Source organism: Croceitalea marina (assembly GCF_042684265.1).
Lineage (GTDB): Bacteria > Bacteroidota > Bacteroidia > Flavobacteriales > Flavobacteriaceae > Croceitalea > Croceitalea marina.
The window spans coordinates 230,687-288,357 of sequence record NZ_JBHULB010000016.1 but is presented as its reverse complement, the minus strand read 5'-3'; the positions used below and the strand labels follow the sequence as shown (position 1 = coordinate 288,357).

The 57,671-nt window shown below is 37.4% G+C and carries 49 protein-coding genes and 1 pseudogene (1 of these 50 cut by a window edge); 25 read left to right on the top strand and 25 right to left on the bottom strand.

Features of this window, described 5'->3' with window-relative positions:
- From porG to murI, 6 genes are all read left to right on the top strand, one after another.
- Positions 1-9: the end of a type IX secretion system protein PorG gene (gene porG / locus ACFSQJ_RS12925; protein ID WP_377767360.1), read on the top strand. Its footprint begins 675 nt before the window's first position; the window shows 9 of its 684 coding nt (coding positions 676-684); its start codon lies off the left edge, out of view; it ends in the stop codon at positions 7-9.
- Entirely contained in the window at positions 2-754 is a 753-nt protein-coding gene (locus tag ACFSQJ_RS12920; protein ID WP_377767359.1) for an isoprenyl transferase, read from the top strand. Before porG ends, ACFSQJ_RS12920 begins: the two co-directional genes overlap by 8 nt.
- Positions 726-3,371: an outer membrane protein assembly factor BamA gene (gene bamA, locus ACFSQJ_RS12915; protein WP_377767358.1), complete on the top strand. Its 2,646-nt coding sequence runs from the start codon at positions 726-728 to the stop codon at positions 3,369-3,371. Before ACFSQJ_RS12920 ends, bamA begins: the two co-directional genes overlap by 29 nt.
- Before the next feature lie 100 nt (positions 3,372-3,471).
- Positions 3,472-4,305 carry an OmpH family outer membrane protein gene (locus ACFSQJ_RS12910; protein WP_377767357.1) on the top strand — a complete coding sequence of 278 codons (834 nt, stop codon included), beginning with the start codon at positions 3,472-3,474 and terminating at the stop codon, positions 4,303-4,305.
- A gap of 46 nt (positions 4,306-4,351) precedes the next feature.
- On the top strand, positions 4,352-4,861 hold the full coding sequence (locus ACFSQJ_RS12905) for an OmpH family outer membrane protein (RefSeq protein ID WP_377767356.1): 510 nt from the start codon (positions 4,352-4,354) through the stop codon (positions 4,859-4,861).
- Between the two features lie 70 nt (positions 4,862-4,931).
- Positions 4,932-5,714, top strand: coding sequence for a glutamate racemase (gene murI / locus ACFSQJ_RS12900; RefSeq protein WP_377767355.1), 783 nt, complete (start codon positions 4,932-4,934; stop codon positions 5,712-5,714).
- On the opposite strand, the gene ACFSQJ_RS12895 is transcribed toward murI, so the two are convergent.
- Both ACFSQJ_RS12895 and ACFSQJ_RS12890 read right to left on the bottom strand, forming a co-directional pair.
- On the bottom strand, positions 5,711-6,205 hold the full coding sequence (locus ACFSQJ_RS12895; protein ID WP_377767354.1) for a dihydrofolate reductase: 495 nt from the start codon (positions 6,203-6,205) through the stop codon (positions 5,711-5,713). The genes murI and ACFSQJ_RS12895 overlap by 4 nt on opposite strands.
- A complete protein-coding gene (locus tag ACFSQJ_RS12890) occupies positions 6,202-6,591 on the bottom strand; it encodes a 2TM domain-containing protein (RefSeq protein ID WP_377767353.1) in 390 nt (129 codons plus the stop codon). The genes ACFSQJ_RS12895 and ACFSQJ_RS12890 overlap by 4 nt, the downstream gene beginning before the upstream one ends.
- Positions 6,592-6,645: 54 nt before the next feature.
- Between ACFSQJ_RS12890 and ACFSQJ_RS12885 the strand changes: the two genes are divergently transcribed.
- On the top strand, positions 6,646-7,725 hold the full coding sequence (locus ACFSQJ_RS12885) for an aminotransferase class V-fold PLP-dependent enzyme (RefSeq protein ID WP_377767352.1): 1,080 nt from the start codon (positions 6,646-6,648) through the stop codon (positions 7,723-7,725).
- Between the two features lie 162 nt (positions 7,726-7,887).
- Positions 7,888-8,184 carry an isoamylase early set domain-containing protein gene (locus ACFSQJ_RS12880; RefSeq protein ID WP_377767351.1) on the top strand — a complete coding sequence of 99 codons (297 nt, stop codon included), beginning with the start codon at positions 7,888-7,890 and terminating at the stop codon, positions 8,182-8,184.
- 67 nt (positions 8,185-8,251) lie between these two features.
- Here ACFSQJ_RS12880 and ACFSQJ_RS12875 read toward each other — a convergent pair whose 3' ends face one another.
- The 5 genes from ACFSQJ_RS12875 to ACFSQJ_RS12855 form a co-directional block, all read right to left on the bottom strand.
- On the bottom strand, positions 8,252-8,533 hold the full coding sequence (locus ACFSQJ_RS12875; protein ID WP_377767350.1) for a DUF427 domain-containing protein: 282 nt from the start codon (positions 8,531-8,533) through the stop codon (positions 8,252-8,254).
- Positions 8,530-9,504: an L-histidine N(alpha)-methyltransferase gene (locus ACFSQJ_RS12870; protein WP_377767348.1), complete on the bottom strand. Its 975-nt coding sequence runs from the start codon at positions 9,502-9,504 to the stop codon at positions 8,530-8,532. The genes ACFSQJ_RS12875 and ACFSQJ_RS12870 overlap by 4 nt, the downstream gene beginning before the upstream one ends.
- Positions 9,505-9,520: 16 nt before the next feature.
- Positions 9,521-10,681 carry an ergothioneine biosynthesis protein EgtB gene (gene egtB / locus ACFSQJ_RS12865; RefSeq protein WP_377767347.1) on the bottom strand — a complete coding sequence of 387 codons (1,161 nt, stop codon included), beginning with the start codon at positions 10,679-10,681 and terminating at the stop codon, positions 9,521-9,523.
- A gap of 62 nt (positions 10,682-10,743) precedes the next feature.
- A complete protein-coding gene (locus ACFSQJ_RS12860; protein ID WP_377767346.1) occupies positions 10,744-12,237 on the bottom strand; it encodes a sensor histidine kinase in 1,494 nt (497 codons plus the stop codon).
- Positions 12,234-12,938, bottom strand: coding sequence for a response regulator transcription factor (locus ACFSQJ_RS12855; protein WP_377767345.1), 705 nt, complete (start codon positions 12,936-12,938; stop codon positions 12,234-12,236). The genes ACFSQJ_RS12860 and ACFSQJ_RS12855 overlap by 4 nt, the downstream gene beginning before the upstream one ends.
- A 225-nt stretch (positions 12,939-13,163) precedes the next feature.
- Here ACFSQJ_RS12855 and ACFSQJ_RS12850 point away from each other — a divergent pair, with 225 nt between their 5' ends.
- Positions 13,164-15,245: a hypothetical protein gene (locus tag ACFSQJ_RS12850; RefSeq protein WP_377767344.1), complete on the top strand. Its 2,082-nt coding sequence runs from the start codon at positions 13,164-13,166 to the stop codon at positions 15,243-15,245.
- A gap of 177 nt (positions 15,246-15,422) precedes the next feature.
- Positions 15,423-18,341 (top strand): glycoside hydrolase family 2 protein, encoded by a 2,919-nt coding sequence (locus ACFSQJ_RS12845; protein WP_377767343.1) that lies wholly within the window; start codon positions 15,423-15,425, stop codon positions 18,339-18,341.
- An 11-nt stretch (positions 18,342-18,352) separates the two neighbouring features.
- Here ACFSQJ_RS12845 and ACFSQJ_RS12840 read toward each other — a convergent pair whose 3' ends face one another.
- The 5 genes from ACFSQJ_RS12840 to ACFSQJ_RS12820 all read right to left on the bottom strand — a co-directional run bounded on the left by ACFSQJ_RS12840 (position 18,353) and on the right by ACFSQJ_RS12820 (position 23,274).
- Positions 18,353-19,177: a thymidylate synthase gene (locus ACFSQJ_RS12840; protein ID WP_377767342.1), complete on the bottom strand. Its 825-nt coding sequence runs from the start codon at positions 19,175-19,177 to the stop codon at positions 18,353-18,355.
- Between the two features lie 151 nt (positions 19,178-19,328).
- Positions 19,329-20,783, bottom strand: coding sequence for a NupC/NupG family nucleoside CNT transporter (locus tag ACFSQJ_RS12835; protein ID WP_377767341.1), 1,455 nt, complete (start codon positions 20,781-20,783; stop codon positions 19,329-19,331).
- A gap of 14 nt (positions 20,784-20,797) precedes the next feature.
- Entirely contained in the window at positions 20,798-21,424 is a 627-nt protein-coding gene (locus ACFSQJ_RS12830) for a bifunctional nuclease family protein (RefSeq protein ID WP_377767339.1), read from the bottom strand.
- Positions 21,425-21,515: 91 nt separating this feature from the next.
- On the bottom strand, positions 21,516-22,484 hold the full coding sequence (locus tag ACFSQJ_RS12825; RefSeq protein WP_377767337.1) for an electron transfer flavoprotein subunit alpha/FixB family protein: 969 nt from the start codon (positions 22,482-22,484) through the stop codon (positions 21,516-21,518).
- Between the two features lie 43 nt (positions 22,485-22,527).
- The gene (locus tag ACFSQJ_RS12820) at positions 22,528-23,274 is read right to left on the bottom strand and encodes an electron transfer flavoprotein subunit beta/FixA family protein (protein WP_377767336.1); all 747 of its coding nucleotides are present in this window, start codon (positions 23,272-23,274) and stop codon (positions 22,528-22,530) included.
- 169 nt (positions 23,275-23,443) lie between these two features.
- Between ACFSQJ_RS12820 and ACFSQJ_RS12815 the strand changes: the two genes are divergently transcribed.
- The 4 genes from ACFSQJ_RS12815 (at position 23,444) to ACFSQJ_RS12800 (ending at position 30,243) form a co-directional block, all read left to right on the top strand.
- Positions 23,444-24,421, top strand: coding sequence for a pyruvate dehydrogenase complex E1 component subunit beta (locus ACFSQJ_RS12815; RefSeq protein WP_377767334.1), 978 nt, complete (start codon positions 23,444-23,446; stop codon positions 24,419-24,421).
- A 157-nt stretch (positions 24,422-24,578) separates the two neighbouring features.
- The gene (locus ACFSQJ_RS12810) at positions 24,579-27,074 is read left to right on the top strand and encodes a DUF5686 family protein (RefSeq protein WP_377767332.1); all 2,496 of its coding nucleotides are present in this window, start codon (positions 24,579-24,581) and stop codon (positions 27,072-27,074) included.
- A 104-nt stretch (positions 27,075-27,178) separates the two neighbouring features.
- Entirely contained in the window at positions 27,179-27,712 is a 534-nt protein-coding gene (locus tag ACFSQJ_RS12805; protein ID WP_377767331.1) for an inorganic diphosphatase, read from the top strand.
- 125 nt (positions 27,713-27,837) lie between these two features.
- Entirely contained in the window at positions 27,838-30,243 is a 2,406-nt protein-coding gene (locus ACFSQJ_RS12800) for a sodium-translocating pyrophosphatase (protein ID WP_377767330.1), read from the top strand.
- A 249-nt stretch (positions 30,244-30,492) separates the two neighbouring features.
- Here ACFSQJ_RS12800 and ACFSQJ_RS12795 read toward each other — a convergent pair whose 3' ends face one another.
- The 5 genes from ACFSQJ_RS12795 to ACFSQJ_RS12775 form a co-directional block, all read right to left on the bottom strand.
- Positions 30,493-31,203 carry an energy transducer TonB gene (locus ACFSQJ_RS12795; RefSeq protein WP_377767328.1) on the bottom strand — a complete coding sequence of 237 codons (711 nt, stop codon included), beginning with the start codon at positions 31,201-31,203 and terminating at the stop codon, positions 30,493-30,495.
- Between the two features lie 135 nt (positions 31,204-31,338).
- Positions 31,339-31,773: a hypothetical protein gene (locus tag ACFSQJ_RS12790; RefSeq protein WP_377767327.1), complete on the bottom strand. Its 435-nt coding sequence runs from the start codon at positions 31,771-31,773 to the stop codon at positions 31,339-31,341.
- Positions 31,774-31,967: 194 nt separating this feature from the next.
- Positions 31,968-32,582: a deoxynucleoside kinase gene (locus ACFSQJ_RS12785; RefSeq protein ID WP_377767326.1), complete on the bottom strand. Its 615-nt coding sequence runs from the start codon at positions 32,580-32,582 to the stop codon at positions 31,968-31,970.
- A 99-nt stretch (positions 32,583-32,681) separates the two neighbouring features.
- Positions 32,682-33,362 carry a response regulator transcription factor gene (locus tag ACFSQJ_RS12780; protein ID WP_377767325.1) on the bottom strand — a complete coding sequence of 227 codons (681 nt, stop codon included), beginning with the start codon at positions 33,360-33,362 and terminating at the stop codon, positions 32,682-32,684.
- Positions 33,359-34,879, bottom strand: coding sequence for a sensor histidine kinase (locus ACFSQJ_RS12775; RefSeq protein ID WP_377767324.1), 1,521 nt, complete (start codon positions 34,877-34,879; stop codon positions 33,359-33,361). Before ACFSQJ_RS12775 ends, ACFSQJ_RS12780 begins: the two co-directional genes overlap by 4 nt.
- 122 nt (positions 34,880-35,001) lie before the next feature.
- Here ACFSQJ_RS12775 and ACFSQJ_RS12770 point away from each other — a divergent pair, with 122 nt between their 5' ends.
- From ACFSQJ_RS12770 to metK, 4 genes are all read left to right on the top strand, one after another.
- Positions 35,002-35,367 carry a hypothetical protein gene (locus tag ACFSQJ_RS12770; RefSeq protein ID WP_377767323.1) on the top strand — a complete coding sequence of 122 codons (366 nt, stop codon included), beginning with the start codon at positions 35,002-35,004 and terminating at the stop codon, positions 35,365-35,367.
- 35 nt (positions 35,368-35,402) lie between these two features.
- Complete coding sequence (locus ACFSQJ_RS12765; protein ID WP_377767321.1) at positions 35,403-36,239, top strand: GLPGLI family protein; 837 nt, start codon at positions 35,403-35,405, stop codon at positions 36,237-36,239.
- Positions 36,240-36,282: 43 nt separating this feature from the next.
- Positions 36,283-38,967 (top strand): outer membrane beta-barrel protein, encoded by a 2,685-nt coding sequence (locus ACFSQJ_RS12760; RefSeq protein ID WP_377767319.1) that lies wholly within the window; start codon positions 36,283-36,285, stop codon positions 38,965-38,967.
- Positions 38,968-39,186: 219 nt separating this feature from the next.
- Positions 39,187-40,440 (top strand): methionine adenosyltransferase, encoded by a 1,254-nt coding sequence (metK, locus tag ACFSQJ_RS12755; RefSeq protein WP_377767317.1) that lies wholly within the window; start codon positions 39,187-39,189, stop codon positions 40,438-40,440.
- A 61-nt stretch (positions 40,441-40,501) separates the two neighbouring features.
- On the opposite strand, the gene ACFSQJ_RS12750 is transcribed toward metK, so the two are convergent.
- Positions 40,502-40,879, bottom strand: a complete 378-nt coding sequence (locus tag ACFSQJ_RS12750) for an endonuclease domain-containing protein (RefSeq protein ID WP_377767315.1) — start codon at positions 40,877-40,879, stop codon at positions 40,502-40,504.
- A 248-nt stretch (positions 40,880-41,127) separates the two neighbouring features.
- On the opposite strand from ACFSQJ_RS12750, the gene ACFSQJ_RS12745 reads away from it, so the two are divergent.
- The 6 genes from ACFSQJ_RS12745 (at position 41,128) to ACFSQJ_RS12720 (ending at position 48,446) form a co-directional block, all read left to right on the top strand.
- Positions 41,128-43,062 carry a CocE/NonD family hydrolase gene (locus ACFSQJ_RS12745; RefSeq protein WP_377767314.1) on the top strand — a complete coding sequence of 645 codons (1,935 nt, stop codon included), beginning with the start codon at positions 41,128-41,130 and terminating at the stop codon, positions 43,060-43,062.
- A gap of 55 nt (positions 43,063-43,117) precedes the next feature.
- The gene (locus ACFSQJ_RS12740; RefSeq protein WP_377767312.1) at positions 43,118-43,357 is read left to right on the top strand and encodes a hypothetical protein; all 240 of its coding nucleotides are present in this window, start codon (positions 43,118-43,120) and stop codon (positions 43,355-43,357) included.
- Between the two features lie 417 nt (positions 43,358-43,774).
- Positions 43,775-45,169 (top strand): amidohydrolase, encoded by a 1,395-nt coding sequence (locus ACFSQJ_RS12735; protein WP_377767310.1) that lies wholly within the window; start codon positions 43,775-43,777, stop codon positions 45,167-45,169.
- A gap of 277 nt (positions 45,170-45,446) precedes the next feature.
- Positions 45,447-46,265 (top strand): alpha/beta fold hydrolase, encoded by an 819-nt coding sequence (locus tag ACFSQJ_RS12730; protein WP_377767308.1) that lies wholly within the window; start codon positions 45,447-45,449, stop codon positions 46,263-46,265.
- Positions 46,266-46,773: 508 nt separating this feature from the next.
- The gene (locus ACFSQJ_RS12725; RefSeq protein ID WP_377767306.1) at positions 46,774-47,511 is read left to right on the top strand and encodes a DUF6090 family protein; all 738 of its coding nucleotides are present in this window, start codon (positions 46,774-46,776) and stop codon (positions 47,509-47,511) included.
- Between the two features lie 101 nt (positions 47,512-47,612).
- Positions 47,613-48,446, top strand: coding sequence for a helix-turn-helix domain-containing protein (locus tag ACFSQJ_RS12720; protein ID WP_377767305.1), 834 nt, complete (start codon positions 47,613-47,615; stop codon positions 48,444-48,446).
- Positions 48,447-48,602: 156 nt separating this feature from the next.
- On the opposite strand, the gene ACFSQJ_RS12715 is transcribed toward ACFSQJ_RS12720, so the two are convergent.
- The 5 genes and pseudogenes from ACFSQJ_RS12715 to ACFSQJ_RS12695 all read right to left on the bottom strand — a co-directional run bounded on the left by ACFSQJ_RS12715 (position 48,603) and on the right by ACFSQJ_RS12695 (position 53,065).
- Positions 48,603-49,430: an RteC domain-containing protein gene (locus ACFSQJ_RS12715; RefSeq protein WP_120182573.1), complete on the bottom strand. Its 828-nt coding sequence runs from the start codon at positions 49,428-49,430 to the stop codon at positions 48,603-48,605.
- Positions 49,431-49,591: 161 nt separating this feature from the next.
- Positions 49,592-49,813 carry a heavy-metal-associated domain-containing protein gene (locus ACFSQJ_RS12710; protein ID WP_120182572.1) on the bottom strand — a complete coding sequence of 74 codons (222 nt, stop codon included), beginning with the start codon at positions 49,811-49,813 and terminating at the stop codon, positions 49,592-49,594.
- A 176-nt stretch (positions 49,814-49,989) separates the two neighbouring features.
- Positions 49,990-52,295: pseudogene (locus ACFSQJ_RS12705) on the bottom strand (multicopper oxidase family protein).
- Between the two features lie 65 nt (positions 52,296-52,360).
- A complete protein-coding gene (locus ACFSQJ_RS12700) occupies positions 52,361-52,804 on the bottom strand; it encodes a DUF3347 domain-containing protein (protein WP_120182570.1) in 444 nt (147 codons plus the stop codon).
- Positions 52,805-52,843: 39 nt separating this feature from the next.
- Complete coding sequence (locus ACFSQJ_RS12695) at positions 52,844-53,065, bottom strand: heavy-metal-associated domain-containing protein (protein ID WP_120182569.1); 222 nt, start codon at positions 53,063-53,065, stop codon at positions 52,844-52,846.
- A 367-nt stretch (positions 53,066-53,432) separates the two neighbouring features.
- On the opposite strand from ACFSQJ_RS12695, the gene hppD reads away from it, so the two are divergent.
- Positions 53,433-54,593: a 4-hydroxyphenylpyruvate dioxygenase gene (gene hppD / locus ACFSQJ_RS12690; RefSeq protein ID WP_050377144.1), complete on the top strand. Its 1,161-nt coding sequence runs from the start codon at positions 53,433-53,435 to the stop codon at positions 54,591-54,593.
- A 228-nt stretch (positions 54,594-54,821) separates the two neighbouring features.
- On the opposite strand, the gene ACFSQJ_RS12685 is transcribed toward hppD, so the two are convergent.
- Both ACFSQJ_RS12685 and ACFSQJ_RS12680 read right to left on the bottom strand, forming a co-directional pair.
- Positions 54,822-57,077 (bottom strand): heavy metal translocating P-type ATPase, encoded by a 2,256-nt coding sequence (locus tag ACFSQJ_RS12685; protein ID WP_050377143.1) that lies wholly within the window; start codon positions 57,075-57,077, stop codon positions 54,822-54,824.
- Between the two features lie 126 nt (positions 57,078-57,203).
- Positions 57,204-57,605, bottom strand: a complete 402-nt coding sequence (locus ACFSQJ_RS12680; protein ID WP_050377142.1) for an HAD family hydrolase — start codon at positions 57,603-57,605, stop codon at positions 57,204-57,206.
- Positions 57,606-57,671: the final 66 nt, after the last annotated feature.

Sequence of the window (57,671 nt, the reverse complement as noted above, 5' to 3'; positions counted from 1 at the left end):
TTTGAGTAATAAAACGAATTCTTTAGCCGATTTAAATCAAGAAAAACTACCCAAACACATTGCCGTTATTATGGATGGCAACGGTCGTTGGGCCAAGCAACGAGGCAAGTTGCGGGTGTTCGGCCACCAAAATGGTGTTGAAGCCGTACGGCAGACCGTTGAAAACTGTGCCAAGATTAAAATTGATTTTCTAACACTTTATGCATTTTCTACCGAGAATTGGAATAGACCTAAGGTCGAGGTTCAGACTTTGATGAAGCTTTTGGTGTCTTCTTTACGGAAAGAATTAAAAACCCTGAACAAGAATAATATTCGATTAAATGCGATAGGAAACATCGATTCGTTGCCTAAAAAAGCCCATGATGAGCTGAAAGAAGTTATTTCAAAAACAAAAAACAATACTGGTATGACCTTGACCTTAGCTTTAAGTTATGGGTCTCGTGAAGAGCTGAAAACAGCGATAAAAGCTATAAGTATCAAAGTTAAAAATAATATAATTTCTCCTGAAAATATTGATGAAACGATTATTAATACTCATCTTTACACGCATGATTTGCCAGATGTAGACCTGCTTATTCGTACAAGTGGAGAGCATAGAATAAGTAATTTTTTACTTTGGCAAATTGCATATGCCGAATTATATTTTATTGACGTATTTTGGCCCGATTTTAGTGAACATCATTTGGTAGATGCAATAATGAACTACCAAAATAGAGAAAGAAGATTTGGAAAGACTAGCGAACAACTCAATTGAAAGAATAATCAAAAGCACTTCGTATAACAAATTATTACTCCTCCTTTTTTTAACCACCACAGTAACTTTCGCCCAAACTTCTTATGAAGATGGTAAAAAGTATATTCTTGGTGGATTAGAAGTTACAGGTCTTCAGAGTTATAATGAGCAAACGGTCAAGACCTACACAGGCCTTAGAATTGGACAGCCAATTACGATTCCCGGAGAAGAGATTAGCGCAGTTATTAAAAAATTATGGGGTTTAGAGCTTTTTAGTGATGTCTCTATGTACCAAACTAGGGTAGAAGGCGATAAAATATTTCTAGAACTTAATATTTTAGAAAGGCCTACTTTATCAAAAGTTACCGTCTATGGTGTTAAAAAACGAAAAGTAGACGAGATTATCGATGATACAGACCTTAAGAAAGGTAAGAAAATAACAGAAAGTCTTATCGCCAACACCAAAGGTTATTTAGAAAATAAATATAAAAAGCAAGGTTTTCTAAATGCAAAAGTGAACATTGCCACGGCCAAAGACACTACTGGTACCAATACGGAGAGTATGGTAGTCAACGTGAAAAAGGGGGATAAGGTTAAGATTAAAAGTATTGTTTTTGAGGGAAATGAGAAGGTAAAAGACAAGCGACTACGAAAAGCTCTCGGAAAGGCAAAAATCAGAAAAAAGAAGTTAGGTGCATTTTGGCAAAGGTCGAAATATATGGAAGACGAATTTAAGGAAGGACTTAAAAACGTTGTAGATGCCTATGCTGAAAAAGGATATCGAGACGCGCGAGTGTTATCGGATACCTTTATTAAGGTTGATGAGAATAATATCGCCCTAAAGATTAAAGTCGAAGAAGGTAATAAATATTACTTCGGTAATATTGATTTTGTAGGTAATTCGGTTTACACAGATCGCCAGCTAAGTCAAGTTTTAGGTATCAAAAAAGGTGATACTTATAATGGGGTTTTATTAAAAGAACGTATTGCTGATAATTCTAAACCAGACGCGGTCGATATCACAAATCAATATCAAAATAACGGATATTTATTCTCACAGATCAATCCGGTTGAAATTTCGGCGGTAAACGACACCATCGATTTTGAAATCAGAATTATAGAAGGTAAAGAGACTTTTCTTAACCACGTGACAGTTGTTGGTAATGACAAGACCAACGACCATGTAATCTTTAGGGAACTACGTACAAGGCCAGGCCAAAAATACAGCAAAGATAATATTGTAAGAAGTGTTCGCGAATTAGGTCAGTTAGGCTTTTTTGATGCAGAACAGATTGTGCCCGATGTTGAGAACCCAGATCCAAATGCTGGTACGGTTGATATCAAGTATAGTTTGGTGGAATCTGGCTCTAGCCAAATAGAGTTACAAGGCGGTTATGGTGGGGGTGGCTTTATTGGCACCTTAGGGCTTTCATTCAGTAATTTTTCGCTACAGAATATCTTTAATGGAGAGTCGTATAAACCGGTTCCTATGGGTGATGGTCAGACTTTTGCACTTCGACTTCAGGCGAGTAGAACGTTTAGGGTATATAGCTTAAACTTTGCAGAACCTTGGTTGGGCGGTAGAAAGCCAGTACGTTTTAACCTGTCTTTTTCTAGAACGCAACAGTTTTCTTCTCAATTTACCAATCAAGGACAAATAGATGTTGATAAAGACCGTGGGTTTTCTATCACAGGTGTTACGGCAGGTTTGGCTAAAAGAGTACAATGGCCAGATGATTTCTTTACGATTTCACATTCTTTGGGATACCAGTTGTATGACTTTAAAAATTACAATATTGGTTTGTTCAATTTTGGTAACGGAACATCGAACTCATTGGCCTATACTTTTGGACTTTCAAGAAGTTCTCAGGGACCAAGTAGAATATTTCCTCTTACAGGTTCTAATTTTGAGATTACAGCTAAGTTTACACCTCCTTATTCTTTAATAAGCGGAAAAGATTTTAAAAGTCTAAAAGTACGTAGTGATGAAATTACCGCATCTGCAAATGATGGAACCCCGTTAACTACAGCAGAGACCAACGAGCTGCAAGAAATAGAAGAAGAGCGTTTCAAGTGGTTAGAATATTACAAGATTAAGTTTAAGGGCGATTGGTATACGCGCTTAGCGGGCAAGTTGGTGCTTAGAACCAATGCAGAATTTGGATTCTTAGGAAACTATAACAATGACATTGGTGATGTGCCATTTGAGCGGTTCTTTGTTGGTGGTGATGGGCTAGGAAACTTTACCTTAGATGGTCGAGATGTAGTACAATTAAGAGGTTACGAAAACAGTTCACTTACTTCTTTTAGCAATAACCCGATTACTGGTAGACAAGAGCAAGACGGTGGTACTATTTACAATAAATTCTCATTAGAGTTACGCTACCCCTTAACCTTAAAACCTTCTGCATCTATATACGCGCTTTCATTTTTAGAAGCGGGTAATTCTTTTGACAATTTTAATGAGTTTAATCCGTTTGAGTTAAAGAGATCTGCTGGAGTGGGGCTGCGTATTTTTATGCCGGCATTTGGTCTCTTGGGCATTGACTTTGGCTACGGATTTGATTCCGATGCAAGACCTGGGTCAATTGGTCCAAGTGGTTGGCAAACACACTTCATTATAGGTCAACAGTTTTAACCTAAAGAAAATAAGTCAAATTACAAAGAGTTAATTATCTCATTTTAAATTATTTAGTTATTTTGGCACGATATTTTCTATGTAAATAGCGGAAGTAAAAATGAAGTTAAAAGTTCTTTTTTTCATAACTATCACTTTATGTTCTTTTTACGGATTTTCTCAAAGAGGGGTTCGCATAGGATATGTAGATATGGAATACATTTTGGAAAACGTTGAAGAATATCGTGATGCTACGGCCCAATTAAATGCAAAAGCACAAAAGTGGAAGCAAGAAATTGAACTCAAACAAAGTACGGTTGAACAGATGAAGAAAGATTTAATGGCAGAAAAAGTGCTATTAACCGACGAGTTGATTGCCGAACGTGAAGAAGAGATTCAGATTTTAGAGACTGAACTTTTGGATTATCAGCAAGACCGTTTCGGGCCGCAAGGCGATTTAGTCTTGCAGAAGCAATTATTGATTCAGCCAATACAGGATCAAGTTTTTAATGAGGTTCAAAAAATTGGTGCTAACAAAAAGTATGATTTTATTTTTGATAAATCAGCGGATGTCGTAATGTTGTATTCCCAAAAAAGACACGATGTTAGTGATTTAGTTTTAAGGGAGATAGGAAGAACACGAAAAATAAGCGGATCAAAGAAAAAACAGAAGCTTAATAGCAGATTAAAAGAGTTTGAAGCGCAGGAAGCAGAGGAGAATGAAGAGATTAGTGATGCTTTAAAAGCGAGACAAGAAAAAGCTGAAAACACCAAAGAATCAAGGGCAAAGGCTTTTGAGGCAAAAAAGGCAGAGCAATTAAAACTTAGAGAACAACGCAAGAAGGCATACGAAGAGCGAAGAAAAAAATTATTGGAAGAAAGGGAAGCCAAGCGTAAAGCAAAGGAAGAAAACGATAATAAAGAAGAAGATTCAAAGAGTGAATCTAAAGATTAAACACTAATATTAAAATTAACACTTGAAATTAAAGTTACTCAGAATTATGAAAAATGTTAAGAAGATTGTTGTAGCACTAGTATTTTTTGTTGCAGCTACAGGGTTTGTAAACGCACAAAGTAAAGTTGCCCATATTAATGTGCAACAACTATTGTCTGAAATGCCTGAAATGATTGCTGCACAGGCTGAACTAAAGAAATTACAAGAGACATATAGAGCTGATTTAGAAGGTTCGATGAAAGAAATGCAGAACAAGTATACGCAGTATCAAAACGAGGCTGCTTCAAAATCTGCTGAAGAAAATGAAAAGCGTGCGATAGAGCTTCAAGGTTATGATAAGAACATAAAGCAAGCAGAGCAACAAGCAATGCAAGAAATGCAAAAGAAGCAGCAAGAATTATTTGCTCCTATTTCTGATAAAGCAAAGAATGCGATTGATAAAGTTGCAGCGGCTTTAGGTTATGATTATGTAATTGATGCTAGCCCAGGTTTGAGCCTTATCGTTTCTAAAGGAAAAGACTTGTTGCCAGAAGTAAAGCAAGAATTAGGATTCTAAGTTTTAGAACCAAATAAAATAAAACCATCTTGATGATTGAATCAAGGTGGTTTTTTTATTTTTGAGTATAATGCAAAACCCAATAGGTATTTTTGATTCTGGCGTAGGCGGTACTTCTATTTGGAAAGAGCTACACGCCCTTATGCCCAATGAAAGCACGATTTATTTGGCGGACAGTAATAATGCGCCTTACGGCGAAAAATCAGAAGAGAAAATTCTTCAACTCTGTATAAAAAACACAGAACTTTTATTGAGTAAAAAGTGTAAACTAATTGTAGTGGCCTGTAATACGGCAACCACCAATGCGATTACTCAACTTAGAAAAACCTACACTGTACCATTTATAGGTATAGAACCCGCTATAAAACCAGCTGCGCTTCAGACCCAGACCAAAAAGGTTGGCGTTCTTGCCACTAAAGGTACCTTGTCAAGTGCTTTGTTCAACAGTACCTCTAAGTTATATGCGTCAGGTATAAAAGTCTTTGAACAAGAGGGAACGGGATTAGTAAAATTAATTGAGTCGGGACTTGCAAAATCAAATGAGGTGAGAAACTTATTAGAACAGTTTCTAAGACCAATGCTGAAAGAGGGGATAGATTGTTTGGTGTTAGGCTGTACGCACTATCCATACCTGATTCCGGCCTTAAAAGAAATTTTGCCAAACAATGTCAAGATAGTTGATTCTGGGCTGGCAGTGGCCCAACAAACCAAATCTATCTTAAAAAAAAATGATTTGCTCAATAATGATTCAACATTGGCACCTAAGAACATTTTTTATTCCAATACGAATCCAGCAGTATTGAAAGAACTTATAAATAATAGTGGTGTAGAAGTGAGTTACCTAGATTTTTAACTTCTTTTTTTATAGCTTAGGTAGGTAAAACCATATTTATGCCGTTCATCTTGGGCATGATACTCCTCTTTCGCTAAAACCCATTCATCAAGATTAATTTCTGGAAAGAAAGTATCGGCTTCAACCTCGGCATGAACTCTTGTTAGTTCGATATGGGTGGCATATTTCAGTGCTTGGCTATAGATTTCGCCTCCACCTATAATAAAGGCCTGGTCATCTTCTGAGGTGAGCGCAATTGCCGATGCTATTGAATTCACCACTGTACATTCAAACTTTGGCTTGTACTCTTTTGATCTTGTAATTACAATATGTTCTCTATTAGGCAGGGCCCTAGGAAAACTTTCTAAAGTTTTTCTACCCATAATAATTTTGTGCCCTGTGGTTAGGGCTTTGAACCTCTTAAAATCATCTGGCAAATGCCAAGGTAAGTCGTTATTTATACCCAATGCATTGTTTTCAGCAGCAGCAGCAATAATAATAAGTTTGTTCAATCTTCTTTTTTTTTATTGAAATTGGATAATGGGAAATCCGATTCTATTTCTTTTTGTATTTCGGCAATTTTGGCCTTTTGCTTGGCTACTAGTTTTTCTCGTTGTTTTCTCTCCCAGGCGACCCCCATAAATTTATGGGTAACAAATACGTTGAATGCGTGCATAACAAAAAGAAAACCCCAAAAAGAAATTGCCCAGATATACCAATCATAGGCTTCCCATTGTTTAAAAATCTTATTGATCAAAACAATAAAGACACTACCGATTAGAAAGACAACGAAATGCGAAAACAGCCGTTTCTTTTGTTTTATCCGTTTTTGGGCATTTTCTAGCAATTCATGCTGTTCAATAGCAACATCTGATTTTTGGGTATTCTTTGAAAACATCTTTGCCTATCTTTAATGACAAAGATAACCGATTTAAGATTTTAAAGATTTAAGATGGAACAAATCAGAAAACAGTTTCCGATATTAAACCATTCTATTTATGCAAATACAGCGGCCTCGGGCCTATTGTACGATGATTTGTTAGAATGGAGGCAGGGTCACGATTTAGACTATTTGATTGGAGGTAGCGAGATGAAGCAAAACTCTAATAGAATGCATTCGGAAACCAGAAGAGTTGTAGGGGAATTTTTCAACTGTAACCCAGAGAATGTGGCACTAGTACCAAACTTCACTATTGGTTTGAACTTTTTGGTTGAAGGCTTGGATAAGAAAGAGAAAGTGCTTCTTATAGAAGGCGATTATCCATCTCTAAATTGGCCTTTTGAGAGTAGAGGGTTTGCTATTGAATATCTTGCGGTTTCTGAAAATTTAGAAGAATGTATTTATGATGCCATAAAGACCAATGGAATCACCGTTTTGGCTCTAAGTGTTGTGCAATGGTTAAATGGAATTATGGTCGATTTGACTTTCTTGAAAAAGTTAAAGACCCAGTTTAAAGATTTATTGATTATTTCAGATGGAACCCAATTTTTGGGAACAAGAAGTTTTAATTTTTTAGAATCTGGAATTGATATTATTGGAGCAAGTGCCTATAAATGGCTGCTGTCGGGGTACGGAAATGGCTTGCTTTTAATCAAGGAAGAGGTGAAAGAGCGTTTTAAGCTAGTGGCTAAGGGATTTGGTTCTGGTAGAAACTCCTTGGAAAATAATCATAAAAGAACATTTTGCAAGCATTTAGAACCTGGCCACTTAGATTCCTTAAGTTTTGGAAGCCTTCAATTTTCATTAGAATTTCTAAGTAAGATTGGGCTCAAAAAAATAGCGGAACAGAACAATAAATTAAGCGATAAAGCCCGAAATGAGTTTAACGAGTTTGGTTTATTGGATGATATAGTGGTGAAAAGAAATACGCATAGTACTATTTTCAATATGAAAGCGAATCAAAGAGTGTTCAATAAACTTTTAGAACACAATGTGGTTTGCGTACAGCGCGGAGACGGAATTCGAATAAGCTTTCACTTTTACAATACCCTTGATGAAGTAGATGAAATTGTAAAAATCCTAAAATCGTAATATTTGAATTACTTTTTTGAATAAAATAACAGGTTAAATTTATCAAAGTGAACAACGCATGAAGCTAATTTTATCAAATTGATAAATCGCATCTAACCTGTTGACTTTTAGTTGTTTTATGTATTGCTTTGCACTATAATTAAATGAAAAAACAATAGTATCATGGCTATAAAAAAGCAATATTTAAAAAGCAAACCGGTTTGTAAAGTTACTTTTACGGTACCTGCGGACAACGCAAAAAAAGTAGCTGTTGTTGGTGATTTCAATAATTGGAACCCAAAAGGCAGCACACTTAGAAAATTAAAGAACGGAACCTTTAAAGGTACAATTGAGCTACCAAAAGAAAATACTTATGAATTTCGTTATCTAGTAGATAGTAACTACATTAATGATAATGAGGCGGACCGTTACCAATGGAACGACTACGCTGGTACTGAAAATGCAGTTTTAGAAGTATAGTATCTTTAACTTAGAAAGAACAAAAACCCATGCCTTGGCATGGGTTTTTTATTTTATCACGAGGTGCTTACTTTTCTACACTTACACCTTTCCAAAAAGCGACCCTGCCTTTAATTTGTTTGGCCAATTCACTTGTTTCTGGGTAGTACCAAGCGGCATCGGTATTCACTTTGCCATCGACCTCAATGGAATAATATGAGGCCATGCCTTTCCAAGGGCAGTTGGTATGCGTATCACTTGTTTTAAAATATTCTTTTTTGATACTCTCAGCAGGAAAGTAATGGTTGTTTTCGATAACCAAAGTATCATCACTTTCCGCAATTACGGTATTATTCCAGATTGCTTTCATTGTATTTTCTTTTTAAAGATGTAATTTTTATAAAATTCATGTTCATCACTAAATTGATTTTCAATTTGAAGGCCCGCCTCGTTCGCTAGCCATGATACTACCTCGTCATCATATTTTTGTGAGATTTCGGTATGAATTGTTTCCCAAGCTTTAAAATTGACTTCTAAATCAAGTGATTTGATATACACCGTTTGCTTTTCTTTAGATACCAAATAGCTTTTTGCCGTACCCGTTTCAGGGTCGTAAACCTCCCAATGCAGAAATTTATCCAAATCAAAATTTCCGTTCATTTCAGTATTGATTCGGGTCAGTACATTTTTATTGAACGCCTCTGTAATACCAGTTTTATCATTATAGGCATCTAAAATGGTTTGCGGGTTTTTCTTTTGGTCAAAGCCCATAAAAATCAAATCATCATCATTGAGCACTTCTTGCATACTCTGTAGAAAAGAAATGGCCTGAGGATGCAACAAATTACCGATGTTGGATCCTAAAAACAGAATTACCTTTCGTTTGGCATGACTTTCGCCAATATCGGCGAGCGTTTCAAAATAAGTGCCTTGTAGGGTGTTTATTTCTACATTTGGCAATTCTTTTGTTACTGAAGCCTCAAGTTGGTCTAGGGCGTTCTGACTGATATCGATAGGCCTGTAATCAAAATCAATATCTTTTTCAGAAAAATGCCTTAACAGAATTTTAGTTTTTTTACCATCTCCTGCGCCCAACTCAAATAAACTAAAGGGCTCTTTGTCGAAGTTAAAAATGTAAGCTATTTTTTCTTTATGACGGTCTAGAATACTAAACTCACTATCAGTAAGATAATATTCTGGCATCGCCATGATATCTTGAAATAGCTTATCACCAATTTCATCATAAAAATATTTTGAGGATAAATACTTTGGTTGGGCTGTTAGGCCATCATAGACTTCTTGCTCAAAAGCTGAGGTTAATACAGTGGATTTATCTTGCATGTATTTTTTGTCGTGATTATTTGGCTAACCTTAATCCGGTAAACTGCCATCTTAGGTTTGGGTGGAAAAAATTCCTGTAGGTACACCTACTATGTTTGTCAGGCGTAGCTACTGAATTTCCACGCAATACTTTTTGACTTACCATAAATTTACCGTTGTATTCGCCCAAAGCGCCATCGGCTTTTTTGTAATTGGGATATGGGAGATAAGCACTCTCTGTCCATTCCCATCTTTTCCCCCAAGGAAAATAGCTTTGTGCAGCTTCCCATTCAAATTCAGTTGGTAGTCGTAAACCTTTCCATTGGGCAAAGGCAAAAGCTTCAAAATACGATATATGGGTAATTGGGGTATTACTAGCAATTTTTTTAAGGCCAGCGTAAGTGTAATGATACCATTCACCTTCTATTTTATGCCAATACAGTGGAGCTGTAATCTTGTTTTGGTTTACCCAATCCCAACCTTCTGCATGCCATAAATCAAATTTTTGATATCCTTTGGCCTCGATGAATTGAATAAACTCTTCATTCGTGACCAGTTTGTTAGAAATCTGGTAACTGTTCAAGTATACTTTATGCCTGCCCAGTTCATTGTCATAACAGAAATTATTGGAATTATGGCCTATCTCATAGATGCCTTCTTCTACAGAAATCCAATCTTGTGGATGATTTTCAATAGGGTGTTCTACAAATTCGTTTGAATACGCTGGTAGTAGCGGGTTATTGCCCAGAATATATTTAATATCGGTCAGCAATAATTCTTGATGTTGCTTTTCATGATGAATGCCAATCTCAAGTAAGTCGTTCAAGTTTTTTGTCTGCTCCGACTCAAACAATTTTTTGGTGGCTTGGGTAACGTAGTTTCGATATTCAAACACTTTTTTGACGGATGGTCGGCTCATGTTTCCACGATCTGAACGAACTACGCGCTTACCTACGGTCTCATAATAGCTATTGAAAACAAAAGAGAAATCCGCATCAAAAATTTGATAATTATCTACGTGAGGCTTTAAGATAAATTCTTCAAAAAACCAGGTAGTATGACCTAAATGCCATTTTGGTGGACTAACATCGACAATGGGCTGAACCACATAGTCTTCAGTTTCAAGAGGTTCACATATGATTTCGGAATGCTTTCGAGTTTCAAGAAAGAACTCAAGGAGATTATCAATGGCAATCATGCAGGCAATTTTACCTAAAGATAAAGAAATGTCTACGTTCAAACGAGCGCAATTACTTTTTTTTAGGCCATTTGGTAAATAGGTAGACTAAAACTAAAAGATGTGCCCTCATTGGGTTTACTTAGTACATTTATGCTTGCATTGTGTAATTCTACAATCTTTTTTACAATGGCCAATCCAAGCCCCGCACCTTCTTTTCGTTGGCCAGTTTTGGTTTGCCTATAGCGTTCAAAAATCAATGCTTGGTTTTCTTGTTTTATGCCAGGGCCAGAATCTTTTATGGTGATTTCAACGTCATTATTTTTTGGTGTTATTTGCACAATAACCTCTCCATTCTTAGGTGTGAATTTTAGCGCATTATCCATTAAATTTTGAATGGCTCTCTCAACCAAAGAAATGTCGGCAAACACCAAAGGGATTCCTTTACCCATCTCAAGTTTTAGATTGATGTTTTTTTGTTCTGCTAAAAGAGCATAATTTCTATGGATGTCATTGGCCAATTCACTGATTAAAAAAGGCTCCTTTTGAGGCTCAATTTGGTTTGCTTCTAATTTTGAATATTCAAATAACTGGGCAATAAGTTTTGAGAGTCTTTCGCCACTGGCATTAATGGTTTTTAGATAGTCTAGACGCTCTTTTTTTGATAAGTCCTCATCCTTCATTTGAAGCGTTTCGATATACCCTTGAATAATGGAAAGAGGTGTTCTTAAATCATGGGAGATATTTGCAATGAGCTCTCTACGCAATTTTTCTACAGATTTAATTTTGTCAATGTCTCCAAGAATGGTTTCTGCCATTTCATTATAGGTAGTGGTAACGCCGGCTAAGTCACTTTTTTCAGCATCTTTAATACGATACTCAAGGTCACCTTGTTGAAAGCGTTTGGCGGCAAACACCAGTTCGCGTAAATTTTTGGTAAGATACCATACGGATAAAACACCAAGTATTGCCGCAAAAAAGAGCGTTACTACTAAGGAACCTAGGCCTAATTTGAGTACATAGCTATTAAATAAAGATGCTCTGGTAGTTAAGTATTCTTCCCCGGCCAGAACAATATAAATGTATCCCTCTTTTTCACCCTTTTTAAATTTAGCAGCTGAAAACACTTTCTTATTGTCAAGATTTTTAGGGTCATCACCAAGAATATAATTTTGACCTTTAGAATTAATGAACGCTTTAATCGGTTCTAGCGAAATTCTTTTTTGATTGGTTTCGGGAGCATTATGGTCTAAAACCACAGAGTACTGTACATGGCCATCCATATCCAATAGATACACCTCAATGGCTCGGTTTACGGCCATCATATCATGCATGATATCACCAAACAATGCTTTATTTATAGCTCCGGCACTATCAATTGGACTTGCATCAACAAATTTTTCGTCAATTAAATCTTGGGCAAGATTAGCATGCAGTCTTTGAGTGGTTTCGTAAAAATATTGATTGGATAGGTAAATAGTCGCGATAGTATAGCCCAATCCTGCCAATAATAAGATAGCTAAGAATGAGAGCGTTAATTTTTTGACCAATCTATTTGAAAGTATGCTGTTGCTCATAATTCTTCATTGAATTTATAACCCACTCCCCATGTGGTTAAAATAAATTTAGGATTGCTCATATCGGGTTCTATTTTAGAGCGTAGCCGGTTGATGTGAGAGTTGACGGTATGCTCGTACCCTTTAAAATCGTAACCCCAAATTAGATTTAACAATTTGGTACGGTCATAACTTTTTCCTGGGTTTGAGGATAGTAAAACCAACAATTCAAATTCTTTGGGCGAGAGTTCTACCTTAATACCGTTAAGAACTACCTTTCGCATTTCAACATCAACCGACAAATTTTGAAAATGCATAATTTTTTCACTTGTGGTGTTCACTTCTTCTTTTACCGACATTTTTTCTCTTCTAAAAATGGCTTTAACACGAGCAATAAATTCTCTTACACTAAAAGGTTTAGTTAAATAATCGTCGGCACCGACCTCTAGTCCCAACACCTTGTCAATTTCTTCAGAACGAGCGGTGAGCATTATTATGGGAGACTGCACATTATTGGCCCTGATCTTTTGGCATACTTCGATACCATCCATTTCCGGAAGCATTACATCCAAAATAATAAGGTCAGGAACTTGCTCAATAGCTTTACGAAGCCCGTCGTCCCCCTGTGTTGCCGAGGTTATCGAGCAGCCCAAATCTTTCAAGTGTATTTCTAACAAGTGAATGATTTCTAAATCATCTTCAATAATCAATACATTTTTCATGCACAACGAAATAAAGGGTAAAACTTCACGAAAAGTTCACGGTTTAGAACTAAAAATTATGATTGACTTTGTATAGAGTCGATAAAACTATGTTTTTCTTGCACTTCATACCTTAAAATAATTGTAAGTATTTAAAAATCAGTATGTAATAAAAATTGAATTTTACGTGATATTTCTGCAACATGTTCAAACTTTCTTTGACTAAAATTTAAAAACACTAGAAAGATGAACAACTTAAAAACAATTGCAAGCATATTTTCTTTGGGCATTTTACTCTTAGGATGTGCAGATGAAAACGATGATGATAATGCAGCGGTTACGCTCAACGCTGGAGAATTATCAGGCGGACCTTTTTCCTTTACTGTTGATGGCGAACCAGACATGGTGAGTGGAATTATTTTGGATGATACCAACTTAACCGGTAGTATTCAGGGTTATGTTATTACAGATGATGAGAAGAATATTCTTGGTTTGCCACCAACATTAGATGCTGTTGAAGGTGTAGATTTTGATACCGCCGGTGCAGGCTCGTGCTATATCTATCATATTACTTATGAGGAAGGATTGACCGGACGTGAAGTGGGTGAGAATTTAGATGATTTAGCTGGTGATTTTGATCTTTCTAACTTCATTGTAGTTGAACGTTCAGCATTGAATGCTGGGGTATTGGTTGGAGGTCCGTTTGAGTTTGCGGTAGATGGTGTGCCAGATATGGTAAGTGGTATCACTTTGGATGATACTGAATTGAACGGAGAAACTCAGACCTATGTCATTACTGATAATGCAAAGAATATTCTTGGTTTGCCCCCAACCTTAGAGACTGTTGAAGGTGTTGATTTCGATGGTGCCGGAGTTGGATCTTGTTATATCTACCATCTAACCTATTCAGGTCAATTGAACGGACTTGAAGGAGGAGAGAACTTAGAGAATCTAGACGGTAATTTTAATCTTTCCAATTTTGTGGTGGTCAACAGAAATGCCCTTAATGCAGGGGTTTTATCAGGTGGGCCATATGAATTCGTCGTAGACGGAGTTCCAGATATGGTAAGTGAGATTTCATTAGATGATTCTGAATTAAACGGAGATAAGCAAACCTATGTGATTACTGATGATGCCAAAAATATATTGGGCATTCCTCCTACACTTGAAGCAGTTAAAGGTGTCGATTTTGACGGCGCTGGTGTCGGTTCATGTTATATCTACCATCTAACCTATTCAGCAGAACTCGAAGGTTTGGAAGCGGGTAATAATTTAGATGGTTTAACAGGAAATTTTGGATTATCAAATTTCGTGGTAGTTAATAGAAATGCCCTAAATGCTGGTACGTTAAATGGTGGACCATATGATTTTGTTGTTGATGGTATCCCAGATATGGTAAGCGGTATAACACTCGATGATGCCGGATTAAACGGTGATAAACAGACGTATGTAATTACCGATGATGCCAAGAATATTTTGGGTATTCCTCCTACATTAGAAGCAGTAGCGGGTGTCGACTTTGATAGTGCGGACACTGGTTCTTGCTATATTTATCACTTGACCTATTCTACTGGTCTTGAAGGTCTAGTGGCTGGCAATAATCTGGAAGGCTTAACAGGTAATTTTGGACTTTCTAATTTTGTAGTTGTTAATCGTAATGCTCTAAATGCAGGTAAATTAAATGGAGGGCCATATAATTTCGTAGTTGATGGGGTGCCAGATATGGTGCAAAACATTTCTTTAGATACTTGCGAATTGAATGGTGATAAACAGACTTACGTTATTACCGATGATGCTAAAAACATTTTGGGAGTTCCCCCAACACTGGATGCTGTTAAAGGAGTAGATTTTGATGGTGCAGGAGTTGGATCTTGTTATATCTACCATTTAACTTACTCTGTTGACTTAACAGGTTTGGAAGCAGGCAATAACTTAGATGGTTTATCTGGTCAGTTTGATTTATCCAATTTTGTGGTCGTTAATCGAGCTGCTTTAGATGCAGGTGTTTTAAAAGGTGGCCCTTTTGAATTTATAGTTGATGGAACTCCTGATATGGTTAGTGGTATCTATTTAGATGATACTAATCTTACAGGAAGTAATCAAACTTATGTAATCACTGACGATGCGAAGAACATTTTAGGTTTACCACCGACATTAGAGGCAGTTGAAGGTGTAGATTTTGACGCTGCGGGCGTAGGTATTTGCTATATATGGCACTTAACTTATGAGGGTGAAATATCAGGCTTGGAAGCTGGTAAAAATGCTGCCGATTTAGAGGGTAGTTTTGATTTATCAAATTTTATCATGGTAACTAGAAAAGTACATTAATTCACTGAAAAAGAGAATTAAAGTGTTTTGTTTTTGATTGGAAGCCCAAGCGAAAGTTTGGGCTTTTCTATTGTTTTGCCATGAATAACCATTTGATTCAACTATTTGATAGATAGTTATATTGAAAGAATTGTAAGGGGTTTATTTTTGAATGGAACAGTGTAAATCCTGCGACCAATGAACCAATTCAAATTTCTACTGATTACATTTCTCATGGTGTTTTCTTGCGTTGTAAAGTCTCAAGAACTACCATTTGGTTTTCCAAATACAGATAGGTCTAAAACTATACTCAATCCTGATTGGAAATTTCATTTAGGAGACCCAGATGCAAAGTACTATGAAAAAGACTTTGATGATTCTAATTGGGAAACGGTTCATGTTCCGCATACCCTAGAGCTGACCTCGTTGACCTTAGATGATGTTAAAGATGAAAAAACACAGCCTACCTTTCATCGTAAGGTCGGTTGGTATCGAAGAAATATCACATTGGGTAATTCTAAAAAAAAGGTATTTCTAGAATTTGAGGGTGCCCATCAGGTTACTGATTTATGGGTCAATGGCCAACATGTTGGTCAACATGTAGTAGGGGGCTATACTCCTTTTCATTTTGATATTTCACCATATATTATTTGGGGGAAACAAAATCAAATCACATTACTATTGGATAATAGGAGAAGTGAGTTAGTTCCTCCAGACCCTGGGCCATTTGATTATGTAAAATTTAGTGGACTTTATAGAGATGTCTATTTAGTAGAAACAAATGCTGTTCATGTAACTTTTAATTGGGAGTCTTTAAATTCAGGAGTACATATAACTACGCCTACAATCGATGTGGTCAATAAAAATGCCACTATCAATATAAAAACTTCAGTACAGAGTGAGCGAGATGAGGTCGTTCACTGTAAATTATCCACCAGAATTATTGATAAAGAGGGTATAGTGGTTCGTAGAATTACAAGTGAAGCTCAGATAAAACCTGGAGAAGAATATCAGTTTAACCAAATTGGTAGTTTAGAGGATGATGTAAATTTTTGGGACATTGATAACCCTTATCTATACCGCGTCAACAGTGTAGTTTTGGTCGATGGAAAAGAAGTTGACTTTGTGGAGAATAAAATCGGACTTAGAAAGTTTGAGCTAGATCCAGTAAGAGGTTTCATTTTAAATAATAAACCCATTGAGTTAATTGGGTTTAATAGACATCAACAATACCCATATATTGGTGATGCTGTGCCCAATAGACTGCATTATAAGGATATGCTGCAGTTTAAGGAATTCGGATTTAATATTATGAGAACCGCTCATTATCCACAGGATGATGCCTTGCTAGAGGCATGTGACGAATTAGGTATTTTTGCCTATGAAGAAGCACCTACTTGGATTGGTATTTCACAAAACGACAAGTGGTGGAATAATCTCGAAAAGGCAACAAGGGCAATGGTCAGAAACCATAGAAATCACCCTTCAATAGTAATGTGGGGGGCGGGGGTAAACCATAGGGGTTATGTTCCAAGAATTCATAATACCGTGAAGCAAGAAGACCCTACGCGATTGACAGCCTCTCAAGGTGCAAGATGGACAGGCTGGCAAACCTCTGGTTTAACAGATATCAATGCCAATATGCTTTATGGACCTTTTTTATGGGATAGGTCAGAACCGATTTTTGCTATGGAAGGCCGCAGAGGTCCTGAGGAAGTCGCTAAATACAAACGAGACCCGTTAATGACAGGACTTATTTCTTGGACAGCACACGCCTATTACACCTTTCATCCAAATCATGATAAGGCCAATAGTAAATTGGATAGAACGAGGTCGGGATTAATGACCATATTTAGATATCCAAGACCTAGGTTGAATTGGTATAAATCTGAGCAGTTGAAAGAACCAATTGTTTTTATTCAAGAAGAATGGAAAGAAGGCTTAGAAAATTTGACCGTTTATAGTAATGCGGAGGAAGTGGAATTATTTATCAATAATAAATCTATTGTTAAACAAGGCCCAAGTAAGGATACTATATATAATGGTTTGGATAATCCACCTTTTAAATTTGAAAATATCAAATATGAAAAAGGCAAGGTATTGGCTAAGGGCTATTTTAAAAGCGGGAAAACTTTAGAGGCTGTCAAACTTACTCCGGAAAGGCCTTATGCAATTGAATTAGAACTAGATTCATCTGGTCAAGAATTTATCGCAGATGGGTCTGATATCGTTATTGCATATGCCAAAATTGTAGATAAAAACGGAACAGTTTTAAAGGATGCAAAGAACGTAATTTCTTTTTTCGTACAAGGTGACGCTTCTATTATCGGTGACGGTGGTAACATAAATGCTAACCCTATGTTTCCTGAGTATGGTGTCGCACCCGTTTTAATAAGAGCGGGAAAAACACCAGGGCCTATCAGCGTATCGGCAAAATCTAAAGGGTTAAAATCAGCTATGGCAAGTATGGATCTTGCTAGATTTTCAGCGAATGAAATCTTGAATAAAGCACAGGTTATTTATGATTTTAATGTTGAAAGAGTTGATATAGGTGCCGCTGATCAGCTCTTACAGTTTGGATGGAATCCATGGAATGGAAGCGAAACAGAGAATAACGATTACAAGTTCAATAATCACAAAGGTGCATTAGTGAAAATCAGGAAAAAATCATCTGATGGCATACTAAGATGGCTTGGTGAAATGAATGTAATTGGAAAGTACGGATTTGCCTATGGCGATGGTGTTATTGCCATGGATAATCAAGGATTGGATTTAATTTTTGAAAATTTATCCAAAGGCACTTATAAGCTGGTTACTTGGCATCATGCCCCTAGTAGCAATTCTGACTCTATGGACCCAAATAGAGAAAAACTAAAGCGTATTAAAATTCCTGATTTACCTTATTCTGATTCTATTAGAGTAAATTCTAAGGCTATGATTGGTGTTGAGTTCAAAGAAATTGTAGTGACCGCTGGAAAAGAGATGCAATGGGCATCTCCAGGGAAGAGCGTCATCACTTTTTATACAGATGGATCGGCTCCAGTAATAATCAATTTTAAACCAGAGCTAAACAGGGGAGTGTGGTTGAATGCCCTTGAATTAAGTGAATGGAAATAATAACAAGTGATTTAAACTGCTACAACTCCCTTTATATGTGGATGCGGGTTATAGTCTACCAAAGTAAAATCATCAAAAGTAAAATCAAAAATGCTTTTTACTTCAGGATTTAGAACCATTTTAGGTAAGGGTCTAGGCTCGCGAGACAGTTGTAATTCTACCTGCTCCATATGGTTGTTGTATATATGGGCATCACCAAAGGTGTGGATAAAATCCCCAGCCTTATAACCGCATACCTGTGCCATCATCATCGTGAATAAGGCATAAGAAGCAATGTTAAAGGGTACGCCCAAAAAGATATCGGCACTACGTTGGTATAGTTGACAACTTAACTTGCCATCCGCTACATAAAACTGAAAGAATGCATGGCAAGGAGGTAAAGCCGCTTTACCATTGGCTACATTTTCCGAGAAAGAAACAGAAGTGTCCGGTAATACACTGGGGTTCCAAGCAGAGACCAGCATTCGTCTGCTATTTGGGTTATGTTTTAAAGAATGAATAACCTCTTTTATCTGATCTATTTCTTCACTATTCCAGTTACGCCATTGGTGGCCATAAACCGGCCCTAAATCCCCATTTTCATCTGCCCATTCATTCCAGATACGAACTCCATTTTCTTTAAGATATTCAATATTGGTATCACCTTTTAAAAACCATAATAACTCATGAACTATGGATTTTAAGTGAAGCTTTTTAGTGGTAACCATGGGGAAACCTTCCGATAGGTCAAAACGCATTTGGTGACCAAAAACACTTTTAGTACCAGTGCCCGTGCGGTCTCCTTTTTGATTTCCGTGTTCTAAAACGTGTTTTAGTAAGTCGTGGTATTGTTTCATAAGCCCCTCTTCCGTCTCCCCAAAGGGGAGAAACTCCTATTTTGATGCTAAAATAATAGTATTGATGCTATTTAAACCTTAAAAATAAGTTTGGTTATAAACCATTTATCAACTTTAGGGAACAAAGTTCCCCCTTTGGGGGTTAGGGGCGCTACCCCAATATCATTCCGGCAATAGTTGCAGAAAGTAGTGAGGCTAAAGATCCCCCAAGTACGGCTTTCATACCGAATTCTGAAAGCGTTTTTCGTTGTCCGGGAGCTAAAGAACCAATACCGCCAATCTGTATTCCTATAGAAGCAAAATTTGCAAATCCGCAAAGCATATAGGTGGCCATGATTACAGATTTGTTGTAAGTGAAATGAGTTGCATTACTCATATTTTTTAATTCGGCAAGTTGTATATACCCAATGAATTCACTTGCGGCTAGTTTTATACCTAATAACTGACCCATAAGCATAGTATCTTCATTTGAAACCCCAATGAGCCACATTAACGGGGCAAATATGGTTCCTAAAATAGCTTCCAAAGAAAACTTCTCGTAAGCCGAGTTTGCGGCAATCCAATCGTTTAAAGAAATCCAATTGCCCAAACCATCTAAAATGCCATTGATCATGGCAATAAAAGCAACAAAGACTAAAAGCATTGCCCCGACATTTACTGCTAGTTTTAAACCTTCAGTAGTGCCATTTGCAATAGCGTCTAAAATATTGGAACCGATTTTATCTTGAGAAACTTTTACATCTGTATTGATTTTTTCCGTTTGCGGATATAATATTTTGGAAATGACGATAGCTCCTGGTGCAGCCATTACGGATGCTGCAAGCAAATGCTTGGCAAAAATTAGTTGTAATTCAGGGTCGTCACCCCCTAAAAAGCCAATATAAGCTGCCAAAACAGCCCCAGCTACAGTTGCCATTCCGCCAATCATTACCAAGAGAATCTCAGATTTGTTCATTTTCTCTAGGTATGCCTTTATCAAGAGTGGTGCCTCGGTCTGCCCTAAAAAAATATTGCCTGCAATTGATAAACTTTCCGCTCCTGAAATTCCAAGTGATTTTGTCAGTAGCCAAGCCAGTGCTTTTACCACTTTTTGGATAATTCCAAGATAAAATAATACTGAGGTTAATGCGGAAAAGAAAATGATAGTTGGTAACACTTGAAAGGCGAAGATGTATCCGAAGGTATCCATATCAACGACCAACCCTTCAAATAAAAATTTGCTTCCCGCCCTTGTGAATTCCAAGATGTCTATAAAACGTTCGCCAATCCACTCGAAAATAATTTGAACAAAACGAACCTTTAAGACACCAACAGCAATGATTAGTTGAAGCCCAAGGCCAATACCTACAGTTTTCCAATTGATAGCGCGTCTGTTCGCACTGAATAAAAAAGCAATCAGTACTAAAACAAGCATGCCTAAAACCCCTCTCCATAAACTATTAAATGAAAAGCCTTGATTGGGAACTACTTCGGGAATGGTATTATTTTCGAGGGAATTTGTTTCAATCACTGTTTGCAGACTGTCTATAACCGCCAATTCTTGTCCCGAAATTTGGAATGTGGTAAAACAACATAAAATGAATATCCAAATTCCGATAGATTTCATAAAAAGAGAGTTGGTTAGTTACGTTTGGATATTTCGTCACGAAGTTTTGCGGCTTTTTCGTAATCTTCATTGGCTACCGCCTTATCCAGTTCTTTATGGAGTTCATCGACCGTGAGTTCACGGTATCCGCCACCCGCATCAGACTCAATTTCGACCGTTTCACCTTCTTGAAGAATTTCATCGACAACAATGCTATCGTCACTATTTTCTTCTTTTTCTTTTGAAGAAAATTTCAAGAAAATACCTGCTTTGTCCAAGATTGTCTTGTAGGTAAAAATAGGAGCATCAAAACGCAAAGCTAATGCAATGGCATCGCTAGTTCTTGCATCTATAATTTCTTCAACATTTTCTCGCTCACAAATAACGCTAGAGTAAAAGACACCGTCTACCAACTTATGAATGATAACCTGTTTGACCACAATGTCAAATCGATCGGAAAAATTTTTAAAAAGATCGTGTGTTAAAGGTCTTGGCGGTTTTATTTCTTTCTCTAAGGCAATTGCAATGGACTGGGCTTCAAAAGCACCAATAACAATAGGAAGTTTTCTATCGCCCTCAACTTCATTTAAAATAAGGGCGTAGGCACCATTTTGCGTTTGGCTATATGATATTCCCTTTATCTTTAATCTAACTAAACTCATAGATATCTTGTAGAAACCAAAAAAGGCTGTTCAAATACATAGAGCGACTATCTATTTGAACAGCCCCTTGAATGGGGCAAATTAACAAAAATTAAGCGTTTTGTGCTTTAAATTCTTTTAATTTTTCAATGAGTTCTGGTACTACCTCAAAAGCATCGCCAACAATACCATAATCGGCGGCTTTGAAGAAAGGCGCTTCAGGGTCATTATTGATAACCACCTTAGTTTTTGAAGAACTTACACCCGCTAAATGCTGAATTGCCCCCGAAATTCCGATGGCAATATACAAGTTACTGGCGACGGGCTTACCTGTTTGGCCAACATGTTCTCCATGAGGTCTCCAGCCTAAATCGGATACCGGTTTTGAGCAAGCTGTAGCTGCACCTAAAACATCGGCCAGTTCTTCTACCATTCCCCAATTTTCAGGACCTTTTAAACCACGACCGGCAGAAACCACAATATCCGCATCTGCAATTGTTGCCTTTCCGACAACTCTATCAATTTCTATAGATTTAGCTCCGAAGTCGTTATCATTGATTGCCGCCGAAAAATCTTCTACCGAGGCGGCCGTAGTATTTTCTGCGATGCCAAAAGCATTGTTAGAGAGACCTATTATTTTGGTTTCAGCATCGATTTCTGTATGCGCAAAGCCTTTATTGCTAAATGCGGTTCTTTTTACAACAAAAGGGTTTGTGCTTTCTGGCGCGGCAACGACATTAGGAACATAGCCTGCATTTAATTTTGCCGCTAAAATTCCACTTAAAAAACGGCTATCTGCACTTGAGCTTACTATAATTACTTGCGCACTTTCTGCTTCTGCGGCCTGGGTAATACAATTGGCATAGGCTTTGGCATTGAAAGTGTCCAATTTGCTATCGGAAACATTCAATATTTTACTAACCCCATATGCACCCAAAGAGGCACTGTCATCTGCATTGATAGCTACTGCGGTAACTGTCGTTCCTAATTGTGCGGCAACAGCATGCGCGTAAGAAGCTACTTCTAAGGCGTTCTTTTTGAATTTTCCTTTATCTGTTTCTGTATATACGAGTACTGACATCTTATAAATTTTGTTTTTAGATTCCGAATCAAGTTCAGAATGCTTAAATCACTTTAGCTTCGTTATGTAATAGACTCACCAATTCACTTACGTTTCCTGCGTCAACCAACTTCACGGGTCCTTTTGCAGCTGGTTTTTCAAACTTTTTATCCGTAGTTGGGCTCGGGGCATCAATTGGCTCAACGACATTAAGGGCTTTTTTTCGTGCCATCATAATTCCTCTCATGTTCGGAATACGCAAATCGCTCTCTTCAACCAATCCCTTTTGCCCTCCGATTACGAGCGGTAACGAAGTCTTTATCTTTTCTTTTCCACCATCTATTTCACGAGTTGCGGTTGCTTCATTGCCATCGACTTCCAATTCGATACAGGTATTGACAAAATTCATGTCCAATAAAGTGGCCAAGATACCAGGTACCATACCGCCATTATAATCAATGGATTCCCTTCCTGCAATTACCAAATCGTATCCTCCGTTTTTTACTACTTCGGCAAGTTGTCTGGCAACAAAAAAACCATCTTTTGGTTCGGCATTTATGCGAATGGCTTCATCAGCACCAATTGCCAATGCTTTTCTTATAGTTGGTTCCGTCTGTGCACCCCCTACATTCGCTACGTGTACGGTAGCGCCCTGTTTTTCTTTAAACCACATGGCACGGGTAAGTCCGAATTCATCATTCGGGTTAATTACAAACTGCACTCCGTTGGTATCAAATTTAGTGTCACCTTCCGTAAAATTAATTTTGGAAGTAGTGTCTGGCACATTGCTAATGCAAACTAAAATCTTCATAGGTTTATCTAAAATTTTACTGCGTAAAGATAACCATTAAAACTTAAATTTACTATGCATGCATAACAAATAATGTTCTTTTTTTTAAAATTTAGAGCGCAACTATTCCTATATAATTTGCTATTTTTGCTTGCATTTTTACAATATATAAGACTCCTTTAACGAACATATGAAGACACTACAATTTAGAGAAGCGATTTGCGAAGCCATGTCAGAAGAGATGCGAAGTGATGACAGTATTTATTTAATGGGTGAAGAAGTTGCTGAATACAATGGTGCTTACAAGGCATCTAAAGGAATGTTAGATGAGTTTGGTGCAGAACGTGTTATTGATACCCCAATTTCTGAACTCGGGTTTGCGGGTATTGGGGTTGGTTCGGCAATGTTGGGCAATAGACCGATTATTGAGTTTATGACCTTTAACTTTGCTCTGGTCGGTATAGATCAAATAATCAATAATGCGGCAAAGATTAGACAAATGTCTGGGGGGCAATTTGCCTGCCCCATTGTTTTTAGGGGTCCAACTGCTTCTGCTGGCCAATTGGCGGCAACGCACTCACAAGCTTTTGAAAGCTGGTATGCGAACTGCCCTGGTCTAAAAGTGGTAGTTCCGTCAAACCCAGCTGATGCCAAAGGGCTTTTAAAAGCTGCTATAAGAGATGATGATCCAGTAATTTTTATGGAGTCTGAACAGATGTATGGAGATAAAGGTGAAGTACCTGAAGGAGATTATACGATTCCTATAGGGGTTGCCGATATCAAGAGAGAAGGCACCGATGTGACCATTGTTTCATTCGGGAAAATTATCAAAGAAGCATACAAAGCGGCTGACGAATTAGAGAAAGATGGTGTTAGTTGCGAAATTATAGACTTGCGTACTGTGCGTCCTATGGACATTAATGCAATCATTAATTCGGTAAAAAAGACAAATAGAATGGTAATTTTAGAAGAAGCATGGCCTTTCGGAAATGTATCTACCGAAATCATCTATCATGTTCAAGATAAGGCCTTTGATTATCTCGATGCACCAATTGTAAAAATTAACACAGCGGATACACCCGCCCCTTATTCTCCAGTACTTTTGGCAGAATGGTTACCTAACAGTGAAGATGTTATCAAAGCTGTTAAGAAAGTGTTATATAAATAAAATAGCAATATTTGTAAGGTATATTAGCCTCGTCGACTTATGTTGACGAGGCTTTTTTAAGGAATAGTTTTTGATAAGAAGTTACTTTAAAATCAAATTGAGCGAACAACAATAGGCTAGGTAGTATCTGGCCATTCTTGTAACACCCTATCAAGGCATGAGAAAAATTCTATTTCTACTTTTAATTTCCTTCTTTTCTTTTTTGAATGCCCAAACAAAGGTTAGCGGTATTGTGATAGATGAGTTTGACAGTCCTGTGGCCTTCGCCAATATTATTTTCAAAGGGTCTTCAGAAGGAACAATTACTAATGATAATGGACGGTTCTATTTCGAATCTGAGGAAACCTATGATACGATACTGGTTTCCTTTATAGGATATGAAACCCAGGAATTACAACTTGCCTCTAAGGTTAATTATGAGCTAGAAATTATTTTGAAAGAATCGACTGAACAGTTAGACGAGGTGGTCATCTATACGGGTAAGCAATCCAAGAAAAATAATCCGGCAATTGATATTCTAAAAAAGATTTGGGCGAAGAAACGGGAGAATGGTGTAAATAAGTTCAAGACATATCAATATGATAAGTATGAAAAGGTTGAGTTTGACCTAAATACTATTGATAGTGCATTGATAAAAAGTCGGCTTTTTAAAGGTTTAGAGTTCATTTTTGCAGATTTAGATACCTCACGAATTACCGGCAAGACCTATTTGCCCATGTTTCTAAACGAAGTTTTCTCCAAAGTATATGGAGACAATAGGCTGGCACTAAGAAAGGAAGATGTATTAGGTAACAAAAACTCTGGTTTTGGAGGCAATCAAGCTATAACAGCCTTCGTTGAAGACTTATATTCCGACTACAACATTTATGATAATTACCTAAAGTTTTTTGACAAGAGTTTTACGAGTCCACTTTCGAAAACAGGTGTCGATACGTATAATTATGTATTATCCGATAGCACTTTTATAGATAATAAGTGGTGCTATAATATCATCTACTACCCTCGAAGAAAAAATGAACTTACTTTTAAAGGAGACTTTTGGGTCAACGATTCTACGTTTGCCGTAAAGAAGATAAATCTAGAAGTTACAAAGAGCGCTAATATAAATTGGGTAAAAGAAATTTATATAGAACAAGACTTTAATGTGGTCAATGATTCTGTTTTTTTACTGAAGCGCGACTATATGTTAAGTGATTTTGCTTTTTCTAAAAAAGAGAAATCAAGAGGTGTTTATGGCAAGCGTACCACGGTTTTTGACAACTACATTTTTGACCAAGAAAAAGGAGAGGCCTTTTACAAATCTGAATCTGACCCATATGATCCAAGGGTTTTTGATAGGGATACAACGTTCTGGAAAAATGCAAGATTAGAGCGCTTAAATGAAGATGAAGCTGGAATTTTTCAGTTGCTGGATACCTTAAAAACAGTACCCAAGTTCAATACCTACTATGACATTGTTAGTGTTTTGGGTTCTGGGTATATCGAAATAGACAAATGGAACCTCGATATAGGCGATATATACAGCACATTTGGTATAAATGACGCAGAAGGAATTCGAGTAAGGGGAGGAGCTAGAACCTTTTTTGGGCAGAATGACCCTTGGCGTTTAGAGGCTTATACCGCTTACGGTTTTGATGATAAGAAATTTAAACATGGCGTTTCCGGAAAGTTTTTGTTGGATAGAAAAAATAGGCTCATTATTTCAGGTGGACATCGACGTGATGTAGAGCAATTAGGGCTTAGTTTAACCAGTACAAACGATGTTTTGGGCCGAAGTATTGCTTCGTCGTCTTTGGTTTCTGTAGGTAATAACAATCGTTTGACCAATATTAATCTATCCGTTTTTAATGCAGAGATAGAACCCATCAAAAATTTTAGGGTGCTTGTAGGCAGTTCGTTTAGAACCTTAAGTTCTGCACTTCCCGAAGATTTCAGTTTAGATTATGTTGATACTAGTTCGCCAACAGGTATTTCTTCTGAAGTAAAACAATTCGATATCAATACTACCTTAGTATATACCCCTGGTAAACGCACCATTGGTTATGGGGTCGAACGTTTGAATATCAATGATAATCACAGCACACTTCTGTTTAATTATACAAAGGGTATTAGTGGCTTTTTAGAAAGTGATTTTGATTATGAAAGGGTTCAATTTTCATATACCCAACCTTGGCAGATAGGTGGTTTCGGTCGTTTGACCAGTACGGTTGAGTTAGGGAAAACTTTTGGAGAGGTGCCTTTGGGGCTTTTAAGCGTTATACCTGGTAACCAGACAGTTTTTTCTTTGTACAAAACCTTTCCAAATCTTGATTTTTATGAATTTGTGACAGACACCTACGCTACGGTGCACCTAGAACATAATTTTAATGGAAGGTTGTTTTCGCGAATTCCTTTTCTTAGAAAGTTGAACCTAAGGGAGATTGTTGGTCTTAGAGGTGCTTGGGGACAGATTTCAGATGAAAACATTGCTTTGAGCGCTCCGACAAATATTCCTTTGCTGGCTCCCGATGAGCAAATTTATTGGGAGTATTCCTTGGGGATAGGTAATATCTTTAAAATCTTTAGAATAGATTTTAACTTCCGTGGTAATTATCTAGAAAACCCAGATGCCCGTGCTTTTGGTGTTACCGGAAGTTTTGGGTTTAATTTTTAAATATTTTCTACAGCTCCCTCAGATGGGGAACCATTCTTTATACTATCTTAACCTTGATGGCGTTTGATAGGAGTATTTTTGTTATATAATTTTGAACAATGGCTATGAGTAAAGAAGCAGAAGAAACTGTAACGTTTGATGTCTTAATTGAAATTCCCAAAGGAAGTAGGAACAAATACGAATATGATTTTACTTTAAACAAGATTCGTTTTGATAGAACCTTGTTTTCTTCAATGATGTATCCTGGAGATTATGGATTTATTCCAGAAACCTTGGCTTTAGATCAAGATCCCTTGGATGTTTTGGTAATGACTACAGAGCCCACATATCCTATGGTTGTTATGGAAGTTAAGCCAATAGGCGTATTTCACATGACAGATGAAAAGGGACCCGATGAAAAGATAATATGTGTGCCTGTAAACGACCCTGTTTGGAACAAAAAGAATGATTTAAGTGACATCAACCCGCATCGAAAAAAAGAAATAAAGCATTTTTTTAAGGTCTATAAGGATTTAGAAGAGAAAAAAGTTGATACAGGGGGTTGGGGAGATGCCAAAGAGGCGATAAAGATTTACCATGAATGTGTAAAAAGGTATGACGAGAGTGAGCACAAACTCAAGCGGACTTTTATGATATAATCAATTCCATCGAATTGATTTTAAGCATCCCACAATTTTTGGGATGCTTTTTTTATTCATACCTATTTTACTACATTTGCACGCATTAAAAAATTCAAAAAAACTAAATAATTAACTGAATAACTATGGAACAAATAGTACAATTTTTACCGGCATTCGGTGTTTTGGCCTTGATTTACGTTTTTATTAAAAGCGGTTGGGTTTCAAAACAAGAAGTTGGTGATGCTAAAATGGCTCGTATCGCAAAAAATATTGCAGATGGAGCAATGTCTTTCTTAAAAGCTGAGTACAAGATATTAAGTGTATTCGTTGTTGCGGTTGCTATTCTTTTATTCTTTAAAGGAAGCAACGAAGAAGGCTCAAACGGTATGGTTGCGGTATCTTTTATAGTAGGGGCAATCTGCTCTGCTTTAGCTGGTTTTATTGGTATGAAAGTGGCTACCAAGGCTAACGTACGTACAACAAATGCAGCTAGAAAGTCATTAGGAAAAGCTTTAGAAGTAGCTTTTGCGGGTGGCGCAGTAATGGGTCTTGGTGTTGTAGGCTTGGGTGTTCTTGGTCTTAGTGGATTATTTGCAATTTATAGTGGTCAAGGATGGGAACTTGGTGAAGTATTGAACGTACTTTCCGGATTCTCTTTAGGAGCTTCTTCAATTGCTCTTTTTGCACGTGTAGGTGGTGGTATTTATACCAAAGCGGCAGACGTTGGTGCTGACCTTGTGGGTAAAGTAGAAGCTGGTATCCCAGAAGATCACCCATTAAACCCTGCAACTATTGCAGATAATGTTGGTGACAATGTTGGTGATGTTGCTGGTATGGGTGCTGACCTTTTTGAATCATATGTAGGTTCAATAATTGGTACAATGGTACTAGGGGCCGCCTTTGTTGGTCTAGATGTTTTTAGAGCGGATGGTTTTGATGGTTTAAGTGCTGTATACCTTCCTTTGGTACTTGCTGCTGTAGGTATCATCATGTCTATTATAGGTACCTTCTTTGTAAAAGTTAAAGATGGGGGTAACCCACAGACTGCTTTGAATATTGGAGAATTCGGTTCTGCTTTCTTAATGTTAATTGCTTCATATTTTATCATTACTAATATATTACCAGAAAACTGGACATTCAATGGTACTGAGTACGGTTCAATAGGTGTTTTCTGGGCGGTACTTGCCGGTTTGGTTGCTGGTTTGGCCGTTGGTAAAGTAACAGAATATTATACAGGAACCGGTACAAAACCGGTAAATTCAATTGTACGTCAATCAGAAACTGGAGCAGCAACAAACATTATTGCTGGTTTAGGTGTTGGTATGATGTCAACAATGTTTCCAATTCTTTTAATTGCTGCTGCAATTTTGGTATCACATCATTTTGCAGGTCTTTACGGTATTGCAATTGCTGCTGTTGGAATGTTGGCCAATACAGGAATTCAGTTAGCTGTAGATGCTTATGGACCAATTTCTGATAATGCTGGTGGTATTGCTGAAATGGCAGAATTGGAGCCAGAAGTACGTGAACGTACAGATAAATTAGATGCTGTTGGTAATACAACTGCAGCAATCGGTAAAGGTTTCGCAATTGCTTCTGCTGCATTAACTGCTTTGGCATTGTTTGCGGCATTTATGCAAACGGCCAATGTAACCAGTATCGATGTTTCTAAGCCTACCGTAATGGCAGGTTTATTAGTAGGTGGTATGTTACCATTTGTATTCTCTGCCCTTTCCATGAATGCTGTAGGTAGAGCGGCAATGGCCATGATCGAAGAAGTTCGACGTCAGTTTAGGGATATTCCTCAATTAAAAGCAGCCTTAGAAGTAATGAGAGCTGTAGATTCTGATATGTCTAAAGCTACACCTGAGCAAAGAGCAATTTTTGACGCTGCCGACGGTGTTGCAGAATATGATAAATGCGTAGATATCTCTACAAAAGCTTCTATCAAAGAAATGGTATTGCCAGGTTTATTGGCTATTGCTGTTCCTGTAGCAGTCGGTTTCCTTGGAGGAGCTGAAATGCTAGGTGGTCTTTTGGCAGGTGTAACAACTTGTGGTGTGTTAATGGCTATTTTTCAATCTAATGCCGGTGGTGCATGGGATAATGCTAAGAAAACCATTGAGAGTGATGGTAAGAAAGGCTCTGATGCACATAAAGCTGCGGTAGTAGGTGATACTGTTGGTGATCCTTTTAAAGATACTTCAGGTCCTTCATTAAACATCTTATTGAAATTAATGTCTGTTGTGGCATTGGTAATTGCCCCAAGTTTGGTAAGTCTTTCACCAGCTGATGAAGTGAGCATGCTAAAAGCTGATGGAACTACAGTTTCTATTACAACCGATGGAATGAAGGAAACTAAGCAAGTGGAGAAGCAAGTTCGTGTTGAAATGAGCAATACCGCTGATGGTGCCTACAAAGCCGTGGTAACTACAACTTCTGAAGTTAACGGAGAAAAAACTGAAGAAGTAAAGGAGTTCACTGGAGCGACTAAAGAAGAAGTACAAGCTGCTGTTGAAAAGTACAATAGCGCAATTTCTATTGAATAAGTTTGGATTGAGCCCTTCCAGATAATCTAGAAGGGCAAACCAACCAACATAGACCTGCAAAGAAAACTTTGCAGGTTTTTTTATTCATAAAATTTAAAGCTCCTCACCTCAGATGAGGGGAGGTGGCATTCGCTTATGCGAATGACGGAGGGTTTGATTTCTTGTAACCGAAAAATATAATTAACGCTGCTGAGCGCAGTCGAAGGATATTGGTAATACACTTCGACGGGCTCAGTGTGACACTATTATTTACTGTAACCTAAATGTAATAGGTATACTAAATGGCACTTTTACCCCTTGCCCTCTTTGTTTGCCAGGTTCCATTTTTGGAAGCTTCGAAATAATTCTTGATGCCTCGTTTTCTAAAATTTTATGTGGACCACGAAGTTTTAAACTACCGATATTACCATCTTTTTGAACCGTAAATTGTAGATATACTTTACCTTGCAGGCCCATTTCTTGAGCTTCAGCAGGGTATCTGAAGTTTCTGCGGATATGCTTTTGCATTTTTTCTTGAAAACAAGCACGTTTGTCATCCGCTCCTTCACAACCAGGGAAAATAGGAACGTCCTCAATTACCATGAATGATACTTCATCAACTACTGGTGCAGGTTCTTCAAAATCTACATCTTTTAAAGTAATAATTTCTTTGTTGCTATCAGACTCCGTTGATTTAATTAGGTCTTCAATTACGTCGTCATCATTTTCTGCTATCTTAATCTCCGGTGTTACAATAGTTTTTGGTTTAGGTGGAGGAGGTAATTTTTGAATGGTCAAAGGGGGTATTTCATCTAAATTTTTAAGAATTGTTTGTGATGTGTCCCATTCGGATTGCGAATCAAAAGTTTTCCATTCTAGTGCAGTATAAACTAGTGCTAGAATTAAGGTCATTCCAATAACAAAGTAGAGTCCGCTATTCTTTTCTAATTTTAGGTGTTCCTTCTTTTTTGCTTCCATCATATCTTTTTTATAGTTATACAATGAAAGTAGCTTGTAATTAAGCTATTAAAAACCCATAATGAGGGAGAGCAGGTTCTGGGTGAGTGAAACGACTTTATTATTCTTAAAGTATATTGAAAAATGACATTTTAAATGTCAAGCACTTAATCTGTTAGACCTGGCATTATTTTCTGCTCGAAGTTCATATGCCCATTTTATGGCCTTGTCAAGGCTGACAAAATTTCTCATGGAAGCCTTCATAAAAAGTTTTTCGAGAATAGGTCTTTTTCCACGACTAACAACGGCGTAGCCTTTAAGGGTATAACTGTATTTAAAAAATCGCAGCCAATCGCTAGGTACAACAGAATAGGTATGTACTCTGTTCGATATGTAGACAATGTTCTTAACGTTGTCTTCATAGAGATTTGTGATTTCTTCAACAACTTGTTTCGCATGGTCTTCCCAATTGAATATAACACCTTCTTTAATTTCTGCTACTACAAAATCTTCGAATAAATAAAAGTCGCCAAAAGAATAATTGAGCTCTTGAAAGGCATTTTTATAAAATGGTGTTTCTGCTATTTTTTGCATAATACGGCCAATTGATTTGGGAAGACAAATGTAGGCTGCATTTCAAACGCTGAAAAATAGAATTGTTAAAATGTTAATTATTTCGCTGTATTTTAAAGAATTACGAAGAAGTAGTAAGACATCGAATTATTTGATTGGTTCATGGAGTCTTAGATAAAAAAGATAATTGATTTAGTATTCGAAAATCTTTAGATTTAAAAAAGCCCATGTATTTCGGCATCAATTTTATTGATAACGTTTCCTAAATCTTCAGGATTATCAACAAAATTAATGTCGTCGACATCAATAATTAAAAGATTGCCTTTTTCATAGGTATTGGCCCAAGCTTCATAACGTTCATTAAGACGACTTAAATAATCAATAGAGATGCTATTTTCATATTCGCGCCCGCGTTTGTGAATCTGATTTACTAAGTTGGGGATAGAACTACGCAGGTAAATAAGTAAATCTGGTGGCTGCACTAAACTCTCCATTAACTCAAAAAGACTCTTATAATTGTTATAGTCCCTATTGGTCATTAGGCCCATTGCATGAAGGTTGGGGGCAAAAATATGTGCGTCTTCATAAATGGTACGATCTTGAATTACTTTCTTGCCCGCTTCCCTAATTTTTAAGATTTGTCTGTACCTACTGTTCAAGAAATAGATTTGAAGGTTAAAGCTCCAACGCTCCATTTGCGTATAAAAATCATCTAAATAGGGATTGTCTACCACATCTTCAAAATGTGCTTCCCATTTATAATGTTTTGCTAATAAGGTTGTTAATGTGGTTTTTCCTGCTCCAATATTTCCGGCAACGGCAATGTGCATTGTATGGTGTGTTTTAGCTGTATTATTTAAAAACGAGGGGCTGCAATATACAAAGTATATCCAGTTACAGGAAAAAATTAAGTTGAAATACAGATGGGGCTAGCAAATAAGTTTATAGCCGTATCCTCTAACGTTTACAATCTGGATGTTTTCGTCTTTTTTTAGCTTTTTTCGGAGTTTGGTGATAAAAACATCCATACTTCTGGCGTTAAAAAAATCATCATCGCCCCATATTTTTTTTAGAATTAAAGAGCGGTCAAGTATTTCGTTTCGTACCTCTGATAAATGAAAAAGAAGTTCTGCCTCTCTATGGGTAAGCGGCACTTCTTCGGTATCGTATGCTAACTTTTGTTTGGTGTAATCAAAAATATAGTCACCGATCTGTATTTTGTCTTTCGTCTTTTTTAAACGATTTCTATTTAACAAGGCATGTATGCGAACAATGAGTTCTTCCATGCTAAAAGGCTTTTTTAGATAGTCGTTACCACCATGTTCAAAACCCTCAACGACATCTTTGGTCTGCGATTTCGCAGTAAGGAATATAATCGGAACATGTTTGTCATTAACCCTAATCTCTTGCGCAAGTTCAAAGCCATCTTTTTTTGGCATCATCACGTCAAGTACCAAGAGTTCAGGTTTTTCTTTGAGATAAGTCTTTAGGGCAGTTTCACCATTTTCACAAAAAAGAACTTCAAAATTTCGAGTTTCAAGACTTTCTTTTACGATTTGCCCTAATGCCAATTCATCTTCTGCCAATAATATTTTGATTGGTTGACTCATAAAACAATTTTAAAAATTGTATTTGTAGTATCTGGCACGAGTGAAAGTGAGCCATTGTGTTTCTCAACTATTTTTTTAGCGTAAAAGAGACCTATTCCAAAACCTTTTACATCGTGTCTATTACCAGTAGGAACGCGATAGAACTTATCGAATATTTTTTCGCGTTGGTTCTTATCTATTTTGCCACCGTTATCTGCAACAGTTATCTCTACGGAATTCAACAACGAGTTAAGATTGACCTCAATAATGTCTCCACCATATTTTATGGCATTATCAATTAGATTGGCGAGCGAATTTTCAAAATGAAACGGATCTACCTTGGCACTTAAAGTGTTGCTGTTGCTCTTAAAAGAAATGGTCTTTTCAGGAGAAAGCATTTTGTATTTTTCAACGAGACCCTTTAGTACCATCACTAAATCGATATCTTCAGTATTAACAATAAGTTTATCACTGTCTAAAGTCGCAGTCTCCAGTAATTTTTCTACCATCAAATGCAATTTTTTAAGCTGTTGCCCAGAAATATTGAGGTATTTCTCGGTCTTCACTTTATCGTTTGCTTGATTAAAATTTTTAATGCCCTCTATCGCTGTCGAAACAGTTGCAATCGGGGTTTTAAACTCATGGGTAATATTGCTGATGAGGTCATTCTTTATTTCTGCCAGTTCTTTTTGCTTATTAATAATGTGCAGTAAGTAAAACAAGCAGGCAATTATGCAGGCTGATAACAATAATGACAGTATAATGCCCGTAAAACTTCTTTTTAGAATGCTTTTGGTCGGATTAGTGTATTGCAGTTGTAATTTTTGATTGGTCGGTAAATAGGTAGATTTAGAGAATGTGGAAAGGTGTAGGCCTTTCTGTTGTTCTATTTTGTAGCTATCATAAATAGTATCGCTTTTGTAATGATTTAATCCAAAACCTACGTCTATTCTTTTTCGTTCCAACTCCTTCTTTAAAAGCGAGTCCATGCTTTGAAAGCTGATAGAATCTTGATTAATAGATATTGTTAGCTTATTAAATAGGCCAGATAGATTGCTAATACTATCACTAATTGTTTTCGCCTTAATGGCAGAAATATTACGAACTTCATTGATATTTACGGATGATAGTATAATTGTTGTATCACTCATCTTACCATCAAAGATGTTAAAATCGTGATTATGCAAAGAGTCTGAATTCTCAATGAATTTAATGGTACTGATTTTAGTTTTAGCGTTGTTGGTGTCAGTTTCAGAATTGATCTGTTTTAAATCAAGTTTAGTGATAAAATCCCCCATTTTTTTTCCAACCGATTCGTAATCAGTGAATGATGAGTCTGTATAGGTGAATATGTCAGTTTTAACAAAATCAGCGTAATAGGCCTCTACCGCATTATCTAAACTTATTTGTACCTCATTCAGCAATCGTTGTTTATTGGTGTTATAGTTTTGAACGTTCCAATAGACCTGTATGCCAATTGTTATTACGATGGTAATCGTAATAAAGTATAGTAATGCTTTATAGTGTTGCTGTTTCACATTTCAAAAGTAAGCACAATAAATAGGCGTAGGGTAATCGGTTAACACTCGTTAACACTGGTTAACCTTGTTTTCGATACAATACTTTCAAATTTGTTGACATAATCACAAAATAGAAAACCATGAAAAAATTCGCCATGCTTAGTACCGTATTAGTGCTATTACTTTCTTTTCAGTCTTTTGGTCAAGAAGAAAAAGAAGTACATGCCGCAGTCAATTGCCTTGGGTTCGAAGTCAACACATTGAAAGAATTAAAATCTATTAACTGGAATGATATGATAGCTGTATTTGAAGAAAATGCCCCACAAGACTCCATTGAGGTATCGGTGAAGGTTAAAGATTTAAAATTGAAAAACAAAAACAACCTTGTAATTAATAATATGAAGGTATTGGTCACCGGAATATCTGAAAATAAGAAAGCGGTAATTGAGCAATTAGCAGAAAAAACCGATAGAATGGTCAAGGCCATTGAACGAATGACTGAATAGAAATATTCATTTGTAAATAATAAAAATAACTAATAATGAAGAATACTTTTTACGCATTTATGATTTTACTTTCTATAAAATCATTTGCACAAGATTTTACAGGTTCCGCCATTTACAAGACCGACATGAAAATGGAGCTAAAAATGGATAGTACGGAAACAAGTGCTAATCAAATGGACATGATTCAAGAGCAACTAAGATTTGCTATGCAAAAAGATTTTGAACTAACTTTTAATAAAACCGAATCTAACTGGAGAGAGCTTGAAAAGTTGGATAAGCCGGCAGTTGCAAGCGGTATGAATGTACAAATTCAAATTGTTGGTAATGGTGGAGGCAGTGACGGTCTTCTGTACAAGAATACAAAGACAAAGAAGTCTCTGGAAAGCACAGATGCTTTTGGTAAATTGTTTTTAGTGGCAGATGAGTTAGAACCCGTAGAATGGGAAATGACTTCTGAAACCAAGCAGATCGGCAAGTACACATGCTACAAAGCAATTTCTAAAAGAGAGGTTACAGAAACGGTTTTTTCTGATGTAAATGGAGAAAGCGAAGAAAAAAAGGAAAAGCGTATGCAGACCACAACAGTTTGGTACACACCAGAAATACCTGTTAACCATGGTCCAGAAAGGTATTGGGGTTTGCCTGGTCTTATTTTAGAGGTAAGTAATGGAAGAAGAATTATGATTTGTACTCAAGTGGTGCTAAACCCTGAGAAGCCTGTAACTATAGAGATACCATCAAAAGGTAAAAAAGTAGATGGAGAAGAGTATGAAGCCATTATGAAAGAACATGCCGAAAAGATGAATAAAATGTATGGTGGTGGAAAGAAAAAAGGACAACATTCTTCTTTTGAAATTAGAATAGGAGGATAAGCAAAAAGTAAACCTAGTTCTTACAAAAAAAATCAATCAAAAAATGAACAGAATCATTATATCTCTTTGTATAGGGCTAGGCTTTCTATGCCATAATGTAAATGCACAAAAGATAACTTTAGAAGGTAAAGTTTACGATAGTATCAACAATCCTTTAGAGTTGGCCAATGTTATAGCCATAAAAGAAAGTAACGGTGCCATTGCTTCTTATGGTATCACTGATGACCAGGGCAGGTATAAACTCAATCTGGATAAGGATAGTTTGTACTTATTAAGGGCAAGCTATTTAGGTTTTGAAACCTGGGAAGAACAATTTAAGGCCCTAAACGATTTAGAAAAAGATATTGTGCTCTCCGTTTCACCAAATCAATTGGACGGCGTTACGGTGGTTGAAGATTTTCCAGTGACGATTTCCGGAGATACCATTACGTACAATACGGATTCATTTACAACGGGTAAAGAGAAAAAATTAGAAGATGTTTTAGAAGAGTTGCCTGGCTTTGAAATTAATGATGAAGGACAAATTAAAGTTCAAGGTAAAGATGTGAGCAAAGTTTTGGTAGAGGGTAAAGAGTTTTTTGATGGCGATACAAAAATGGCGACCAAAAATATTCCGGCCAATGCTGTGGATAAGGTACAGGTTTTAAGAGATTTTAATGAGATTGGTCCTCTAAGAAGTGTTAATGATAGTGATGCTTTAGCGTTAAACATCAAATTAAAAGATGGTAAAAAGAATCTTTGGTTTGGTGATATTTCTGGCGGACTTGGACCTGAAGACAGGTATTTGGCGCATCCCAATATCTTCTACTACTCACCTAAGTTTAATGTAAATTTTATTGGAGACCTTAATAATATTGGGCAACAAGCATTTACGCTACAAGACTATTTTAGGTTTAGTGGAGGGCTTTCGAGTCTAGCGCAAAGATCAGGCTCATCGCTTAATCTTTCCAATGATGAGGTAGGTTTATCGCTTTTACAAAATAATAGGGCAAGAAATATAGATGCAAAGCTTGCAGCGCTTAATTTTAACTATAACCCTAATAAGAAAATCAGTTTTTCCGGCTTTGGAATTGTAACTGGTATAGATACCGAGCTCTCTTCAATATCACAACGCACTTATATACGAGAAGATGGGGATAATAATGAACTGTTAACTTCAGATATTGAGCAAAAGAATACATCAGGACTTTTTAAACTTTCAACTACCTACACACCAAACGCTAAAGTACATGTGAACTACGAAGCTTTTGTAAAGAATTCTGATATTACCGATGAAAACCAACTCAATTCTACTTTTTCAACCTTCAGTAATTCAATTCGTTCTACAAGAACGCGTGAACCATTTTCTATTCAACAAGTTTTAAACGCATTTTATGCAAAAAATGAGAAGAATATTTATTCGTTGGAATCTAACCATTTATACAAAAGACAACGCCCAAATTATGGTTTATTGACCGAGCAACTTCCTTTCCCTGGCAGTGTTCCTTTAAATGGAGAGGGTCCTTATGATTTATTTCAGGATAAGGAAATATTTACCAATACTTTTGATGTGGAATTTAATTATTATCGAGTTTTAAATGAAACCAATCATATCAGTTTTAAGTCCGGTATAAGTTTGAACAAGCAAAGCTTAACCTCAGGATTATCGGAACTGATTGATGGCAATAGACAAACGGTAGGTTCCGATAATGAATATGTAAACGATACCGAATTTAACTTTCAAGATATTTATTTTGGATTGGGCTACCGAGTAAAATTTGGCAAGCTCACGGTTAGTCCAGGGTTGACCCTTCATAATTACGCAATAGATAATAGTCAGCAAAACCAAGTAACCGATTTCGACAAAGTTTTGCTACTTCCAAGCTTAAATTCTAGATATGAATTCAACAGTACACAGTCTTTGCAATTTAGATATGCCATGGAGGCGCAATTCCCAGATATTCAAAACCTGGTTGCGGCAAGAGAACTAAGAGGTTATAACAGTCTTTTCACGGGGAATAGAAATCTAAAAAATGAGTGGTATCATAATGCTAGCCTAAACTATAGCAATTTTAGCATGTTTACTTTTACGACCATTTACGGCGGACTTTCCTATCAGAAAAGATATGAGAGTATTGGCAATACTGTAAATTTTATAGGATTAGATAGGGTGTCATCGCCAATAAATTTAGATACGCCAAATGAAACCTTCTCACTTTTTGGAACTTTTGAAAAGCGCTTTCCGTTATGGAAAACAAAATTTGAAAGTAGATTGTCTTACAATAAGTTTAATACGATTATCAATGGAGCGACGGATTTTAATGAATCTTTTAACCAAACCTATAAACTAGCTTTTGAAACGCGATTTAAGGAAGCACCAAATGCTGAATTGGGTTTTAAAAAACAATTAAATAACTATTCTAGCATAGCTATTGAGAACACTTTTATAACCAATAGTCCTTATGCTAATATTGAAGCTTTTTTCTTAAAAGGCTTTGCAATTACTGCCGACTATGAATACAATGATTATAAAAATAGGGATGGCGGAGTGAGCAGTACCTATGACTTTTTTAATGCCGCATTGTATTATCAAAAGGAAGATAGTAAATGGGAGTTCAAAATTTCTGGAATGAACTTGTTGAACACTACCACTATTAGACAAGATTCATTTTCAAATAACTTAATAAGCACTTTGGAGTATGCCGTGCAACCAAGGTATTTTTTGGCTAGCATTAAATATGAATTATAATACCAATGGTATTTAATTTATCATAAAAACTGTCAGTTCCAGTCTTTTCGAAGAAAAAGTATCGAGAACACATTTTTACAACAAAACTATTTTCCTATTTTTGCCTTTCAATTATGAGGAAGGATTTGACTGATTGCAACCTCGGTAAAAAATGCTAAAAAGTGGTGTAAACTTCTTTCAGCCTTTCCGTCAAATCTTCAGCACGTTTAAAAATAGAGAATGGCATATTTATTTACTTCTGAATCTGTTAGTGAAGGGCACCCAGATAAAGTTTCTGACCAAATTAGTGATGCACTTTTAGATAATTTTTTGGCTTTTGATGCCGATAGCAAAGTAGCTTGTGAAACGCTAGTTACCACAGGTCAAGTGGTATTGGCAGGCGAAGTGAAAAGCGATACCTATTTAGATGTACAGACCATTGCTAGAGATGTCATCAACAAAATTGGGTACACCAAAGGTGAATACCAGTTTAGTGGAGATTCTTGTGGGGTAATTTCATTGATTCATGAGCAATCACAAGATATTAACCAGGGTGTTGATAGAGCTACTAAAGAAGAGCAAGGTGCCGGTGACCAAGGTATGATGTTCGGGTATGCCACCAAAGAGACCGAAAACTATATGCCTTTAGCATTGGATATTTCGCATAAGATTCTTCAGGTGCTAGCAGATTTACGAAGAGAGGGGAGGCAAATTCCATATTTACGACCAGATGCCAAAGCACAGGTAACCATAGAATATTCTGATGATAATGTGCCACAGCGCATAGATACCATTGTGGTCTCTACCCAACATGACGATTTTGATGCTGATGAGAAGATGTTGGCAAAAATCAAATCGGATATTATTTCAATTTTGATTCCAAAGGTGGTTGAATTGTTCCCTTCGCATGTTCAGCAACTCTTTAATGATAAAATTCAATATCATATCAATCCAACTGGCAAGTTTGTAATTGGTGGCCCACATGGAGATACCGGTTTAACGGGTAGAAAAATAATTGTAGACACCTATGGCGGGAAAGGTGCTCATGGTGGTGGTGCTTTTAGTGGTAAAGACCCAAGTAAAGTAGACCGAAGTGCTGCCTATGCGGCAAGACATGCGGCTAAAAACTTGGTAGCTGCGGGCGTGGCAGATGAAATTTTGGTTCAAGTAAGTTATGCGATTGGTGTGGTAGAACCTACGTCAATTTTTGTAGACTCTTATGGTACCGCCAAAGTGAATCTGACCGATGGCGAAATTGCTGAAAAAGTAGCGGGTTTGTTTGATATGCGCCCTTTTGCTATCGAAGAAAGACTAAAACTTCGCAACCCAATTTATTTAGAGACGGCTGCCTATGGCCATATGGGTAAAACACCAACTACAGTCACCAAGGTTTTTGAATCTCCCTACAACGGAAAAGTTGAAAAAGAAGTTGAACTCTTTACTTGGGAGAAATTGGACAGGGTTGATGAGGTTAAAGCAGCTTTTGAGCTTTAATCCCTCCGTCAACTTAGCTATGCTTGTTGACACCTCCCTTTGCTAAAGGGAGGAGCTTAATTTAGTTATTGGAACAAGCTCCCCTCTTAAAATTATCCTTAATCTCCTTAAGTACAGAAGGCAGCTTATCAAAAACCATTTTATTTTCGAATCGTATTACAGTAAATCCTAAAGCCTCCAATTCTTTAGTGCGTTTTTCATCATATTCTTGGACATTAGAACTTTGATGAACTTCACCATCAAGCTCAATAACTAATTTTTCGGCAGCACAATAGAAATCCACAATATAAGATTTTATACTGTGTTGTTTTTGAAACCTGCGACCTCCCAATTGTTTGGCTTTAAGACATTTCCAAAGAAAAGCTTCTGCTGGAGTTAAGTTTTTGCGAAGCTCTTTTCGTTTAGTTAAAAGTTCTTTTTTGTTATGTATTTGTTTCATGGTCGTAACTATTTAAAGATAGTAAAAGCTCCCCTCTTGTTTTTAAGAGGGGAATGAATTCCTGATGGTAATCAGGAAGAAAGGGGAGATTTTTTAGTTTATTTTCCATATCGGGCTAGTAAAAATCTCCGCTCTAATTACTTCGCATGAATTCACACCCCATAAATAAGGGAGGCCTTAATATTTTAAAATTTTCGCGTTTGGTTGGTTTGATTATTTAGTAGTTTTAGAAAATCAATCCAATCACTATGAAGTTCGTATCAAAATTTACTTTTCTTTTTGTATTTGCAGTACTACTTATCTCCTGCGGAAAAACAACTAAAAAAACAGAAACTGCTGAGGTAGTTGACACCTACGTACAGGACAACTACACCAAAAAAGAGGTTGACATTAAAATGCGAGACGGTGCTACTTTGCATACTACAATCTATTCCCCAAAAGACAAGTCAAAAGAGTACCCTATTTTAATGCAACGTACGCCATATAGTTCTAGACCTTATGGTGAAAATGAATTTAGAAAGCAGATCGGGCCTAATATCAATCTAATGAAGGAAGGCAATATTATTGTCTACCAAGATGTACGAGGGCGTTGGTTGAGTGAAGGGCACTACGAAAATATGCGTGCTTATATCCCTAACAAAACTTCGAACGACCAAGTTGATGAGAGTACCGATACCTATGACACGATTGATTGGCTGGTAAATAATGTTGAGAATAACAATGGCAATGTCGGTGTTTGGGGAATTTCCTATCCAGGTTATTATGCAACATATGCTACTATAGATGCCCACCCAGCTTTAAAGGCTTCTTCGCCACAAGCCTGTATTGGAGATTTCTTTTTTGATGATTTTCACCATAACGGTGCGTATTTATTGAGCTATTTTAGGGCGACATCTTTGTTCGGCACGCCGAGACCTAATGGAGACCAACCTATAGATACGGCATGGTATACCTTACCAGATTTAAAAACAGAAGACCAATACCAGTTTTTTTTAGATGCTGGTCCTCTAAAGAATTTGAATTCCTTTTTTGAGTACGATATTAAAGATCAGGCTTCTTTGGCCCCGGATAATATGACGGATGATTTTTTCTGGAATGAACTGAAAGAACACCCAAATTATGATGAACTTTGGCAGAGTAGAGGCTTAATTCAGCATTTAGATAAATCGAAATCGCACGTTGCAACGATGATTGTTGGTGGCTGGTTCGATGCGGAAGATTTATATGGACCACTGGAAACCTATAAGAATATTGAAAAGCATACAGAAGGATATAATACAATGGTTTTTGGGCCTTGGGATCACGGGCGTTGGGCCAGAAGGAGCGAACGTAACTTGGTAGGGAACTACTATTTTGGGGATTCTATTTCCAATTTTTTTCAAGATAAGATTGAAACGAAGTTTTTTAACCACTTTTTAAAAGGAGAAGCTGATGGTAATACCGGCTTACCTGAAGCTTATGTGTATGACTCTGGTAGAAAAGAGTGGAAGGAATACGATGCTTGGCCACCAAAAGGGGCAGAAAAGCAGCGCATGTATTTGTCAGAAAACCAGAAGTTGACCTTAGAGCAAAAAGGTACGGCTGGACTTCAATTTGTGAGTGATGTAAAAAAGCCAGTGCCATATTCTGAAGATGTAAAATCTGTATTTACCCCACGTAAATACATGACGGATGACCAGCGCTTCGCGGCGCGCCGTTCCGATGTTTTGGTGTTTGAAACCGAAGTTATGGAAGAAGACTTTACCCTAGCGGGTGATATTATGGCAAACCTAAAAGTTGCCACTACTGGTGATGCCGCAGATTGGATTGTTAAGGTGATAGACGTTCACCCGGCAGATGCGGAGACCAATGAAGAAATGCAAGACCATCTAAAAATGAGCAACTATCATTTAATGGTGCGTAGCGAGGTTTTGCGGGGCAGGTTTAGAAACAGTTTCTCAAACCCAGAACCCTTTACACCCAATAAAAAGACGGATGTTAATATTAAGCTGCAAGATGTTTTTCATACCATCAAAAAAGGCCATAGACTGCAAATACAAGTGCAGAGTACTTGGTTTCCTTTAATAGATTTAAATCCGCAGACTTATGTGGATAATATCTTTAAGGCCGATGAAGACGACTTTAAGACCCAAACCCATACGGTATTTACTGATTCTAGTTTGGAGTTTACGGTGTTGCAATAAAAGGTATATGGATTTATTTGATTGAAAAACTTTAAAAGATGAACATACAATGGATATGAAGGGTCAGAAAAAAGAAACACTTACGGTCAAACTTAATACGACGAAGAGAATTATGCAGATAGCGACTTTTGCTATTATTGTGGTGTTTTTAATTTTCATTTACCAAATGGTTTCACAAAATGAAAGTTTAGATAGAACATGGTTTCCAATACTTGTAGGCCCGTTAAGTATTATTGTGATATTGCTGGACAAAAAATATAAGAAGATAAAGGCAGAATTGGATAGCAGGGCATAAGTAGCGCTATATTCTAAAATAGAGACCTATACTGTTTTATAAAGTTTAGTTTTGAGTTTACGGTGTTGCTATAAAAAGAAGGTTGTAAAATACAGAGAGATATACCCCGTTTGGATGTATAAATCTGTATTTTACGTATATATTAATGAGATGATGGCGNCATCGGCCAGGCAGTACGACTGCTATTCGTCCATAAAATTCCCTAACTTAAGCCAATAAACCTCAGACGGAACAACACGATGTCGGAACTGGACATATCTAGCGGGTATGGACCAATAGCGTCTAATTGCTATCGTAGCTAGCTCAAATACTTTGAGACGCTACTCGCAATACCCGCCTGGCCGTTGTGCTTCATTATCCAAAACTCAAGTTAATTAATTATCCTACCTTCCCATAAATCGAAATGCCAATCAACAAATGATTAAATTCTTTAGAAGAATACACAATCCAAAACACATTAAAGAAATGAAAATTAAGACCAACAAGTCAAACCTTAAATACCCTTTAAAAATGCTATCGTTATTCGTCTTTATGCTTTATTCGACGTTAACTCTCTCACAAATCAAAGATTATAGTGAAGAGGTTACTAAAAAAGCAGATAAGATTGAGCAGAAAGTTATCGATTGGCGACACGATATTCACCAAAATCCGGAATTAGGAAATCGTGAATTTCGTACAGCAGCCCTAGTTGCCAAACATTTAGAATCACTAGGTATAGATGTCCAAACAAAAGTAGGTGTTACAGGTGTTGTTGGTATTCTCAAAGGAGATAAGCCCGGTCCTGTTGTAGCACTGCGAGCAGACATGGATGCCTTACCTGTTGAAGAGAAGAATGACTTAGCATTTGCCTCAAAGGTAAAAACCATGTACAATGGTAATGAAACTTCTGTGATGCATGCCTGCGGTCACGATGGTCACGTGGCTATTTTAATGGGAGTTGCCGAAATACTTTCAGAAATGAAAAGCAATCTAAAGGGCACCGTGAAATTTATTTTTCAACCAGCCGAAGAGGGCGCACCTAAAGGAGAAGAAGGTGGAGCCGATTTAATGACAAAAGAAGGTGTACTTGAAAACCCGAAAGTAGATGTCATTTTTGGGCTACATATGGATGCTTTAAACGAAGTAGGTAAAATTTTATATCGGCCAGCAGGCATTATGGCAAGCGTCAATGATATGAAAATTACAGTTAAAGGAAAGCCATCACATGGCGCATATCCCTGGGCTGGTATTGATCCTATTGTAGTTTCCGCTCAAATCATCACTAGCCTGCAAACCATTGTAAGTCGTAATGTTACATTGACTAATAATGCTGCGGTTGTAACAATAGGTGCAATCAATGGTGGAAATCGCAGTAATGTTATACCAGAACAAGTAGAAATGTTGGGCACTATCAGAACATTAACAAATGAAGACGAGGCTTATGTTCTTAAAAGAATAAGAGAGATCGCAGAATTGACCGCACAAGCCGCAGGAGCAACTGCTACCGTAGAGCTGCCCTACTCTATGCGTTTTCCAGTAACCTTCAACAATGAAAAGTTAACCAAAATGATGTTGCCAACTTTGGAGAAAACTGCAGGAAAAGAAAATGTGATTTTGATTCCTGCAGAAACAGGTGCAGAAGATTTTTCATACTTCGCTCAAAAAGTACCCGGACTTTATTTTCTCGTTGGTGCAACGACGATAGGCAGAGATAAAAAAACCGTCGGAGACCATCATACGCCACAATTCCTCATGGACGATAGTTCGTTTAAGATCGGCGTTAATGCCATGTGTAATTTGGTATTTGATTATATGGAATTGAACAGTAAATAAATGATAAATCATTTATTGAAATATAAGGACGAGCTTATCGTGTTTTTAGCAAAGATTAAAACGAAAGCACAACAAAACCTATAAACAATACGGGCTTCGGGTTTAACCGCGAGGTTTGTGTATTTTTATGAAGTCCGCAAAATCTTTGGGATTTTGCTTTTTAGCTGGACAAAGAAAAAAAGAAAACAAAAAGATTTTGCTATGTGCGTGGCGGAAAGCAAACGCTAGTTCGCTCCCGTACTGTTCATAGCTCAACCGTTGCAAGATAAAAAACATCGTGTATATAAAAAAAAGCCTCGTTCGAATAGCATCTACTCTATTTCCAAGTGCAATTACTTCATTTGCCTATAATCAATTGACCAATCCTCAAATCCGAAAACTTAGAACAAATGAATTGGACACATTGGATAAATCCAAAAAAGAAGACTTCCAATTCAAAGAGTTCAATATAAAATTATACACCTGGAAAGGTGGCGAAAAGAAAATTCTTCTAATTCACGGTTGGGAAGGTCAGGCAGGAAATTTTTCTGATTTAATAGAACTGTTGTTACAAAACGACTATACTGTTTATTCATTTGATGCACCATCTCACGGATTTAGCAGTAAAGGAGGTACAAGTCTCTTTGACTTTTCAGAATTGATAGGCGTTCTAATTAGGAAATACGAGATCAAATCATTAATAAGTCATTCATTTGGTGGAGTTGCAACAACATATGCATTGTTTAACAATCCAGAATTAGAAATCGAGAAATACGTTTTACTAACTACACCAGACAAATTTACCGAGCGAATTGATGACATTTCTGAAATGGTTGGGATTAATGATAATGTTAAAAATAAACTGATTAACCGATTGGAAAAGGAAACAGGAAAACCTGTTGAAACACTAAATGTGAGCGAATTTGTAAAAACAATAAATGTTCAAAATGCGTTAATCATTCACGATAAAAACGATAAAGTAATTCCAATTTCAAGGTCTAAAAATGTTCATCAAAATTGGACTGATTCCGAATTTAAAGAAGTTGAGGGAACTGGGCATTTTCGTATTTTAAGAACCAAAAGTGTGCTATATACTGTCTTAGAATATTTAAACTGAGCTAAAAGCCAGCAGGTAACAATGGCTTCTATGAAAAGCGCAAGTCCATTGTCTCAAACATAATCAATATTTTATTTAAATCTTAAACCACTTTTTCTTTTAATATAACTTGCTCCGCATTCTATATGTGATAGACCTTTAGGTATTCACTGGCATCTGTATGATCATAAGTGCCCCGTACTGAATAAAGGCTACATTAAATTTGAAACATAATTATCCTTTGCCAGAACCCATCAACAAGGGTTATAGTCAAAAAAACATTCGCCTATATTCTACCTTTTTCTTATTTGCCATCATCGGCCAGTCAGTACGACTGTAATTCGTCCATAAAATTCCCTAACTTAAGCCAATAAACCTCAGACGGAACAACACGCTGTCGGAACTAGTCATGTCAAGCAGGTATGGACGAACAGCGCCTAATTGCTCACGTAGCTATCTCAAATATTTTGAGACGCTACTCGCAATACCCGCCTGACCGTTGTGCTTCATAATAACCAACCACCAACCAATGATAAAATTCGTTAGAAAAATTAGACAAAATTTGCTTCTGGAAAACAAAACTGGAAAGTACTTGAAATATGCTATTGGAGAAATTCTTCTTGTTGTTATTGGGATTTTAATTGCTTTGTCCATTAATAATTGGAATCAAAGTCGGATTGACAAAAGGAGTGAGTCTAAATATTTAAATGACATTAAAAAAGAAATTCAAAATAATAATTCAGTTTTGGACTATTACATAAAAAATAGGTTGCCATATAAAATTGAGGGATTATTAGCTGCTAAAAAATATAGCGAAGCGAATATTGAAATTAAGGATACTATCGCTTTTTTAAATAACGTGTCTAAAGGAGGTATGATTACAAATGGATTGGGAATATTAAGCAGAAACACGTTCAATGAACTATTAAGCACTGGCAATTTCCAATTAGTTTCGAAAGATTCCATTAAAATTAAAGTGAAAAAATATTATTGGGGACTTGATGCGGATGAGATTAATGTGGAAACTTATAAAAGTGATATTATAAAGTTCATTACAGGATTACGACCATATAATTCCTCTAACCCAAATTATATTTCTAAATATGACAGTAAAGAAATGATGATAGCTTTTAGGTCTGTTGAATTTAGGAAAATAGTTGACCGTGAATTATCTTATGCATACAGTTTAGAAAATAAAATAGATGGACTAATTGAAGAGGGATTGGAGATTATTAAGTTCATAGATACTGAATTAAATAACAAATAACGAAAGCACAACAATGGCTATTACTAAATATGGCGGTTGGTTAAGACAAAAAACATTTATTATTTTTAGAAAAGGCCGAGACCATTGGCAATAATAAAAACATGGTAAATTTATATTCCTTTATAAAACAGAGTAATGACTTTATTAAGTTGGAAGCAAACGAATTGTTGTTTGTTGAGTACACCTGTGTTCAAGAGGAGACTAAATTCGGAATTTGGTCAGACAGCAACTATTTTGCCTTTGTGCTGTCTGGTAAAAAAATGTGGAGAACACTATATCACGACTATGAAGTTGAACAAGGTGACATCCTTTTTATTAAAAAGGGCGCCAATCTTACCCATCAGTTCTTTGATGATGAATTTTGTGCAATTTTCTTTTTTATTCCCGATGATTTCATCAAGACGTTTTTGTCGAAAAACACTTCCTTTTTAGATACTTCGCAAAAACAGCTTTCTAATCAAGACGCTGTCTTGCCGGTGAAATCGAATCGATTGTTAGAAAGTTATTGCGAATCAATATCTTCTTATCTCACATTAGATCAAAAACCTAGTAGTCAACTGATAAAATTAAAGTTTGAAGAATTGTTGTTAAGCTTGTGTGCTAGTAAGGATCATCAAGATTTAGCTGATTACTTTGTTTCCTTGTGTCAAGACCAGACGTATCATATGACACGAATAATGGAAGAGAACTTTGGGTATAATCTAAAAATTGAAGATTATGCAAAGCTTTGCCACATGAGTCTATCAAAATTCAAAAAGACGTTCAAAGACCATTATAAAACAACTCCTGGGGTCTGGCTGAAACAGCGTAAGTTAGATTTGGCTCTTCATCGTCTTTTAAACACAGACCTTCCCATTAATCAAATATCCTTTGAAAGTGGCTTTGAAGACCCGTCTCACTTTATACGCGTTTTTAAACAAAAAAGATTAATTTAACCTAAATCGGCTAATAAAGAGTAGTTTACAAGTACCGGAAGTACTATCGGTAACGATTTAGTAATGGTGCTTACTGCACTTGTTTTCATTTGATTACCTTGTAAATCATTACTGCAAATTTATAAAAAATAAAGGTAAAGCCGTGAAACTTTACCTTTATTTTTCGTCTTGTTCGTCCATCCTTTTAATGAGCGCATCCCGAAGACTATCGAGGAACTTTGTGCGGTTCATCTTTCTGGCTTTCAATTCCAGATAGGAATGATAGAAATCCCCTAAGTCAATATTAAACATATTTTCAAAGGTTTTGGCTATGATTTTAATGTCTGCATTACCGTTGTCAATCGAACCTTGCGAATGCAGCGAATATATCAACTCGATGAGTGAGGTCTTGCTGCCCGTCCAGTTTAAAGGCGGGTTTTCCCAAATTCTTTTCTGACTGTTGTTATTCAACTGGTCTTCGAGATAAACCTGTATCAAATCATTGGCAATAATCTTGGCTACTTTGTAATCGTGTGAGGTTGTAAAATTGTGGTCTGCCTCAAAATAATAGGTGTCTAAACTTAGCTTAATATCGTGTTTGCCACGTACAAAGTATTTGTTATCAAGATGGGTGCTGTTGGTTCTGTAATACTTGTAAAATTCCAGATTGGCATCGAAGTACCGCTTGATTTTGGAAAGCTCAATATTGAGGTATTTCCTGATAATTTTATCCCCTCCACGTGGTCTTTTTGTTTCAATTTTATAAATCGAATTGAAGAAGATAAGTTTTGAAACTAACTGCGGCTTTAGCTGCTTGAAAAACAATATTTCTTCTTCCGCATCTTTAAATCCCTTTTCTTGAATGTGCTTCTTTACCTCTTCAATCTTCTGCAATACCAGCACAATAGCATTTTCATACGATACCAATGAATTATTCTGCTCGTAGGTCAATTCACTTATTCTATCGTCTAATTCGTTTATTATAGTATGGCAATAATCTGTCATTGAAAGCGGAATTTTAAGTATGATACCAATAAAAAGGATAAAATGAGGCAGTAATTGCAGGTATCCTACAATAAATTACCTCATTTCAATATGTTTGTTATAGTATGCTTATAGGAAAGCCATATCCGCTTTCACTTTTGAAACTGAATAGGGCTTGTGTATTAAACCATTAAAGGTTCTGCTTTAAAGCCTTTTTTCTTAACGATGGCAACTATTTCATCTTCTGTAATTCCCTCTGATTTTACGGTTAGAATTTTGTCATTGTTAGCTGTATCTACATTCCATTCGCAGATACCGTCCGCTCCGTCCAAATCAGCTTTTACTTTTGATACGCATCCACCACAATTAAGGTTGGTTTTGAATTGAAATTCTCTATTTTCCATTTTTTTGAAATTTATTTATAATGTTTTGTACTGTTGCAAAATTCAGCATAATTCCAAAGCCTGCTATTGTGATATTTCTTGTTTGATTTGTGACTTTTACTGATTTAGCCCGTATTATAAAAAGCAAAAAGGTCATAGCAACGCTACAACCTTTCCCAATCTTGTATTGAAATGCTTTAGTAGATGAGCGAAAGCCCTACACCAAAGCCCATATCACTATCATAGTGTGTTCTGATACCGATATGCCTTGTCAGGATATACCGCAGGTCTGCCATATATTCCAAATCGGTATTGACCATAAATCCGGCTCTTAGTCTTCGGGAGATAGGTATATCCTCACGCATTAACGATACACGAAAAATCCCATCGTGATATACTTCTGCCTGTACATTAACGAGCATTGGCAGGGTGTACATTACACCCAAGCTGACTGCTGCCCGGTTGTCCTTTTTATTGACCTGTCCGAACAGGTTTTGCTCGTGTTCGTCCATTCCCATTTTGCGGTATCGCCAATCGAAACCGATAAACGGCATCAGCCATTGCATTTTACCGATGTAACGTCCTAAATGGGTTTCTACTTCGTAGCCGTGCATATCGTTGTAGCCTAAACGCCATTCTGTACCCAAACTGTAACGGGCGTTCATCAGCATAGCTTCCCCGTCTATACCGTTGATGGCAAAGTCGCTCTGTGCCATTAAGTGTGGCATATTGCTTTCCCGCTGTAACATTTTATAGGCTTTTTCCTTGTTGGGCAATTCGGGATTTTTATAATCGTCCACTGCAAAAACCCTGTTCATTCCTGCCATCATATGGTACAGGATATGGCAATGGAAAAACCAATCGCCCTCGGTATTGGCAAGAAACTCGATGGTATCGGTTTCCATCGGCATAATGTCGATTATATTTTTCATCGGTGCATTTTCGCCGTGCTCATTCAGCACCCTGAAATCAAAACCGTGCAGGTGTATCGGGTGGCGCATCATTGAGTTGTTGTGAATGGTAATCCTCAAAATCTCGCCTTTCTTTACAGGTATTTTGTCGCTTTCTGCCAAGACCTTATTATCCATACTCCAAACGTAACGGTTCATATTTCCGGTAAGGGTAAATTTCAGTTCTTTTACCGGAGCATCTTTTGGCAATGTGGTATTGTGTGGCGATTTCAGCATTGCGTAATTGAGCGTTACTATATTGCTCAACGCATTGGCATTATAACGGTTGGGGTCTTCGTCCGTATTCATTTTATGGTTTTCCCCGTGATGCTCCATTGGCTGCCCATTGTCCTTAGCTTTCTTGCCCTTTTCTTCGCCTGTAATTTCAGGATACATTACTACGTTCATATCCATTTGGTTAAGGCTCATATTCATTCCCATATCGTCAAGGTCGCCGTTCATCTTCATCATATCATTCATCATCTTCATACCCTCAAAATATTTCAGGCGTGGCATTTCCCCAACATATTGTTTTGTACCGCTGCCAATAAAATAGCTTGTGGATTGGGTACGGTCTTCGGTAGTTGCCATAAATTCAAAGGCTTTACCGTCTTCGGGAATGGTAACGACTACATCGCGTAAGTTTCAGATACAGCGATAATCAGCCTGTCCACATCCACAGGTTGCACATCGTTGCCGTCGCTTGCCACTACGGACATTTTACCGCCTGCGTAGCGAAGCCAAAAGTAAGAGGATGCACCGCCATTAGAAATCCGCAAACGCACTTTGTCGCCTGCTTTTAACGGCTTGCCGTCAATGCTTTTCAGGTCTGTATGATGATTGCCGTTCATCAGCACACGTTCGTAATATACATCGCTCACGTCCATAGCCAACATACGTTTCCATTCGTTGGTCAGCTTGGTTTTGAATTTACCGCTTTGGATGGCTTCGGCATAGCTTTGTGTTGCGCCTTTTCTTATGGCAAACCAATCGCTTGCATTGTGCAGCATACGGTGTACATTGTTGGGATTGAGGTTCGTCCATTCGCTTAGCATTATGGGAATTTCCGGCAAATCGTCAATGCCTTTCCTGAATGTTTTGTCATCAGCCCTTTTGTGCATTATAAAGCTGCCGTACATACCAATCTGCTCCTGCAAGCCCGAATGTGAATGATACCAGTGCGTTCCGGTCTGAATAATCGGGAAACGGTAAGTATAGGTTGTGCCGGGTTCTATGGGCATTTGCGTTAAGAAAGGTACACCGTCTTCTTTATTGGGCAGGAATAGCCCGTGCCAATGCAGGGATGTACTTTCTTTCAACTGGTTATGGACAACAATTTCTGCCGTGTCGCCCTCTGTAAATTCAAGCGTGGGCATTGGGATTTGCCCGTTTACAGCGATTGCCCTTTTTTCTTTGCCTGCGTAGTTTACAACCGTATCTCTTACATACAGGTCGTAATGGACTACTTTTTGGGCAATGCTGACTTGTGATATAAAGAGTGCCAACAGGGTTAGCGGCAACAGCTTTTTGTGAAGAAATTTTTGATTATCCATTTTAAAAATAGCATTGGTTATAAAGATTAAAAGGCATTGCCTAATGAGCAATGCCTTAATGGGTATTATTTAGTTTCTGCAACTTTACCACACGTAAGCATAGATGAACCGTAGTAAGGATTTTTGATGTCCTTTTCTTTGCTCAACCAATATGCTTTTTTCATCGGGCAATACTGGTAGTAAACTGGTTGGTTTACTTTGTCGGATGGTTTTACCAGTTTCCACATTATGGTAGATACATCATTGAAAGCGGCTCTTTGCTTTTCAATGTTGTTGCCTGCCTTGCTTAATTTCTCGGTGGCTTTCTGCAATTCTGCTTTCTGTGCAAAATTGTCTTCGCTCTTTACGGCTTCGTTCAGTGCGGAAATAGCGGTGTTTGCCGCCTTGCTGTCACTGCTTACCAAAGCATTTTTTACGCTGATATAATTGTTCAGCAGGTTGCCTGTATTTTGTGCAAAAGCAGAAAATCCAAACATCATTACGGTTATTGCAACTATTAACTTTTTCATTTTTTGTTCCTTTTAAAGATTAGTGAATTGCTGATGGTATTATGCTGAAACAGGTTCAGCTTTAAAACCTTTTTTCCTGATGATTGCGACAACCTCGTCTTCGGTAATGCCCTCTGCTTTTACAGTCAGTATTTTATCGCTGTTTGTGGTGTCAACGTTCCATTCGCAGATACCGTCTGCGTTATCTAAATCTGCCTGCACTTTTGATACACAGTTACCACAGTTAAGGTTTGTCTTGAATTGAAGATTTTTACTTTCCATTGTATTGAACTTTTAATTGTTTTTGTTGGTACAAAATTCGGAACATAATGCGCTATGCTGTTTGCGATATTCCTTGTTTGATTTATGATATTTACTGATTATACCTCAAAAACGGTTCCGCTTGTAATATTTCGGTTTTGTTTTGTGACTTTTACTGATTATGGTGTTGGTTCTGAATAAGCGGAATACATTTACCGCTTAATAACGCTAACTGATTATAAAATGTCTATCAAAACCTTTCTCTCGGTTTTGCATCGGGCGATGTTGTAGCTCGGGTTCAGGAACTAAAACACTATTGCACAATCCCACTTGTGCAAAAACCTTTATTGCAAAATCACACATAACATAATTTTTAAAAATCATTATAATGACAAACGATTTGAAAAACGTTGAATACGGCTTGGATAAAATATTCGAAGGTGCACAGGACTTTTTACCGATTTTAGGAACCGACTATGTAGAGTTTTATGTAGGCAATGCGAAGCAGGCTGCCCATTATTATAAGTCCGCTTTCGGATTTCGGTCAGAGGCTTATGCCGGACTGGAAACGGGAATGAAAGACAGGGCATCTTACGTGGTAAAACAGGATAAAGTACGGTTGGTCTTAACTACCGGAATGCGGTCTAATTCTGAAATCAACGAACACGTTAAAAAACACGGCGATGGCATCAAAGTGGTTGGTCTTTGGGTGGAAGATGCCCGCAAAGTCTTTGAAGAAACCACATCGAGAGGTGCAAAAGCATTTATGGAACCTACCGTAACCACAGATAAAAACGGCGAAGTGGTACAATCGGGTATCTATGCGTATGGCGAAACCATTTTTATGTTTACCGAACGCAAAAACTACAACGGTATTTTTATGCCAGGTTATGAAAAATGGGAAACCGAATATAATCCTGCTCCTGCCGGACTGAAATATATTGACCATATGGTGGGCAATGTGGACTGGAACCAAATGGACACCTGGGTAAAATGGTTTGAGGATGTAATGGGATTTGAAAACTTTCTGTCTTTTGATGATAAGCAGGTTTCAACCGAATATTCTGCCCTGATGTCAAAAGTAATGGCAAATGGTAACGGCAGAATTAAGTTCCCGATTAACGAACCCGCAGAGGGCAAAAAGAAATCGCAGATTGAAGAGTACCTTGAATTTTATGAGGGCGAGGGTGTTCAGCATATTGCGGTAACTACGGACGATATTGTAAAGACGGTAAACGACCTTAAATCAAGAGGTGTTGAATTTCTATCAAGACCGCCACAAGCGTATTATGATGCTATTCCAGACCGTTTAAAAGCGCATATGCACCGATTTAAAGAGGATATAAAGGAATTACAGGAATTGGGTATTTTGATTGATGCAGACGAAGAGGGCTATTTATTGCAAATCTTTACAAGACCTGTGGAAGACCGCCCTACATTCTTCTTTGAGGTTATCCAAAGAATGGGTGCAAGAGGTTTTGGCGCAGGAAATTTTAAGGCTTTGTTCCAGTCTATCGAAAGAGAGCAGGAACGCAGAGGTACGTTATAATTCTATAATTTTCTTTTAATGCGAAGAGGCTGTTTCCAATATTGAAACAGCCTCTTTTTGTGTGCATTTATTTTTGGTATAGTTTACAATTTGGTTAATGTTTGTGTTCAATGTTGTTTTTGACAATTAATAAGCGATGCCTGTGATTGATGTTTTGCCATCTTCCTTTTTGGTTTAGGTCAAAAAAAACTGCCGCAGAATATTTTCGGCGGCAGTCAAATCCAACAATTAAAACTTCATTTTCTGTATTCGCACCGCATTTAGAATTGCTAATAATGCCACACCTACATCGGCAAATACGGCTTCCCACATTGTAGCCAGTCCGCCTGCTCCGAGTATCAGTACAATTGCTTTCACACCGAACGCCAAAACAATATTCTGATAAACAATTTTCTTCGTCTGTTTCCCGATATTGATAGCCATCGGGATTTTAGACGGCATATCGTCCTGTATAACCACATCGGCAGTTTCAATGGCGGCATCACTTCCTAAACCACCCATTGCGATACCCGCATCACTCAATGCAATTACAGGAGCATCGTTTACACCGTCCCCGATAAAGGCTACGCTTCCATTACGGGATTTGATTTCTTTTACTTTATTTACTTTGTCTTCGGGCAATAAATCTCCGTATGCACTGTCAATTCCTAACTGATTTGAAACGTATTGTACCACGGTATTTTTGTCCCCGCTTAACATTGTGGTTCTAACACCCATTTTACGCAGTTTGTCAACGGCGGCTTTCGCATCTACTTTAATGCTGTCAGAAATGGTTATATATCCGGCAAACTTACCACCATAAGCGATTGCTATCACGGTATAAACAATGTTTGCCGTGTCTGCATCGTGGCTGATATTGAACTTGTCAAGCAATTTGAAATTACCTACCAACAGCTCTTTACCGTTGACAGTGGTTTTTAGCCCGTGTCCGGCAATTTCTTCCGTATTTTCAAGTTTCACTGTGGTATCTACTTCTCCCCAGTAATTGTGGATTGCGGTTGCCACAGGGTGCGTACTTTGGCTTTCTAAAACATTGACAAGGTTCAGGATTTCATCTTTGTTGAACTCCGGTTTTATGAATACTTCCTGTACTTTGAAAACGCCCTCGGTCATCGTTCCTGTTTTGTCCATTACTACGTTTTCAACTTTGGCAAGAATATCAAGGAAGTTGGAACCTTTGAACAAGATACCGTTCCGGCTCGCTGCTCCAATACCACCGAAGTAACCTAACGGAATGGAAATTACCAACGCACAAGGACAAGAGATAACCAAAAATACCAATGCTCTGTACAGCCATTCGCTGAATACATAGTTATCTACAAAGAGTGCAGGCAGCAAAGTAATGGCTATTGACAGGTACACTACGATTGGCGTATAAACTTTGGAGAATTTACGGATAAATAATTCGGTGGGTGCTTTTTGAGAAGTTGCATCCTGTACCAATTCCAGAATTTTGCTCAATTTACTATCAGCGTAGTCGGTAGTAACTTTTATCTGACTTACGGTATTCAGGTTAATCATACCTGCCAGTACAGTGTCGCCTTTACCTTTGGTGTCGGGTTTACTTTCTCCTGTGAGTGCTGCTGTATTGAATGAAGCACTATCCGAAACTAATTCGCCGTCCAAGCCTAATTTTTCGCCCGGTTTCAATTGGATAATATCGCCAATGTTAGCATCTTCGGCTTTTATCACAACCGCTTTGCCTGCCCTAAGAACCGTAACTTCATCAGGACGTTGGTCTAACAGGGCTTTAATATTTCCTTTGGCTCTTGATACTGCAATGGTCTGAAAAACTTCTCCTACGGAATAAAACAACATAACGGCTACTGCTTCGGGATATTCGCCTATGGCAAATGCTCCTATTGTAGCAATACCCATTAAGAAGAACTCTGAAAAGAAATCTTTATACCGGATACTTTCTATTGCTTCTTTAATTACGGGTAGTCCGACAGGGATATAGGCAATTACATACCAAGCAATTCGTACCCATCCGGTAAACCAATCCTGTGGAAAGTAATTATCTAACCCGATGGCGATAAGCAATAAAATTAATGAGATACCCGCAGGCATAAAAAGCTGAAACGCTGTTTTGCCCTCTATGTCGTGGCTGTGGTCGTGGTCATCCCCGTGGCTGTGCCCGTGTCCGTGACTATGGTCGTGTCCGTGGTCGTGGTTATGACCACCTTTTTTGTTATGGCTGTGTTTATGACCGTGGTCGTGATGGTGGTGGCTGTGGTCGTGATGGTCTTCCTCATCATCACAATGTCCGGCATCGTCTTCACTGCAACTGCTGCCGTCAGTGTGTCCGTGTCCGTCATCTTTATGATTGGCATCTTTTAGCAAATCTGCTGCTCCTGCTTTTTCATAAATTTTCTCTGTTCTTACACAGCACAACTGATTACCCTGCGTATCATATTTGTGTTTGTGTTCCTTTTTTTTTACAAGGTTCAGATTGTTATCTGTACTGCAACATAGTTTTGACATATCTATTAATTGTTTTTAATTTCCATTTATAAGGCAAAATTACTATGGGGTTTTGGGAACTTAGTTGCAAAAGCAACACGGCTATTTTGGAGTATATAAAATTTGCCTTTTGGAAAGGAGCGGTTGCTATGCTGTGGTTTCGGTAATGAAAAAACAGCCTGTGTACCTGTCGTCAATCATTACAATAACCACCTTTTCGTTTACGTGGTCTAAACTTTCATCGTAATAGAAGTCATAAGATTTCATCCAGGCTATATTGCCGATGATGACTTCGTGTCCGTCCACAAAACCTTTAATGCCGCAGCCGGGTATCTTTTCAAATTTATCAACCGTATAATCTGATAAAGTGATTGGCGGAAGTGCTTTGAGAATAGCTTTTGCTATGGGATGCTCTGCTTTGGATTGCAGTGCTGCCGTGTATGCCATCATCGTGTCTTTTTCGGGAACGGCACATTCAAACCTGATGACTTTAAAATTATTGTTGTAGCCTACATCTGTATCTTGGGTAGGGATATATTTATCTGCCATAGTAATATTTGATTTAATTACACAGCAAAACTACCCGTTGGTTTTGGGAACTTGGTTGCAAATGAA

Bases quoted from the DNA above. Each gene is read 5' to 3' on its own strand.
- ACFSQJ_RS12910 (WP_377767357.1), top strand. From the start codon at position 3,472: ATGAAGTTAAAAGTTCTTTTTTTCATAACTATCACTTTATGTTCTTTT.
- ACFSQJ_RS12905 (WP_377767356.1), top strand. From the start codon at position 4,352: ATGAAAAATGTTAAGAAGATTGTTGTAGCACTAGTATTTTTTGTTGCA.
- murI (WP_377767355.1), top strand. From the start codon at position 4,932: ATGCAAAACCCAATAGGTATTTTTGATTCTGGCGTAGGCGGTACTTCT.
- ACFSQJ_RS12890 (WP_377767353.1), bottom strand. From the start codon at position 6,591: ATGTTTTCAAAGAATACCCAAAAATCAGATGTTGCTATTGAACAGCAT.
- ACFSQJ_RS12885 (WP_377767352.1), top strand. From the start codon at position 6,646: ATGGAACAAATCAGAAAACAGTTTCCGATATTAAACCATTCTATTTAT.
- ACFSQJ_RS12880 (WP_377767351.1), top strand. From the start codon at position 7,888: ATGGCTATAAAAAAGCAATATTTAAAAAGCAAACCGGTTTGTAAAGTT.
- ACFSQJ_RS12875 (WP_377767350.1), bottom strand. From the start codon at position 8,533: ATGAAAGCAATCTGGAATAATACCGTAATTGCGGAAAGTGATGATACT.
- ACFSQJ_RS12870 (WP_377767348.1), bottom strand. From the start codon at position 9,504: ATGCAAGATAAATCCACTGTATTAACCTCAGCTTTTGAGCAAGAAGTC.
- egtB (WP_377767347.1), bottom strand. From the start codon at position 10,681: ATGATTGCCATTGATAATCTCCTTGAGTTCTTTCTTGAAACTCGAAAG.
- ACFSQJ_RS12860 (WP_377767346.1), bottom strand. From the start codon at position 12,237: ATGAGCAACAGCATACTTTCAAATAGATTGGTCAAAAAATTAACGCTC.
- ACFSQJ_RS12855 (WP_377767345.1), bottom strand. From the start codon at position 12,938: ATGAAAAATGTATTGATTATTGAAGATGATTTAGAAATCATTCACTTG.
- ACFSQJ_RS12850 (WP_377767344.1), top strand. From the start codon at position 13,164: ATGAACAACTTAAAAACAATTGCAAGCATATTTTCTTTGGGCATTTTA.
- ACFSQJ_RS12845 (WP_377767343.1), top strand. From the start codon at position 15,423: ATGAACCAATTCAAATTTCTACTGATTACATTTCTCATGGTGTTTTCT.
- ACFSQJ_RS12840 (WP_377767342.1), bottom strand. From the start codon at position 19,177: ATGAAACAATACCACGACTTACTAAAACACGTTTTAGAACACGGAAAT.
- ACFSQJ_RS12835 (WP_377767341.1), bottom strand. From the start codon at position 20,783: ATGAAATCTATCGGAATTTGGATATTCATTTTATGTTGTTTTACCACA.
- ACFSQJ_RS12830 (WP_377767339.1), bottom strand. From the start codon at position 21,424: ATGAGTTTAGTTAGATTAAAGATAAAGGGAATATCATATAGCCAAACG.
- ACFSQJ_RS12825 (WP_377767337.1), bottom strand. From the start codon at position 22,484: ATGTCAGTACTCGTATATACAGAAACAGATAAAGGAAAATTCAAAAAG.
- ACFSQJ_RS12820 (WP_377767336.1), bottom strand. From the start codon at position 23,274: ATGAAGATTTTAGTTTGCATTAGCAATGTGCCAGACACTACTTCCAAA.
- ACFSQJ_RS12815 (WP_377767334.1), top strand. From the start codon at position 23,444: ATGAAGACACTACAATTTAGAGAAGCGATTTGCGAAGCCATGTCAGAA.
- ACFSQJ_RS12810 (WP_377767332.1), top strand. From the start codon at position 24,579: ATGAGAAAAATTCTATTTCTACTTTTAATTTCCTTCTTTTCTTTTTTG.
- ACFSQJ_RS12805 (WP_377767331.1), top strand. From the start codon at position 27,179: ATGAGTAAAGAAGCAGAAGAAACTGTAACGTTTGATGTCTTAATTGAA.
- ACFSQJ_RS12800 (WP_377767330.1), top strand. From the start codon at position 27,838: ATGGAACAAATAGTACAATTTTTACCGGCATTCGGTGTTTTGGCCTTG.
- ACFSQJ_RS12795 (WP_377767328.1), bottom strand. From the start codon at position 31,203: ATGATGGAAGCAAAAAAGAAGGAACACCTAAAATTAGAAAAGAATAGC.
- ACFSQJ_RS12790 (WP_377767327.1), bottom strand. From the start codon at position 31,773: ATGCAAAAAATAGCAGAAACACCATTTTATAAAAATGCCTTTCAAGAG.
- ACFSQJ_RS12785 (WP_377767326.1), bottom strand. From the start codon at position 32,582: ATGCACATTGCCGTTGCCGGAAATATTGGAGCAGGAAAAACCACATTA.
- ACFSQJ_RS12780 (WP_377767325.1), bottom strand. From the start codon at position 33,362: ATGAGTCAACCAATCAAAATATTATTGGCAGAAGATGAATTGGCATTA.
- ACFSQJ_RS12770 (WP_377767323.1), top strand. From the start codon at position 35,002: ATGAAAAAATTCGCCATGCTTAGTACCGTATTAGTGCTATTACTTTCT.
- ACFSQJ_RS12765 (WP_377767321.1), top strand. From the start codon at position 35,403: ATGAAGAATACTTTTTACGCATTTATGATTTTACTTTCTATAAAATCA.
- ACFSQJ_RS12760 (WP_377767319.1), top strand. From the start codon at position 36,283: ATGAACAGAATCATTATATCTCTTTGTATAGGGCTAGGCTTTCTATGC.
- metK (WP_377767317.1), top strand. From the start codon at position 39,187: ATGGCATATTTATTTACTTCTGAATCTGTTAGTGAAGGGCACCCAGAT.
- ACFSQJ_RS12750 (WP_377767315.1), bottom strand. From the start codon at position 40,879: ATGAAACAAATACATAACAAAAAAGAACTTTTAACTAAACGAAAAGAG.
- ACFSQJ_RS12745 (WP_377767314.1), top strand. From the start codon at position 41,128: ATGAAGTTCGTATCAAAATTTACTTTTCTTTTTGTATTTGCAGTACTA.
- ACFSQJ_RS12740 (WP_377767312.1), top strand. From the start codon at position 43,118: ATGAAGGGTCAGAAAAAAGAAACACTTACGGTCAAACTTAATACGACG.
- ACFSQJ_RS12735 (WP_377767310.1), top strand. From the start codon at position 43,775: ATGATTAAATTCTTTAGAAGAATACACAATCCAAAACACATTAAAGAA.
- ACFSQJ_RS12725 (WP_377767306.1), top strand. From the start codon at position 46,774: ATGATAAAATTCGTTAGAAAAATTAGACAAAATTTGCTTCTGGAAAAC.
- ACFSQJ_RS12720 (WP_377767305.1), top strand. From the start codon at position 47,613: ATGGTAAATTTATATTCCTTTATAAAACAGAGTAATGACTTTATTAAG.
- ACFSQJ_RS12715 (WP_120182573.1), bottom strand. From the start codon at position 49,430: ATGACAGATTATTGCCATACTATAATAAACGAATTAGACGATAGAATA.
- ACFSQJ_RS12710 (WP_120182572.1), bottom strand. From the start codon at position 49,813: ATGGAAAATAGAGAATTTCAATTCAAAACCAACCTTAATTGTGGTGGA.
- ACFSQJ_RS12700 (WP_120182570.1), bottom strand. From the start codon at position 52,804: ATGAAAAAGTTAATAGTTGCAATAACCGTAATGATGTTTGGATTTTCT.
- ACFSQJ_RS12695 (WP_120182569.1), bottom strand. From the start codon at position 53,065: ATGGAAAGTAAAAATCTTCAATTCAAGACAAACCTTAACTGTGGTAAC.
- hppD (WP_050377144.1), top strand. From the start codon at position 53,433: ATGACAAACGATTTGAAAAACGTTGAATACGGCTTGGATAAAATATTC.
- ACFSQJ_RS12685 (WP_050377143.1), bottom strand. From the start codon at position 57,077: ATGTCAAAACTATGTTGCAGTACAGATAACAATCTGAACCTTGTAAAA.
- ACFSQJ_RS12680 (WP_050377142.1), bottom strand. From the start codon at position 57,605: ATGGCAGATAAATATATCCCTACCCAAGATACAGATGTAGGCTACAAC.